This window comes from Microbacterium sp. M1A1_1b (genome assembly GCF_053345565.1).
Genome location: NZ_JBKFAJ010000002.1, coordinates 676,283 through 732,485, shown reverse-complemented (window position 1 = coordinate 732,485; position 56,203 = coordinate 676,283). Strand labels below are relative to the sequence as shown.

55 protein-coding genes (2 of these 55 cut by a window edge) are annotated in these 56,203 nt (G+C 71.4%); 19 read left to right on the top strand and 36 right to left on the bottom strand.

From position 1 onward, the window contains the following. Positions 1–740, bottom strand: the 5' portion of a protein-coding gene (locus ACLBWP_RS08155; protein WP_447654777.1) for a glycosyltransferase. It extends 442 nt beyond the left edge of the window; 740 of the gene's 1,182 nt are visible here — the first part of the coding sequence; its start codon is at positions 738–740; its stop codon lies beyond the left edge, outside the window. Between the two features lie 29 nt (positions 741–769). On the opposite strand from ACLBWP_RS08155, the gene ACLBWP_RS08150 reads away from it, so the two are divergent. The 4 genes from ACLBWP_RS08150 (at position 770) to ACLBWP_RS08135 (ending at position 4,832) form a co-directional block, all read left to right on the top strand. After that, positions 770–1,819, top strand: coding sequence for a lysylphosphatidylglycerol synthase transmembrane domain-containing protein (locus tag ACLBWP_RS08150; RefSeq protein WP_447654776.1), 1,050 nt, complete (start codon positions 770–772; stop codon positions 1,817–1,819). 61 nt (positions 1,820–1,880) lie between these two features. Beyond that, complete coding sequence (locus tag ACLBWP_RS08145) at positions 1,881–3,023, top strand: glycosyltransferase family 4 protein (RefSeq protein ID WP_447654775.1); 1,143 nt, start codon at positions 1,881–1,883, stop codon at positions 3,021–3,023. 89 nt (positions 3,024–3,112) lie between these two features. Then, a complete protein-coding gene (locus ACLBWP_RS08140; RefSeq protein WP_447654774.1) occupies positions 3,113–3,790 on the top strand; it encodes a hypothetical protein in 678 nt (225 codons plus the stop codon). Positions 3,791–3,884: 94 nt separating this feature from the next. After that, the gene (locus tag ACLBWP_RS08135; protein ID WP_447654773.1) at positions 3,885–4,832 is read left to right on the top strand and encodes a GH25 family lysozyme; all 948 of its coding nucleotides are present in this window, start codon (positions 3,885–3,887) and stop codon (positions 4,830–4,832) included. A 30-nt stretch (positions 4,833–4,862) separates the two neighbouring features. On the opposite strand, the gene purE is transcribed toward ACLBWP_RS08135, so the two are convergent. The 6 genes from purE to ACLBWP_RS08105 form a co-directional block, all read right to left on the bottom strand. After that, complete coding sequence (gene purE / locus ACLBWP_RS08130; protein WP_243561581.1) at positions 4,863–5,372, bottom strand: 5-(carboxyamino)imidazole ribonucleotide mutase; 510 nt, start codon at positions 5,370–5,372, stop codon at positions 4,863–4,865. A gap of 58 nt (positions 5,373–5,430) precedes the next feature. Beyond that, a complete protein-coding gene (locus tag ACLBWP_RS08125) occupies positions 5,431–7,128 on the bottom strand; it encodes a glycoside hydrolase family 6 protein (protein WP_447654772.1) in 1,698 nt (565 codons plus the stop codon). Between the two features lie 111 nt (positions 7,129–7,239). Further along, complete coding sequence (locus ACLBWP_RS08120) at positions 7,240–8,376, bottom strand: 5-(carboxyamino)imidazole ribonucleotide synthase (protein WP_447654771.1); 1,137 nt, start codon at positions 8,374–8,376, stop codon at positions 7,240–7,242. Between the two features lie 191 nt (positions 8,377–8,567). Next, complete coding sequence (locus ACLBWP_RS08115; protein ID WP_243561586.1) at positions 8,568–9,875, bottom strand: UDP-glucose dehydrogenase family protein; 1,308 nt, start codon at positions 9,873–9,875, stop codon at positions 8,568–8,570. Between the two features lie 38 nt (positions 9,876–9,913). Then, entirely contained in the window at positions 9,914–10,462 is a 549-nt protein-coding gene (locus ACLBWP_RS08110; RefSeq protein ID WP_447654770.1) for a PH domain-containing protein, read from the bottom strand. A 4-nt stretch (positions 10,463–10,466) separates the two neighbouring features. Then, entirely contained in the window at positions 10,467–11,297 is an 831-nt protein-coding gene (locus ACLBWP_RS08105) for a biotin--[acetyl-CoA-carboxylase] ligase (protein WP_243561588.1), read from the bottom strand. Positions 11,298–11,371: 74 nt separating this feature from the next. On the opposite strand from ACLBWP_RS08105, the gene ACLBWP_RS08100 reads away from it, so the two are divergent. Beyond that, complete coding sequence (locus ACLBWP_RS08100; protein WP_243561590.1) at positions 11,372–12,967, top strand: acyl-CoA carboxylase subunit beta; 1,596 nt, start codon at positions 11,372–11,374, stop codon at positions 12,965–12,967. Positions 12,968–12,977: 10 nt separating this feature from the next. Beyond that, a complete protein-coding gene (locus ACLBWP_RS08095) occupies positions 12,978–13,232 on the top strand; it encodes an acyl-CoA carboxylase subunit epsilon (protein ID WP_243561591.1) in 255 nt (84 codons plus the stop codon). Positions 13,233–13,828: 596 nt separating this feature from the next. Here the strand turns inward: ACLBWP_RS08095 and ACLBWP_RS08090 are convergent. The 4 genes from ACLBWP_RS08090 to ACLBWP_RS08075 all read right to left on the bottom strand — a co-directional run bounded on the left by ACLBWP_RS08090 (position 13,829) and on the right by ACLBWP_RS08075 (position 18,283). Further along, a complete protein-coding gene (locus ACLBWP_RS08090; RefSeq protein ID WP_243561592.1) occupies positions 13,829–14,881 on the bottom strand; it encodes a hypothetical protein in 1,053 nt (350 codons plus the stop codon). After that, on the bottom strand, positions 14,878–16,128 hold the full coding sequence (locus ACLBWP_RS08085) for a sensor histidine kinase (RefSeq protein ID WP_447654769.1): 1,251 nt from the start codon (positions 16,126–16,128) through the stop codon (positions 14,878–14,880). Before ACLBWP_RS08085 ends, ACLBWP_RS08090 begins: the two co-directional genes overlap by 4 nt. Positions 16,129–16,200: 72 nt before the next feature. After that, positions 16,201–16,863, bottom strand: a complete 663-nt coding sequence (locus tag ACLBWP_RS08080; RefSeq protein WP_308221871.1) for a response regulator transcription factor — start codon at positions 16,861–16,863, stop codon at positions 16,201–16,203. A 160-nt stretch (positions 16,864–17,023) separates the two neighbouring features. Next, complete coding sequence (locus ACLBWP_RS08075; RefSeq protein WP_447654768.1) at positions 17,024–18,283, bottom strand: class I SAM-dependent RNA methyltransferase; 1,260 nt, start codon at positions 18,281–18,283, stop codon at positions 17,024–17,026. 14 nt (positions 18,284–18,297) lie between these two features. On the opposite strand from ACLBWP_RS08075, the gene ACLBWP_RS08070 reads away from it, so the two are divergent. Both ACLBWP_RS08070 and ACLBWP_RS08065 read left to right on the top strand, forming a co-directional pair. After that, entirely contained in the window at positions 18,298–19,122 is an 825-nt protein-coding gene (locus ACLBWP_RS08070; RefSeq protein ID WP_447654767.1) for a Maf family protein, read from the top strand. Positions 19,123–19,201: 79 nt separating this feature from the next. Then, entirely contained in the window at positions 19,202–20,983 is a 1,782-nt protein-coding gene (locus ACLBWP_RS08065; protein ID WP_447654766.1) for an ATP-binding protein, read from the top strand. Between the two features lie 104 nt (positions 20,984–21,087). On the opposite strand, the gene ACLBWP_RS08060 is transcribed toward ACLBWP_RS08065, so the two are convergent. From ACLBWP_RS08060 to ACLBWP_RS07980, 17 genes are all read right to left on the bottom strand, one after another. Then, entirely contained in the window at positions 21,088–21,345 is a 258-nt protein-coding gene (locus tag ACLBWP_RS08060) for a hypothetical protein (RefSeq protein ID WP_447654765.1), read from the bottom strand. A gap of 273 nt (positions 21,346–21,618) precedes the next feature. After that, complete coding sequence (locus ACLBWP_RS08055) at positions 21,619–22,047, bottom strand: hypothetical protein (RefSeq protein WP_447654764.1); 429 nt, start codon at positions 22,045–22,047, stop codon at positions 21,619–21,621. A gap of 224 nt (positions 22,048–22,271) precedes the next feature. Further along, the gene (locus ACLBWP_RS08050; RefSeq protein ID WP_447654852.1) at positions 22,272–23,933 is read right to left on the bottom strand and encodes a phospho-sugar mutase; all 1,662 of its coding nucleotides are present in this window, start codon (positions 23,931–23,933) and stop codon (positions 22,272–22,274) included. A 44-nt stretch (positions 23,934–23,977) separates the two neighbouring features. Then, positions 23,978–24,805 (bottom strand): purine-nucleoside phosphorylase, encoded by an 828-nt coding sequence (locus tag ACLBWP_RS08045; protein WP_447654763.1) that lies wholly within the window; start codon positions 24,803–24,805, stop codon positions 23,978–23,980. A 9-nt stretch (positions 24,806–24,814) separates the two neighbouring features. Next, positions 24,815–25,102, bottom strand: coding sequence for a PTS sugar transporter subunit IIB (locus ACLBWP_RS08040; RefSeq protein ID WP_243561603.1), 288 nt, complete (start codon positions 25,100–25,102; stop codon positions 24,815–24,817). Beyond that, complete coding sequence (locus ACLBWP_RS08035) at positions 25,099–25,545, bottom strand: PTS sugar transporter subunit IIA (protein WP_447654761.1); 447 nt, start codon at positions 25,543–25,545, stop codon at positions 25,099–25,101. The genes ACLBWP_RS08040 and ACLBWP_RS08035 overlap by 4 nt, the downstream gene beginning before the upstream one ends. 4 nt (positions 25,546–25,549) lie before the next feature. Beyond that, on the bottom strand, positions 25,550–26,665 hold the full coding sequence (locus ACLBWP_RS08030; protein ID WP_447654760.1) for an adenosine deaminase: 1,116 nt from the start codon (positions 26,663–26,665) through the stop codon (positions 25,550–25,552). A gap of 151 nt (positions 26,666–26,816) precedes the next feature. Further along, entirely contained in the window at positions 26,817–28,106 is a 1,290-nt protein-coding gene (locus tag ACLBWP_RS08025; protein WP_447654759.1) for a thymidine phosphorylase, read from the bottom strand. A gap of 5 nt (positions 28,107–28,111) precedes the next feature. Further along, the gene (locus ACLBWP_RS08020; protein WP_279396683.1) at positions 28,112–28,615 is read right to left on the bottom strand and encodes a cytidine deaminase; all 504 of its coding nucleotides are present in this window, start codon (positions 28,613–28,615) and stop codon (positions 28,112–28,114) included. A gap of 16 nt (positions 28,616–28,631) precedes the next feature. Then, the gene (locus ACLBWP_RS08015) at positions 28,632–29,915 is read right to left on the bottom strand and encodes an ABC transporter permease (RefSeq protein ID WP_243561808.1); all 1,284 of its coding nucleotides are present in this window, start codon (positions 29,913–29,915) and stop codon (positions 28,632–28,634) included. Positions 29,916–29,920: 5 nt separating this feature from the next. Further along, positions 29,921–31,252: an ABC transporter permease gene (locus ACLBWP_RS08010; RefSeq protein ID WP_447654758.1), complete on the bottom strand. Its 1,332-nt coding sequence runs from the start codon at positions 31,250–31,252 to the stop codon at positions 29,921–29,923. Beyond that, positions 31,249–32,769 carry an ABC transporter ATP-binding protein gene (locus tag ACLBWP_RS08005; RefSeq protein WP_447654757.1) on the bottom strand — a complete coding sequence of 507 codons (1,521 nt, stop codon included), beginning with the start codon at positions 32,767–32,769 and terminating at the stop codon, positions 31,249–31,251. Before ACLBWP_RS08005 ends, ACLBWP_RS08010 begins: the two co-directional genes overlap by 4 nt. Positions 32,770–32,842: 73 nt before the next feature. Further along, the gene (locus tag ACLBWP_RS08000) at positions 32,843–33,916 is read right to left on the bottom strand and encodes a BMP family lipoprotein (protein WP_447654756.1); all 1,074 of its coding nucleotides are present in this window, start codon (positions 33,914–33,916) and stop codon (positions 32,843–32,845) included. 276 nt (positions 33,917–34,192) lie between these two features. Beyond that, entirely contained in the window at positions 34,193–34,372 is a 180-nt protein-coding gene (locus ACLBWP_RS07995) for a hypothetical protein (RefSeq protein ID WP_447654755.1), read from the bottom strand. A gap of 353 nt (positions 34,373–34,725) precedes the next feature. Beyond that, on the bottom strand, positions 34,726–35,214 hold the full coding sequence (locus ACLBWP_RS07990) for a hypothetical protein (protein WP_447654754.1): 489 nt from the start codon (positions 35,212–35,214) through the stop codon (positions 34,726–34,728). Between the two features lie 25 nt (positions 35,215–35,239). Further along, complete coding sequence (locus tag ACLBWP_RS07985; RefSeq protein WP_447654753.1) at positions 35,240–37,162, bottom strand: alpha/beta hydrolase; 1,923 nt, start codon at positions 37,160–37,162, stop codon at positions 35,240–35,242. Positions 37,163–37,224: 62 nt separating this feature from the next. Next, on the bottom strand, positions 37,225–38,337 hold the full coding sequence (locus tag ACLBWP_RS07980) for a mannose-1-phosphate guanylyltransferase (RefSeq protein ID WP_447654752.1): 1,113 nt from the start codon (positions 38,335–38,337) through the stop codon (positions 37,225–37,227). Positions 38,338–38,487: 150 nt separating this feature from the next. On the opposite strand from ACLBWP_RS07980, the gene ACLBWP_RS07975 reads away from it, so the two are divergent. The 6 genes from ACLBWP_RS07975 to ACLBWP_RS07950 all read left to right on the top strand — a co-directional run bounded on the left by ACLBWP_RS07975 (position 38,488) and on the right by ACLBWP_RS07950 (position 44,029). Beyond that, positions 38,488–39,723 (top strand): glycosyltransferase family 4 protein, encoded by a 1,236-nt coding sequence (locus ACLBWP_RS07975; RefSeq protein WP_447654751.1) that lies wholly within the window; start codon positions 38,488–38,490, stop codon positions 39,721–39,723. A gap of 75 nt (positions 39,724–39,798) precedes the next feature. After that, positions 39,799–40,278 (top strand): succinate dehydrogenase, cytochrome b556 subunit, encoded by a 480-nt coding sequence (gene sdhC / locus ACLBWP_RS07970; RefSeq protein WP_279396684.1) that lies wholly within the window; start codon positions 39,799–39,801, stop codon positions 40,276–40,278. A 14-nt stretch (positions 40,279–40,292) separates the two neighbouring features. After that, positions 40,293–40,739: a succinate dehydrogenase, hydrophobic membrane anchor protein gene (gene sdhD / locus ACLBWP_RS07965; protein ID WP_243561616.1), complete on the top strand. Its 447-nt coding sequence runs from the start codon at positions 40,293–40,295 to the stop codon at positions 40,737–40,739. Between the two features lie 55 nt (positions 40,740–40,794). Further along, entirely contained in the window at positions 40,795–42,588 is a 1,794-nt protein-coding gene (gene sdhA / locus ACLBWP_RS07960) for a succinate dehydrogenase flavoprotein subunit (protein WP_243561617.1), read from the top strand. Further along, positions 42,588–43,361 carry a succinate dehydrogenase iron-sulfur subunit gene (locus ACLBWP_RS07955; RefSeq protein WP_243561618.1) on the top strand — a complete coding sequence of 258 codons (774 nt, stop codon included), beginning with the start codon at positions 42,588–42,590 and terminating at the stop codon, positions 43,359–43,361. The genes sdhA and ACLBWP_RS07955 overlap by 1 nt, the downstream gene beginning before the upstream one ends. Positions 43,362–43,384: 23 nt before the next feature. Next, the gene (locus tag ACLBWP_RS07950) at positions 43,385–44,029 is read left to right on the top strand and encodes a TNT domain-containing protein (RefSeq protein ID WP_447654750.1); all 645 of its coding nucleotides are present in this window, start codon (positions 43,385–43,387) and stop codon (positions 44,027–44,029) included. Between the two features lie 72 nt (positions 44,030–44,101). On the opposite strand, the gene ACLBWP_RS07945 is transcribed toward ACLBWP_RS07950, so the two are convergent. From ACLBWP_RS07945 to ACLBWP_RS07935, 3 genes are all read right to left on the bottom strand, one after another. Then, complete coding sequence (locus ACLBWP_RS07945) at positions 44,102–44,737, bottom strand: DUF805 domain-containing protein (protein ID WP_447654749.1); 636 nt, start codon at positions 44,735–44,737, stop codon at positions 44,102–44,104. Positions 44,738–44,820: 83 nt separating this feature from the next. Next, positions 44,821–45,480: a DUF805 domain-containing protein gene (locus ACLBWP_RS07940; RefSeq protein ID WP_447654748.1), complete on the bottom strand. Its 660-nt coding sequence runs from the start codon at positions 45,478–45,480 to the stop codon at positions 44,821–44,823. A gap of 45 nt (positions 45,481–45,525) precedes the next feature. Next, positions 45,526–46,458 (bottom strand): NADP-dependent oxidoreductase, encoded by a 933-nt coding sequence (locus ACLBWP_RS07935; protein ID WP_447654747.1) that lies wholly within the window; start codon positions 46,456–46,458, stop codon positions 45,526–45,528. Between the two features lie 39 nt (positions 46,459–46,497). Here ACLBWP_RS07935 and ACLBWP_RS07930 point away from each other — a divergent pair, with 39 nt between their 5' ends. After that, complete coding sequence (locus ACLBWP_RS07930) at positions 46,498–47,469, top strand: diacylglycerol/lipid kinase family protein (RefSeq protein ID WP_447654746.1); 972 nt, start codon at positions 46,498–46,500, stop codon at positions 47,467–47,469. 113 nt (positions 47,470–47,582) lie between these two features. Here the strand turns inward: ACLBWP_RS07930 and ACLBWP_RS07925 are convergent, their stop codons facing one another. From ACLBWP_RS07925 to ptsP, 4 genes are all read right to left on the bottom strand, one after another. After that, on the bottom strand, positions 47,583–48,746 hold the full coding sequence (locus ACLBWP_RS07925; protein ID WP_447654745.1) for a mannitol-1-phosphate 5-dehydrogenase: 1,164 nt from the start codon (positions 48,744–48,746) through the stop codon (positions 47,583–47,585). Continuing rightward, entirely contained in the window at positions 48,743–49,180 is a 438-nt protein-coding gene (locus ACLBWP_RS07920; RefSeq protein ID WP_243561624.1) for a PTS sugar transporter subunit IIA, read from the bottom strand. The genes ACLBWP_RS07925 and ACLBWP_RS07920 overlap by 4 nt, the downstream gene beginning before the upstream one ends. Positions 49,181–49,272: 92 nt before the next feature. After that, entirely contained in the window at positions 49,273–50,829 is a 1,557-nt protein-coding gene (locus ACLBWP_RS07915; RefSeq protein ID WP_243561625.1) for a PTS mannitol transporter subunit IICB, read from the bottom strand. A gap of 67 nt (positions 50,830–50,896) precedes the next feature. Then, positions 50,897–52,552 (bottom strand): phosphoenolpyruvate--protein phosphotransferase, encoded by a 1,656-nt coding sequence (ptsP, locus tag ACLBWP_RS07910; protein WP_447654744.1) that lies wholly within the window; start codon positions 52,550–52,552, stop codon positions 50,897–50,899. Positions 52,553–52,833: 281 nt separating this feature from the next. Here ptsP and ACLBWP_RS07905 point away from each other — a divergent pair, with 281 nt between their 5' ends. Both ACLBWP_RS07905 and ACLBWP_RS07900 read left to right on the top strand, forming a co-directional pair. Then, positions 52,834–53,604 (top strand): DeoR/GlpR family DNA-binding transcription regulator, encoded by a 771-nt coding sequence (locus ACLBWP_RS07905; RefSeq protein ID WP_447654743.1) that lies wholly within the window; start codon positions 52,834–52,836, stop codon positions 53,602–53,604. 71 nt (positions 53,605–53,675) lie between these two features. Then, a complete protein-coding gene (locus ACLBWP_RS07900) occupies positions 53,676–53,948 on the top strand; it encodes an HPr family phosphocarrier protein (RefSeq protein WP_447654742.1) in 273 nt (90 codons plus the stop codon). A 113-nt stretch (positions 53,949–54,061) separates the two neighbouring features. Here ACLBWP_RS07900 and ACLBWP_RS07895 read toward each other — a convergent pair whose 3' ends face one another. Continuing rightward, positions 54,062–55,162 (bottom strand): tetratricopeptide repeat protein, encoded by a 1,101-nt coding sequence (locus tag ACLBWP_RS07895; protein WP_447654741.1) that lies wholly within the window; start codon positions 55,160–55,162, stop codon positions 54,062–54,064. Between the two features lie 110 nt (positions 55,163–55,272). On the opposite strand from ACLBWP_RS07895, the gene ACLBWP_RS07890 reads away from it, so the two are divergent. Together ACLBWP_RS07890 and trpS are read left to right on the top strand one after the other, a co-directional pair. Beyond that, entirely contained in the window at positions 55,273–56,115 is an 843-nt protein-coding gene (locus ACLBWP_RS07890; protein ID WP_447654740.1) for an exodeoxyribonuclease III, read from the top strand. A gap of 40 nt (positions 56,116–56,155) precedes the next feature. Further along, positions 56,156–56,203, top strand: partial view of a tryptophan--tRNA ligase gene (trpS, locus tag ACLBWP_RS07885; protein ID WP_243561630.1) — the 5' portion only. Its footprint extends 963 nt past the window's final position; 48 of the gene's 1,011 nt are visible here — the first part of the coding sequence; it begins with the start codon at positions 56,156–56,158; its stop codon lies beyond the right edge, outside the window.

Below are 56,203 nucleotides of genomic sequence, written 5' to 3'. Positions count from 1 at the left end.
ACCGTCGCCGGGCGCTCGGCCATCCGGTCGAGGGCATCGATCAGGACGACGGCGCCCTTCTTCTCGACGAGCCGTCCGACGAAGAGCACCCGCCCTGCGACCCGGTCCTCGCGTGCCACCGCGGCGGTGATCGGTGCCAGGTCCACCCCCATCGGGACGACGTGGACCTGGTCGGCGCGGGCACCGAGCGCGCCGAGCTCGCGGGCCATGTCCGTGCTCATGCACGTCACCGACGATGCGTTCCGCACGACAGCGCGCTTGACGGCCTGGAGGACCGGGTGCCGCAGCGCGTACAGGTCACCACCCAGCGTGGTCACGACGCGGGGCAGCCTGCCCAGAACGAGCCGGCCGACGGCACCCTGCGGGATGATCCAGTGCAGCAGTGCGACGTCGGGACGCGACCGGCGCCGTTCGCGAACGAGCGCGGCGGCCATGGCCGCGAAGAAGGACGGGACCTGCAGCCACCGCGCGGGCTCCGCCCGCAGGTTGTCCACGATCGCACCGTCGGCCAGGTCGCGCCAGCGCGCCGGGAAGTACCCGTACCGGCGGACCTCGACGTCACCGATGCGCTGGTGTGCCGCTGCACCGCGGGTCATCGGTGCCACGACGACCACGCGGTACTCGTCGGAGAGCGCCAGTGCCAGGTCGAGCACGAACCCCGGGGTCCCGTCGCCCGGCTCGGCCGGGAACGTCGACGCGGCGACGAGCAGGGTCGGACGGACGGCGGAGTCGGATTGCATGCAGCGCGCTCGCTTAGAGTTGTCGGTCGATGGACGCACGACAGCCTACGGGGTCCCAGGCGGCACAGCCCGGACCGACGACCACACCCGCCGCGGACGGCACGCCCGCCCGCCGTGGCCGCCGCGCGCGCGTCCTGACGGCGGTCAAGTGGGCCGCTGCCGTGGTCGCCGTCGGTCTGCTCGTGCTCGGCATCGCGCGGCAGTGGGACGCGATCATCGCGGACTTCGCCCGGTTGGACGTGCTCACCGTCGTCGTCGGCCTCGTCGCCACGGTCGCGGCCCTGGTGGCGAACATGCTGTCCTGGCGCGCGATGATGGCGGCCACCGGTTTCCGGGTGCGACTCGCGGCGGCGGCGTCGATCTTCTTCGTGGGGCAGCTCGGCAAGTACATCCCCGGCGGCGTGTGGTCGATCGCCGCACAGGCCGAACTCGGGCGGGCCCACGGTCTCGCGCGGACGGGCAGCGCGGTCGCCTCGCTCGCCTCGATGCTCGTGAGCATGGTGACGGCGGCACTGGTCGGCATCGTGGCGCTGCTGGCTTCGGCGAGCGACGGTCTGGCGCACTACTGGTGGCTGGTCGTCGTCGTCGCGATCGGTCTGGTCGCGCTCACGCCGCCGGTGCTCGGTCGTCTCATCGCCCTGGCACTCCGGCTGCTCCGGCGCCCTCCCGAAGCGGTCGCGCTCACCTGGACCGGCACCGCTGCGTCGATGGCGTGGTCGGTGGTGATGTGGCTGCTGTACGGCATCCAGGCGACGTTCGTGCTGCACGCGTTCGGTGCGGACTCGCCGTCGGTGTTCGCGGTGTCGACCGGCGCCTACGCGGTGGCGTGGCTGGTGGGCTTCCTGGTCGTCGTCGCCCCCGCCGGGCTCGGGGCACGCGAGGGCGTCCTCGTGCTGCTGCTGGCGAGCGTCGCATCGCCCTCCGGGGGTGCAGCCCTGGCGCTGGCGGTGGTGAGCCGGGTGTTCATGACGATCGGCGACGTGCTGCTCGCCGGGGTGGGGTCCGCGCTGGCGGTCCGGCACCGCAGGGCCGTCGCACGGTCCGCGGCGACGTCGCCCGGTGCACACGACCGCCACTGATACCCTCGCTGTCGACCTTCCCGGGGACGTCCCCGCCCGAACCCTCGAGGAGCCCCACGAGATGACCACACTCCGCGTGATCGTGGACCAGGTGATCGCCCCGGTCCCCGGCGGCATCGGCCGCTACGCGGAGGAACTCACGCGGCAGCTCATCGCGACTGCTCCGGCGGGGTGCGACGTCGAAGGGGTGGTGTCCGCGGCGCCCCCGGCCGACATCGAGCACCTGCGCACTCTCCTGCCCGGCCTCGCCGGGCTGGAACGCCTCGCACTCCCCCGTCGCGAACTGGCGCTCGCGTGGCAGGGCGGCATGGCGCGTGGCGCGTCGCGCGGGATGGTCCACGCACCGAGCGTCCTCGCGCCGCTGGTCGGGCACAACCGCTTCCAGGAGCCGGGACGGCAGACCGTGGTCACCGTGCACGACACGGTGCCGTGGACGCACCCGGAGACCCTGACCACCCGGGGGGTGCACTTCCACAAGGCGATGGTGAAGCGGGCGTTCCGGCACGCCGACGCCGTGGTGGTCCCGACGCACGCCGTGGCCGCGCAGCTCAACGAGATCCGCCGCTTCGACGACCGTCTGCGCGTCATCGGGGGTGCACCGAGCGGACGCCTCCGGGTCCCCGTGGACGCCGACCTGCGCGCCGAACGCCTCGGTCTGCCGGACCGGTACGTGCTGGCCGTCGGCACGCTCGAGCCGCGGAAGGGACTGACCGCGCTGATCCAGGCGATGGCCCACCCCGATGCGCCGCAGGACGTCCCGCTCGTCATCGCGGGCCCGGACGGCTGGGGGGACGTCGACGTGGTCGGCACCGCGGAACGGGCTGGGCTGGCAGCGGACCGGGTGAAGGTGCTCGGCCGTGTCGACGATCCGGACCTGGCCGTGGTGTACGACCGGGCGACGGTCTTCGTCTTCCCCAGCCTGGCCGAGGGGTTCGGCCTGCCGGTCATCGAGGCGATGTCCTTCGGCACGCCGGTCATCCACTCCGACGACGACGCCGTGCGCGAAGTGGCGTCCGACGCCGGGGTCAGCGTCGCCCGAGAACCGCGGGACAGCTACCCCGAGCGACTCGCGCAGGCCGCCTACCAGGTCGTCAACGACACCCACCTCGCCAGTCAGCTCGCGGTTGCCGGACCGGACCGGGCGAGGATGTTCGACTGGCACGACTCGGCACTCGAGACCTGGCAGCTGCACGCCGACCTGTAGGCGGCCCTGCATCACGGGACGGCATCGATCCCTGGACGGACCGTGTGTCGGCGAGCGGCGCGACACGTGCGGACTGCCATCATCGGCGCATGGCACGCCGACACCACGCACCGGTCCTGACCGCCTCGATCGTCATCGCCGTCGCCCTGACGACCGTGCTCAGCGCGTGCTCGGGCGGGTCGGACCCGGCCCCGAGCGCCTCGGCGACCTCGTCGCGCAGCAGCTCGCCCGCACCGTCGGCGAGCGGCGGCGCGGCGGCACCGAGCGCGACCCCGTCGGACGACCAGACCGGGTCGTCCGACGACGGGACCGGTCCGGGGACGGGCAACGGCAGCGGCGTCGACGCTCCGACCTCGGTCGACTGGGCAACGGTCACGCAGCAGGGCATCGCCGCCGCGGGCGGCGGCGCGGTCCTGTCGCTCGCCGGTTCCGGGGACTCCTGGACGGTCGTCGTGGTCAACGGCCCGGACGGTGCCGAGACCCAGTCCGTCGTGTCGGCGACGCTCGGCCGTGTGACCTCGGGTCCGTTCCCGAAGTCCGTCGACGCGGCCACCGGGACGGCGGACCTCGCGCGCGCAACGGCGGCGAAGACGACCGCCTCCGCCGCCGCGACCGCGGCCGAACGGGCCGTACCGGGCAGCACGTTGGCGTCGCTGGTCCTCGGCGGCGCTGCCGGCGCACCGGTGTGGACGGCGACCGTCACGGCCAGCGGCGCGACCCGCACCGTGACCGTGGACGGCCTGACGGGCGCTGCCACGGCCTCCTGACCGACCTCGGAACGTCGTCGGTCAGGCGTATGCTCGCCGGACGCGACCGAGGTGGGTCCGCCGCGGTCGTCCTCGACAGGGAGCACGAGACGGCATGCAGAAGAACACGTTGACGAGCATCGCGACGACGACGGTCCTGGGGATGGCCGTGGTCACCGCGCTGGCCGCGGGACCGGCGAGCGCCGCACCCCCGGTGAGCACACCAGCAGCGACCGCCGCTCCGGCGGCCGGGTCGGCCCAGGCGACGACCACTCCGGATCCGTCACTCGCCACGATGGACGCCACCGGCAACCACGCGATGGGTGCCAGCATCGCTGCCCACGTGGCGCCCGTGGGTACTGCGGCCGGTGAACGGGCGCAGGCGAGCGTGCAGGCGACCGCCGGGGGGCCTCCGCCCGGCCGGCTGCAGGGGATGGACGTCAGTGCCTGGCAGCACGACGTCGACTTCGGTGCGGCCTACGCCAAGGGTGCCCGGTTCGCCTACATGAAGGTGAGCGAGGGCGTCAGCTACACCAGCCCGTACTACGTGCGGCAGTACAACGCGTCGGCGGTCTCCGGGTTGATCCGGGGTGGGTACGTGTACGCGCAGCCGTCCCAGGCGAGCGGGGCCGCCACGGCCGCGTACTTCTTCGCACACGGGGGCGGCTGGAGCAACGACGGCAAGACCCTGCCGCCGCTGCTCGACATCGAGTACGGCACCGCCGCCCAGGGCACCTGCTACGGGATGACCCAGGGCGCGATGTCGGCGTGGATCTCCCAGTTCTCCAACGCCGTGTACCAGCGGATCCACCGCTGGCCGGCGATCTACACCACGACGGACTGGTGGAAGCGCTGCACGGGCAACTCGTCGTCGTTCGCCGGGAACCCGCTCTTCGTGGCGCTCTACCCGGTCAACGACTTCACGACCCCGGGCACCGTCGGCGCGAGCTGGGGTCGGTGGACCTTCTGGCAGTGGGCAGCCGAGGGCACGTTCCCGGGCGATCAGGACGTGACGGTGCACTCGATCCGGTCGCTCCGGATCTTCGCGGCGCGGACCGACTGACCACGCGACGCGGGGCTGTCCGCGGCGGGCTCAGAGCGCGTCGCGGAGGGCCTGCGCCTTGCGCTCGACGACCTGCTCGAGGCCCTCGGCGTAGCGTGCCAGCCGGCCGGCCACGACCGGGTCGGCGCTGCCGATGATGCGGGCGGCGAACAGGCCGGCGTTCGCGGCGCCGTTGATCGCCATGGTCGCGACGGGGACGCCGGCCGGCATCTGCACGATCGACAGCAGCGAGTCCAGACCGTCGAGCCGGGCGAGCTGCACCGGGACACCGATGACCGGCAACGTGGTCACCGCGGCGACCATCCCGGGCAGGTGCGCGGCGCCGCCGGCACCGGCGATGACGACCCGGATGCCCCGCGCAGCGGCGCCGCGTCCGAACGCCATCATCTTGTCCGGGGTGCGGTGTGCCGAGACGACGTCGGCCTCGAACGGGATGCCGAGCTCGCCCAGCAGGTCCGCCGCGGCCCGCATGGTGGGCCAGTCCGAGTCGGAGCCCATGATGATCGAGACGAGCGGTGCGGGAGCAGTGGTGTCGGTCACGGGTCGAGCCTAGCGGCGGTCGTGCGGGCCCTCCGGTCGCTCGTGCGCCACCGGCCGGTCAGCGGACGGTGACCGTCCGGCACCCGAGCACGGTGTCGCCGCCGGCCCCGAGCCCGGACGCGGTCACGCAGAGCCGGTGCTGCCCCGACGGGCTGACGACCCGCGCGGCGAACCCGTGGGCGGTGCCGGACGCGTACGACCGGTCGACGTCGGGTCGGGCGGCGTCGGCGGCGAACCGGGCCGTCCGCGATCCGTCCACGGTGACCGTGACCGTGACCGCCGAGGCGATCTGGTCGCGGTCGAAGACCCACCCGGCCACGTCGACGCGACGCTTCGACGGCGATGATGCGGAGCCGAACGTGCCGAAGGGGGCGCTCGCCGTCACGCTCACGGTCCGACAGGTCTCCGGGCTGTCGCTGCCCGGCCCCAGGTTGCGTGCGACGGCACAGACACGGTGCGTCCCCGCCCCACCGGGGACCGTCGCCGACCACCCGTGTGCCGTGCCAGCCCCGGTCGGCAGCCCGACCAGGTCCGGGCGCTGGGCGTCGGCGGTCAGCGTCGCGACGGACCGCCCGTCGACGGTGACCGCGACGGTGACGGCCGAGGCCGGCTCGTCCTCGTCGATGCTCCAGCCGGACACGGTCATGCCGGAGCGTGCGACGCCAGCCCGGTCGAACGCCAGGACCGGGGTGTGTGGGACGTCGTCGGTCGCGTCGTCCCCGGGTGCCGACACCGAAGAGGCCGGGGACCCCTGCGGGCCACCGAGCTGGGCCGCGCCGACCAGACCCTGTGCGGCGGCCGACCACCACGTGCCTGCTGGCGGACCGCCGTTGCAGGTCCCGTCGCTCGCGCCCGGGGTCTTGACCCACAGCAGCGCGTCGAGTCCGGTGCCGTCGGCAGCGACCCGTGGCGACGTCCCGAGCCCGGCGCCGGGCGCGTTGCACCAGGTCCCCCGCCAGCCCGTGCCGTTCCGCGAGGTGTCGATGACGTAGTGCGAGCCTCCGGTGAGGGCCGAGACCTGCTCGGCGTACGCCTGCTCCCGTGCCGTCGGGTAGTAGTTCGCCACGTTCGTGAAGAACCCGCGCCCGCCGCGCACCCCGGCCGCCTGCAGGCGTTCGGCCATCAGTGCCGGGCGGATCCAGTTCGAGTTGCCGGCGTCCAGGTACGCCGGCACGCCCGCCGCGGTGAACGCGGCGACCTCGCGGGACAGGATGCGGAAGCGCTGTTGCCCGAGTGCTGCCGTGCACCGGGAGTCGCTCAGCATCGCGAGCGAGTCGGGCTCGACGACGACGGCCGCCCGCTTGCCGGCGACGGCGCGCACGACCTGGTCGATCCACGCGTCGTACGACGCCTCGTCGAACCCGCCGGCCGAGTACCCGCCGCAGTCGCGGTCCGGGATCGCGTAGGTGACGAAGACCGCGGTGGTCCCCGTCGCGTCGGCGCCGGCAGTCGCGGCGGCGATCGTCTTCGTCAACGTCGCCCCCGTGGTCCACTCCCCGAGCCAGGTCGCCACCGGGTAGCGGGCGATGGTCGCGGCCGCGTCCGCGCCCGCCGGGTCGGTGGCGCGGAGGGCTGCCGCGGCCTTCGCGGCCTCGCTCGTCGGCGACCGGTACTGCCCGGCGCCGAAGAGCTGCGATGCCGTCCGGGCGCGCATGTCCGTGGCCGTCGTGGCTGCGTCGGCGCTGATCGGTGTCAGCACGCCGCACAGCACGGCGACGAGCGCGATCGCAGAAGCGGCGACCGTGGTGGTGCGCATGTGGTGGTTCCCCTGGTCGGTCGGTGTTCCCTGGCCCCCCATGGGACCATCCGCGGGTCCCGACCGCCAGCCGCCAGTCCGGGTGCCACCCGTCGAGGTGGCATCCGCAGGTCAGTCGTCGAAGTGCGCCGCGGCGGACCGTGCCCGGTACACGACGTCGTCGACGTCGTCACCGGTCACCGTCACGTGTCCGATCTTCCGGCCGGGCCGCGGGGCCTTGCCGTAGAAGTGGTACTTCGCCTCGGGGAACGCGGCGAGCGCGGCGGGGTACCGGGCGGCGAGGTCGCCGTCGGCGGGGCCACCGAGCACGTTCACCATCACGGCGTGCGGGGCGTGCATGCCCGTGGCGCCCAACGGCAGGTCGAGCACGGCGCGCAGGTGCTGTTCGAACTGGCTCGTGGTCGCACCGTCGATCGACCAGTGCCCGGTGTTGTGCGGACGCATCGCGAGCTCGTTGACGAGGATGCGTTCGTCGCCGGTCTGGAACAGCTCGACGGCGAGGACCCCGGTGACACCGAGTGCCTCGGCGACGCGGACGGCGATGGACTCGGCCACGTCGGCGATCCGTCCGGCGCTGTCCGGAGCGGGGGCGACCACCTCGGCGCAGACCCCGTCGCGCTGCACCGTCTCGACGAGTGGCCACGCCACGATGTCGCCCGAGGGCCGGCGTGCCACGGACTGGGCGAGCTCGCGGGTGAACGGGACGAGTTCCTCGACCAGCAGCGCCTGGTCCCCGCCGGACTCGGCCGCGGCCGCGAACCAGTCCTCGACCTGGTCCGGGTCGGACACGACGCGGACGCCCTTGCCGTCGTAGCCACCGCGCGGGGTCTTCACGACCGCTCGGCCCCCGTGCTCGGCGATGAACGCACCGAGGGTGTCGGGGTCGCGCACCGCCGCCCAGTCCGGGACGGGGAGCCCGAGCTCGGACAGCCGGGCGCGCATCGTGATCTTGTCCTGGGCGACCGCGAGCGGCTCGGGCCCGGGGCGCACCGCCACGCCGGCGTCGACCAGCGCCCGCAGGACGTCCTGGGGGACGTGCTCGTGGTCGAACGTCACCACGTCGACCTCGCGTGCGAAGGCGAGCACGGTGTCCACGTCGTGGTAGTCCCCTTCGGCCGTCGCGGCGATCGCGGCGGACATGCCGGGTCCCTCGGCGAGCACCCGGATGTCGATCCCGAGTTCCACCGCCGCCGGCACCATCATCCGAGCGAGTTGCCCGCCACCGATCACACCCACGCGCAGGGTCATGCTGAACGTTCCTTCCGCGCTCTCCCACGTTGACGGGAGCAGCGCACCTCGACGATTCCGGAGGCTGCCACGGCAGCACCACCGCCCGACCGGACGGTCGGCTCAACTCTACGGATTCCCGGAGGCTCCGTGCTGCGACGCATCCCGCGGCCGGCCCGATCGCGTTCGGGTGTTCCTCGTCCCCCGGGCGCTCAGCGACCCATCCCGCGCACGGTGAACCCGGCAGCGGTCCACGCGTCCCGGTCCAGGCAGTTGCGTCCGTCGACCACGACCGGCCGTGCCACCAGGTCCGCGACCGTGGCCGGGTCGAGCGTGCGGAACTCCGACCACTCGGTGAGCACGAGCACCAGGTCGGCGTCCTGCACCGCCTGGGTGGCGGAGTCGACGTAGGTCAGCTCCGGGCGGATGCGGGCCGCGGTGCCGTTCGCCTCGGGGTCGTACGCGCTGACGACGGCGCCGAGTTCGTGCAGACGTGCCGCGATGTCGAGCGCCGGCGAGTCGCGGACGTCGTCGGAGTTCGGCTTGAAGGCGAGCCCGAGCACCCCGACGCGCTTGCCGGTGACGTCGCCGTCGAGCAGCTCCTGGGCGAGGGTGACGACGTGCGCGCGGCGGCGCAGGTTGATCGCGTCGACGTCGGCCAGGAAGTCGAGCGACTCCCCCACGCCGAGCTCGGTCGCCCGGGCCTGGAACGCGCGGATGTCCTTCGGCAGGCACCCGCCGCCGAAGCCGAGCCCGGCGTTCAGGAACTTCCGTCCGATGCGCTCGTCGTGGCCGATGGCGTCGGCGAGCGCCGTGACGTCGGCTCCGACGACCTCGGCGATCTCGGCCATCGCGTTGATGAACGAGATCTTCGTCGCCAGGAACGCGTTCGCGCTGACCTTGACGAGCTCGGCGGTGGCCAGGTCGACGACCAGGCGCGGGGTGCCGGCAGCGATGGTGGTCGCGTAGACCTCGTCGAGTGCGTCGACGGCAGCCTGGCCGTCGGGCCCGGACGGCACGCCGTACACCAGGCGGTCGGGCGAGACGGTGTCCTTGACCGCGAAGCCCTCGCGCAGGAACTCCGGGTTCCACACCAGCGTCGCGCCGGGCACCGCCTGGGAGACCGACGCTGCCAGCCGTGCGGCCGTGCCCACGGGGACGGTGGACTTGCCGGCGACGACGTCACCGGCGGACAGGTGCGGGACGAGGGCAGCGACGGCGGCGTCGACGTAGGTGACGTCGGCCGCACCGGTCGGGCCCTGGGGCGTGCCGACGGCGACGAAGTGCACACGGGACCCGGCGACCTCGGCCACGTCGGTCGTGAACCGGATGCGCCCGGACGCGATGGCCTCGGACAGGATCTCGGGCAGTCCGGGTTCGAAGAACGGGGCGTCGCCCGCGGCGAGCCGTTCGATCTTCACCGGGTCGACGTCGACGGCGACGACCTCGTGTCCGAGCTTGGCCATGGAGGCGGCGTGCACAGCACCGAGGTACCCGCAGCCGATGACGGAGATCTTCACGCCACGACGCTACCGGACGTCGACCGGCTGCCGGACGTTCAGCGCCGCACGTCACCCCACGGCGGCCGGTCGGATCCGCCGACGATCTCGTCCCAGTCCGGTTCGCGGTGGCGGCGACGGGCCTCGTACGTCTCGACCAGGTCGTGCAGCACGGCGACGACCAGGTCGGCGTGCGGGACGTCCGCCAGCACCACGGCGGGGTCGTCACCGGGGAACACCAGCACGTCACCGGAGCGGAACAGCCCCTGCAGGCCGCGTCGGCGCACCGTGACGTCGTAGCCGCGCGAGTGCAGCAGTTCCTGGCGCGTCCGGGTGCCGAGTCCCCGCACGACGACGAGCCGCCGCGTGGTCACGACGTACCGCTGGGTGAGCCACCGGACCAGGGGCACGAGGCCGCCGAACAGCACCAGCACGACCACGAGCACCGCGATCACCACGTTGATCCACGCGAGCTGCGCCTGGAAGACCCCGAAGCCGAAGCCCCCGGCGACGGCCACGAGCACGACGAACACCGCCGGTCGCACCAGGCTCCGGGCGTGCGGCCGGAGGCGTGCAACCACGCGTTCCGGCGGCGGCTCGGCGGTCATGGCGTCATGCATACCGCAGGTGGGTGAGGTCTCCCACGGCGACGCCCCTGGTCGAGCCGTCTCGGTCCCGGATCGTGATGCGACCCTCGTCGTCGATGCCGACCGCGTCCGCCTCGACCACCGTGCCGTCGGGCAGCTCGAGCCGCACCCGCGCGCCGATGGTGCCGCAGACCGCGCGGACGTGGGAGCGCACCGACTCGGCGGCCGCACCGCCGGCCGTCAGGCCGACCACCGCCTGTCGGACGGCGACGACGAAGGCGGAGAGCACGGCGTCGGCCAGCGCAGCCGCGTCGTCCGTCGCGCCGGCGACGGCCAGCGAGGTCGCGGTCGGCGTCGGCAGCCGGTCCGCCGGGATGGTCAGGTTGACACCGGCGCCGACCACGACGGAGCCGTCGGGCGCGACCTGGCAGAGGATCCCGCACACCTTGCGGCCGTCGACGAGCACGTCGTTCGGCCACTTCACCGCGACCCGGGAGGCGCGCCCCACGGCCGTCACGCCGGTCGCGTCCGCCGGTGCGGGCCCCAGGGCCGCCGCCACCGCGTCGCGCATGGCCGCGCCCGCCACGAGCGGCAGCCAGCCGCGGCTGCGGTCGTCGAGGTCGGCACGGACCAGCAGGCTGGCGGCGAGGGTCTCGCCGGCCGGGGCGGACCACGTCCGGTCGAGCCGTCCGCGCCCGGCGGTCTGGTCGAGGGTCACGACGACGCTGCCGTCGGCCAGGTCCGGCGCCGCGCTGAGCAGGTCGGCGTTGGTCGAACCGGTCGTCTCCCGCAGGTCCAGGACGGCTCCGGCGGACGCGACGACGGCACGGGAGCGCGGGAGCGCGGGTGTGGACATGCACGCAAATGTACGGGCAGGAACCGTGGGGGTCCTCCAACCGTCGGCCGTGGGTCCCCCGGTAGGGTGAGCGGGTGACTCAAGGCGACACCCCCGATCTCTCCACGACGGCCGGCCGGCTCGCCGACCTGCGCGTGCGGTACCACGAAGCCGTGACCGCCGCAGGCGAAGCCGCCATCGCGAAGCAGCACGCCAAGGGCAAGACCACGGCGCGCGAGCGGATCGAACAGCTCCTCGACGAGAACTCCTTCGTCGAGCTCGACGAGTTCGTCCGGCACCGCACGACCGCCTTCGGCATGGACGCCAAGCGCCCGTACGGCGACGCGGTCGTCACCGGCTTCGGCACGATCCACGGCCGTCAGGTCGCGGTCTACGCGCAGGACTTCACGGTCTTCGGCGGCTCGCTGGGCGAGGTCGCGGGCGAGAAGATCATCAAGGTGATGCAGCACGCGCTGAAGACGGGGGTGCCGATCATCGGCATCCTCGACTCGGGCGGTGCCCGCATCCAGGAGGGCGTCGTCGCCCTCGGCAAGTACGGCGAGATCTTCCGGCTCAACACGCAGGCGTCCGGGGTCATCCCGCAGATCTCGATCGTGATGGGGCCGGCGGCCGGCGGTGCCGTGTACTCCCCCGCCCTCACCGACTTCGTCATCATGGTCGACAAGACCAGCCACATGTTCGTCACCGGGCCCGACGTCATCAAGACCGTCACGGGCGAGGACGTCGGCTTCGAGGAACTCGGCGGCGCGCAGACCCACAACGCGATCTCCGGCGTGGCGCACTACCTGGCCGAGGACGAGTCCGACGCACTGGACTACGCCCGGTCGCTCATCGGCTTCCTGCCGGACAACAACCTGTCGGACCCGCCGGCCTACGACGTCGCCCCCGAGCTCGAGACGACCGACGCCGACCGCGAGCTCGACGTCGTGATCCCGGACTCCGCCAACCAGCCCTACGACGTCCGCCAGGTCATCGAGCACGTGGTGGACGACGGCGACTTCCTCGAGGTGCAGCCGCTCTTCGCGCCGAACATCCTGATCGGGTTCGGCCGGGTCGAAGGCCGGACCGTCGGCATCATCGCCAACCAGCCGCAGGCGATGGCGGGCACCCTCAACATCGACGCGGGCGAGAAGGCCGCGCGCTTCGTCCGGTTCTGCGACGCGTTCGGCATCCCGATCCTGACCCTCGTCGACGTGCCCGGGTACCTGCCCGGCACCGACCAGGAGTGGACCGGTGTGATCCGCCGCGGCGCCAAGCTGCTGTACGCCTACGCCGAGGCCACGGTCCCGCTCGTCACCGTCATCACGCGCAAGGCCTACGGCGGCGCGTACATCGTGATGGGGTCGAAGCAGCTCGGCGCGGACATCAACCTGGCGTGGCCGACGGCCGAGATCGCGGTGATGGGCGGCCAGGGCGCCGTCAACATCCTGTACCGGTCCGAGATCAAGCGCGCCGAAGAAGCCGGCGAGGACGTCGCCGCCGTGCGCTCCCGACTGGCGAACGAGTACACCTACAACGTCGCGTCGCCGTACCTGGCGGCCGAGCGCGGGGAGCTCGACGGCATCATCCAACCGCACGCCACCCGCGTGTCCGTGATCAAGGCCCTCCGTGCACTCCGGGGCAAGCGTGCGTCGCTGCCGCCGAAGAAGCACGGCAACATCCCGCTGTGACGGTGCGCTGATGGCCAAGCACGCAGCAGCGGTCCCCGCGGACGAACCGGCATCGGTGGCGGACGTGCGGGTCGTGTCCGGCGACCCCACACCCGAGGAACTGGCCGCGGTCGTCGCCGTCCTGCAGCGACAGGCCGACGAGGCCGCCGCATCCGGTCGAGCACGGATCACGGTCTCGCCGCGCGCATCGTGGGACGCATCGGCGCGTGGGCTCCGCGGTTCCCTGCCCGCGGGTCACGGGGCCTGGTCGCGCTCGTTGCGGTAGCCCGCAACCCGCCCGCACGACGCTCGAGCCCCCTTCCGTGGCGCGGGAGCTCCGTGCAACGATGTACCCCTGCCCTCGACCACCCCGTCGGCGTCGTCCCCTGCACTTCCCGGTCCGTCTCCCCTCGATCGGGGGGCAGGATTCCTGAGGAACTCGGCGAAATGGGCAGAATTGTCCCCCGAAATGACGACTGACATGCGGGATCGCAGTCGGCATAGTAGTCAGTGTTCGGTGTCCTTCTACGAAGTACATCGCCGGACGGTGGCCGACTAGGGTACGACGCCATCGTCCATTGCGAGTCAGGGCGATATTCGGGTTGTCGCTCTGCCTCGGGTCGTGAACGGGCCGGTCGGGTTCTCCGGCCGGCCCGTTCCCCGTTCCCTCGTCGTCCACGGCCGACTGGTCGCGACACCCCGCTCAGTACCGCCGACTGGTCGAAGAGCGTCGGCTCGAGTCCTGCGGACCGACGATCTGCGACCACTCAACGTTCGGCTCCGGATCCGGATCCGGATCCGGCGACGTGACCGGCCAGCCCGGGCGAGGTCCGTGGCGGACCCACACCGAGCCTCCAGACCGGGTCGGCGGCCCCGGCCGCCTCAGACGGACTCGTGCCGCGGGATCTCGAGCCACAGGGCGACGGAGTCGTCCTCGTCGCCGTCCTCGTCGTCGTCGTTGCCTGCGCCCAGCGCCGCCGACTCGCTCGCCGCCAGGTCCAGCCGCAGGCCCACGACCGTGACGGCCGCGCCGGAGCCCTCGGGGACGGTGCGCACGATGACGTTGTCGGCGTCGTGGGCCTGCCGGAGGGCATCGGCCAGGCGCAGGTGGATGCGACGCAGGTCGTCGACCGGCAACTCGTCGAGACCACCGTCGTCGTGCAGCTGCACCACGGCCCCGCGCCGGCGCAGGCGCATCACCTCGTCGCGGACGTCGTCGGACAACAGCGAGCGACCGCGGATCTCGTCGCGGATGGCCTGTTCGAGGTGCAGGCACTCGGTGCGCTCGTCCTCGGTCAGGTCGCCGCGGACGTCGATGATGCGCTGGAGCATCGGCAGCGCCATCCGCGTGGTCTGGCTCAGGCGGAACTGCCGCTCGAACACGTGCGCGTCCTGGGCGGCCTGCCAGTCGGCGGTCTCCTGTTCGGCCCGCATGAAGTCCCGGGTGACGCGGGTCGCACGGTTCATCGCCGCGGTGAACACCGACGCCACGCCCAACCAGGCGGTGCTGCCGAGCACGCCGAGCGACACGAGCGCGCCCGGGCCCGCCCAGAACAGCGTGTAGACGGCCAGGAACAGGACCCCCGCCCACGCGAACGGTGCCCGCCCACGGACCGCCAGCACGACCATCAGCGTGCAGACGGCGGCGACCCACCACGTGGTGTGGCCGAGCGGCTCGCCCACGTCGACCGTGGGTGACGCGACGACAGGGATCGCGACCACCGTCGCCAGCGAGAAGCACGCGACCCACACGGGCAGCGCACGCCCGCGGACGAACAGCGCCGCACCCGTGGCAGCCGCGTACAGCACCATGCACGCCACGACCGGCCCGACCGAGGTCATCTGCGGCAGTGTCGTCAGTGCGAGGACCAGGTGGTAGACGGAGAACAGCGTCGCCAGGCCGGTCGCGATGCTCGCCGGGATCGAGACCCTCATCCGCGGAGCTCCTCGTCGTCATCGTGCCGCTGGGTCCCGGTCCAGGTCAGCACGATCCGCGTCCCGGCTCCCGGTGCCGAGTCGATGTGTGCGACCCCGCCCGCCGTCGCGACCCGTTCGATGATCGACCGTCGGACGCCGAGTCGCTCGGGCGGGATCGAGCCCACGTCGAAACCGGCACCGTCGTCCCCGACCTCGACCCGCACCGTGTCACCGTCGACGTGTCGGACGGCCACCCACCGGTCGACGCAGTCGCCGGCGTGCTGCACGCTGTTGACGGCTGCCTGCAGCGCAGCGGATGCGATCGCGTCCGCCACCGACGCCGGCAGACTCGTGGCGGCGGCACCGGCGGGGGCCGCCGTGACGCGGACCGGGGCCGCCAGGGCAGCGACGCCCGCGGCGATCCGCTGTCGGAGCTCCACCAGGGTCACGGGCGGCACGTCGCCCGGGGCGTCGGCAGCCGCCGCGCCCAGGTGGTCGATCGCGTTCCTGGCCATCCGCGCGGACAGCTGCATGCCGTCGGGCGTGTCGGCGCGCGCGGACGACAGCAGGGTCGTCAGGACGCTGTCGTGCACGATCGAGTCGACCTGCACACGCTCCACCTCGGTCGCGTGCGCGCGGATCGCATCGGCGTACCGCCGGACCGCGGTCGCCTGGGCCGTGTCGACCGCCGCGGCTGCACGACGCAGCACGACGATGATGACGAGCCCCGCGCCACCGAGGATCGCGACGTACACGCCGTCCAGCAGCGCACGGGTGAACCCGAGACCACCACCGGCCGGCAGCATCCGGATGACGACGTACCCCGCCGGCACGACGACGTTGTACACGGTCGCGCGCCACGGCGCCATGCCGATCGCGGCCGCGATGGTCCCCACGTTGCAGAACCACCACGGCCACGGCGCCTTGCCGGGGTCGAGCGGATCGACGACCGTCGCTGGCCAGGTGAAGAGCGCGACCACGAAGAGCAGTGCGCAGACGATCTGCGCCGGCTGCGCCAGCTGCGGGGCGAACGCCGAAGCACCCACGAACAGCAGCGCCGCGCCGAAGACGCCGACCGCGACCGGACCCCAGAACGGATCGAGGTGCGGGAGCTGGTCGAGCACCTGGGCCGCGTTGACCAGCCCGAGGCACACGCCGCCGACGGCGAGCATGATCGAGAGCACCCGTTCGACCGACCGCTCGGAGATCGTCGCCCGCACGCCACGTGCGGGGTCCGACCCGAAGGGTGCGACCTCGGTCGTCATCGAGTCACCGCCGCGGATCGACGGTCCATGGTCGAGTCAGCGCCCGCCGCGGATCGACGGTCCATGGTCGGGTCAGCGCCCGTCGCCGTCGGTGTCCAGCCCGGAGTCGAGGCCGGGGAGGATGCCGTCCTCGACCGCACGACGGAGCAGGTCGACCTTGGTCGGCGCGGGACGCCCCACCTCGACGTACTTGACGCGGATGCGGTCGAGGTACTCACGGGCGGTCGAGTACCCGATGCCGAGCTGCTGTGCCGCGAGCTTGAGCGGCAGACCCGATGCGTACAGGTGCAGGATCTCGCGCTCACGGCGACCCAGCTGCGCCTTGGCGAAGTCACGGTCGGCGTCGATCGCGCTCGCCCACTCGAGGTTGTTGAGCACGTCACCGCGCGCCACGGTGGCGACGGCCGCCATCACGGTCTTCGTCGCCGAGGACTTCGGGATCACGCCGGCAGCCCCTGCTGCCAGCGCCTCACGCACGTTCGCGACGCGGTCGGCGATGCTGTGCACCAGGACGGCGGACCCGGTGCCCTGGACGCCTTTGACGTTCTCGGTGACGGTCGAGCCGTCACCGAGCGACAGGTCGAGGACGACGACGTCGACCTCGCGGCCGTCGAGGTTCGCGATGTACTCGGGGACGCTCGCCGCGGTCAGCACGACCTCGAAGCCCTCGTTCTGACACGCGGCCTGGATGCCGAGCCGGACGGACTCGTGGTCGTCGACGATCGCGACGCGCACCGGCCTGGTGGTCAGTCCGGTCGTCCCTGTGGTTGTGGTCGTTTCTGCTGGCACGGTGACCTCTCGTTCCGACGGGCCCGGCCCCTGAAACCGGGTTGTCGTCAGCAACGAGGATACCCAGGTCGCCAGGGGGTCTGAGCCCCGCCCCGGCCACCCGGCGCTATGCGATCGGCACGAGGCGTGCGACGGCCTCCATGTGGTGCGTGTGCGGGAACAGGTCGAACGCCCGCAGCGCCTGGAGCCGGTAGCCCAGGTCGGCGAACGTGGCGACGTCACGCGCCAGGGCGACGGGGTCACAGGCGACGTAGACGACCTGCGCCGGCTGGAGTGCCGCGATCTGCACCACGACCTCTCGCCCGGCTCCGGAGCGCGGCGGGTCGAGCACGATCGTTCCCGCGCGGTACCGCTGCCGCTCGGCGGGCGTGGCGGTCGACGCGGTGCGGGCCAGCCAGCGGTCGACCCGGGCGGTCTCGGCGCGGGCGCCGATCCACTCCGCCAGGTTCTCCTGCGCGTGCTCGGTCGCCCGGCCGGAGCTCTCGACGCTCGTGATGCGTGCCTTCGGGCCGACCAGGTCGCCGAGCGCCGCCGCCAGCAGTCCGACGCCGCCGTACAGGTCCAGGTGGGTGCCCTCGGCATCCAGGCGCTCGCGGTCGACCAGGTCCTGCACGGCCTCGGTCAGCACGGCCGCCGCGGCGTGGTGCACCTGCCAGAACCCGGTGTCGTCGACCTGGAACGTCCGCTCGCCGACCGTCTCGGTGATGACGGTCGGCTTCTGGTCGTCGATGACCAGGCGCGCTCCGTCGACGCCGCTCGGCGCCAGCACGTCGATGACCGACGCGCCGGGCATCGCGGCACGGCCGAGTGGGGCGCTCTGCTGCACGGCGGCGGTCGCCAGGGGCAGCGAACGGACCGGGACCACGTCGTGCGACCGGGCGGCGAAGGGGCCGGCCGTGCCGTCCTCGGCGACGTGCAGCCGGACGCGGGTGCGCCAGCCCAGGCCGTTCGCCGCGTCGTCGCCGGGTGCCGCCTCGACCACGACGTCGTGACCGAGCGTCTCGGCAAGGTCGAGGTGGGCGAACCGCGCGAACGCGTCGACCAGCACGTCGTGCTTGAGCGTGCGCTGGTGGGCCAGCGCGATGTGGCCGAACTCGGCGCCGCCGGGACGCTCAGCGGGGTCGCGGTCGAGCGCGGCCTCGGGCCAGACGTGGTCGACGCGGTGCTCGCTGGGCGTGACGACGCTGACCGTGTCCGCGCGCCAGAACGACTTCTTGCGGTCCTCGGTCACCCGGGCCACCACGCGCTCACCCGGGATCGCATCCGAGACGAACACCACGCGCCCCTCGTGTCGTGCCACCGAGATCCCGCCGTGGGCGATCCCGGTGACGTCGAGCTCGAGCAGCGTTCCGACCGATTCACCCATGGTTCGATGTTCCCATGCGTCTGTACCTCGCGAGTACGTCCCCCGCCCGCCGAGCCCTGCTCGCCCAGTCCGGCATCGAGCCGGTACTGGTGTCGCCGGGGGTCGACGAGGACGCCGCCGCGGCCGCCGAGTCGGCGCGACTCGGGCGCGCCCTGACCGGACCCGAACTCGTGTCGCTGCTCGCGATGGCCAAGGCGTCGGCGGTCGCGGACGCCGCCGTCGCAGGGTCGCCGGTGGACGGGTTCGTGTTCGGGGGCGACTCGGCGTTCGAGGTCGACGGGCGTCTGTACGGCAAGCCCCACGACCCACAGGTCGCTCGGGAGCGCTGGCGGGGGATGCTGGCCGCCGGCGGCGGGACGCTGTGGAGCGGGCACTGTGTGGTGGACCGGCGCCGGGACGTGGACCCGGCCGCGGTCCGGACGGGAGGCCCGGGTGCGGCCCGCACCGCGCCTCCTGTCCGTCGCGGTGCCGACCCGGTGGCCGGTGCCGACGCGATGGCCGGCGCCGACCCGGTGGCAGATCCGGACCCGCTCGCCGCGCTCCGTGACGTCGCGCCCGGCGGGTCCGCGCTCGTCGTCGACAGCGACCGTGTCGTCGCGGTCGACAGTGCGGTGCTCACCTTCGCCGACGACGTGTCCCCGGACGAGATCGACGCGTACGTCGCGACGGGCGAACCGCTCGAGGTGGCGGGGGCGTTCACGATCGACGGCCGGGCCGCGGCGTACATCACCCGGATCGACGGCGCCCCGTCGGCCGTGGTCGGACTGTCGCTGCCGGTCCTGCGCTCGATGCTGCTGCGTGGGTTCGGCGTGGCGTGGCACGACCTGTGGGCACTGTAGACATCCACACTGCTTCGGGGTCGTTCTTTGTGGATGCCGCTCAATTCACGGGTGCGCTGCACGAATACGCTGGCTTACCATGCCCCGTATCAGCAAGGTCCTCATCGCGAACCGCGGCGAGATCGCCGTCCGCATCATCCGTGCGGCCCGCGATGCTGGCAAGGCCTCGGTCGCCGTCTACGCCGACCAGGACCGTGACGCCCTGCACGCACGCCTCGCTGACGAGGCCTACGCGCTGAACGGCACCACCAGCGCCGACACGTACCTGGTGATCGACAAGATCATCTCGGTCGCCCGTCGCTCCGGCGCGGACGCCGTCCACCCCGGGTACGGCTTCCTGGCCGAGAACGCCGACTTCGCCCGCGCGGTCATCGACGCGGGTCTGGTGTGGATCGGCCCGTCGCCCGACTCGATCGAGCGCCTCGGCGACAAGGTCTCCGCGCGCCACGTCGCCGAGAAGGTCGGCGCGCCGCTCGCCCCCGGCACCATCGAGCCGGTGCAGGACGTGTCCGAGGTCGTCGACTTCGTCGACCAGGTCGGCCTGCCCGTCGCGATCAAGGCGGCCTTCGGCGGCGGCGGCCGTGGCCTCAAGGTCGTGCGCTTGCGCGACGAGGTGGAAGCGCAGTTCGAGTCCGCGACGCGCGAGGCCATCGCCGCCTTCGGACGCGGCGAGTGCTTCGTCGAGAAGTACCTCGACAAGCCCCGGCACGTCGAGACCCAGTGCCTGGCCGACGAGCACGGCAACGTGGTCGTCGTGTCGACGCGCGACTGCTCGCTGCAGCGCCGCCACCAGAAGCTCGTCGAAGAAGCACCCGCGCCGTACCTGACCGACGCCCAGACGGCCGCACTCTACGACTCGTCGAAGGCGATCCTGCGCGAGGTCGGCTACGTCGGTGCCGGCACGTGCGAGTTCCTCATCGGGGCCGACGGCACCGTGTCGTTCCTCGAGGTGAACACGCGCCTGCAGGTCGAGCACTGCGTGTCCGAAGAGGTCACCGGCATCGACCTGGTGCGCGAGCAGTTCCGCATCGCCGAGGGCGGCGTGCTCGACTACGACGACCCGGCGCCGCGTGGGCACTCGTTCGAGTTCCGGATCAACGGCGAGGACGCCGGCCGCAACTTCTTCCCGGCGCCCGGTCCCGTGCACGTGTTCCACGCACCGTCCGGCCCCGGCGTGCGCGTCGACTCCGGCGTGGTGTCGGGTGACGTCGTCTCCGGGTCGTTCGACTCGATGCTCGCGAAGCTGATCGTCACCGGGGCCACACGCGCCGAGGCGCTCGAGCGGTCGCGTCGTGCCCTTGCCGAGTTCGAGGTCGCCGGGCTGCCCACGGTCATCCCGTTCCACCGCGCCGTCGTGTCCGACCCGGCGTTCGCCACCCCCGACGACGTCCCGTTCAGCGTGTACACGCAGTGGATCGAGACCGACTTCGTCAACGAGATCCCGGCGTGGAGCGGCTCCCCCGAGGAACTGCCGTCGCCCGTCGAGCGCGACACCGTCGTGGTCGAGGTGCAGGGCAAGCGCATCGAGGTCACCATGCCCGCGATCGTCGGCGGTGGCGCTGCCGGTGCCGCGGGTCGTCGCCCGGCCGGTCCGTCCGCTCCCCCGCGTCGTCGGTCGTCTGCCGTGCGCGGTGGCCTGGCGTCCTCGGGTGCCGCGGTGACCTCGCCGATGCAGGCCACCGTCGTGAAGCTGGCGGTCGCCGAGGGTGACACCGTGGTGAAGGGCGACCTGCTCGTCGTTCTCGAGGCCATGAAGATGGAACAGCCCGTGCAGGCCCACAAGGACGGCGTCGTCACGTCGCTCAACGCCCCCGTCGGCCAGACGATCTCGTCCGGCCACGTCCTGCTCGAGCTCGCGTAGCCGCGGGGCGGCCGCGGCCGCGGCGCGGCCGCCGGCCGCCGCGCCGCGCCGCTTAGCACCCCTGCACGAACATCGCGCCCCGTTGCCACGGGGCGCGATGTTCTTCAGAGGGCGCGAAGCGCTGCGGCACGCCAAGCACCCGCCCAGTTCGGCCCGAGAGCGACCCCGGCGTCGTGGAGTCGCCGCGGCAGCTGCCCGCCCGGCATGGCATCAGCCCAGACGACTCGGCCGAAGTGCATGACCCCGGGCTTCCGGCGGAGGGAGTCCTCGCGTCGCTTCTCTTCGACGACGACCTCGTCAGGCGACCGCCCCTTCCGGAGTCGAGGATCCAGGTACTTCACGTCACCGTCGAACTCGATCACCGTGCCCGATGCAGGGAACCAGAAGTCGACCCGCTCCTGCCCGCCCCACTCGGTGTCGAAGGCGTGCTGCAGGACCGGCTCTGGTGCCCCGAGGACGTGCGCACCCCATCGCGTGATGCTCTCGCCGGGTGACTCTGCCCCGGCATCAGCGACCTCGATGAGCTCCGCAGCACGCCGCCGCGCTCGTGCCGCGCCTCGACTGGCGAGTTCCGCGCACAGGGCGGCTCGTGTGATGCCACGACGGAGGACGGCGTCGAGGACGACGATCGCTCGTCACGGATGCTCCGAGAGCGCAACATCGACCGCCGTCACGACGAGGGACGTGGTCGCGACCCCCGACAGCAGCACCATGTCCGGGATCCGGCCCGCCGTACCGACTCGCCGGATGACACCCTTGCTCTGCCCACGGTCGCGCGACGGGTCGGTGACGATCACGTGGTCGCCGAACGCGCCGATCCACGGCAGGCCGTGCAGCGCGACGGCCGATCGGTGGGACACGACGAGCCCCGATCCGGGCAGCCAGTCCACGGCCCGGACGAGCGCTGCGTGACGATCACGTGCACTCGCTCCGTTCCACTGCGTCGCGTCTGCGAAGTGCCCTCGGCGGACCCTGACCAGGACGCCGCGGTCCGCACTGCGTCGGACCTGAGCGGCTGACGCGGCGTCCATGCCGGCGCCCGTGGAGACCAGTTCGATGCACATCGGTCGACGATCGCACTCGTCACGGGTGCCGGGGACTGACCGAGCGAGCCGGTGGACGGGGCTGAGCGGAGCCTCCGCTGTGGAGGAGCGGGCTGATCGACAATGCACCCCCGCACGAACATCGCGCCCCGAGGAGACGGGGCGCGATGTTCGTGCGGGGGTGCGAAGCAGGCGGCCGGCCTACGCCGGGCGGCCAGGCGGCCGGGCCTCGGAGCCCGCGGCCCTTACGACACGCGGGGGCGGATCGCCTCGGCGAGGGCATCGACCAGCGACTGGGCCTGGGCGGGCGTCCCTGCGACGGTGTCGATGTAGACCTTCACCTTGGGCTCGGTGCCACTCGGGCGGACGATGACCCGCGCCTCGCCCTGCAGGTCGTAGCGCAGGATGTCGGACGGCGGGAAGCCGTCCACCCCACCGGCGTAGTCGGTGCTCCGGAGCACGGTCAGCTGCCCCAGCATCGACGGCGGCGACGACCGGAGTTCCTGCATGATCGTGCCGATGCGGGCGAGGTCGTCCACCCGGGTCGCGACCTGCCCGGAGGCGAACGCACCGAACTCCGTCGCGAAGGCCTCGAGCTCCCCGGCGATGCTCGAACCGGCCGCCGCCACGGACGTCGCCAGGTCGAGCAGCACGAGCGCCGCCGAGATGCCGTCCTTGTCGCGGACGACGTCGGGGTCGACCAGGTAGCCGAGGGCTTCTTCGTACCCGAACAGCAGGTCGGGCACGCGCGAGACCCACTTGAAGCCCGTGAGCGTGTCGCGGTACCCGAGACCGTGTCGGGCTGCGACCCGGGACAGCGCCGGCGACGACACGATCGACGCGGCGAGCACACCGGAGCGCCCTGCCGCTGTCGCACGCTTGGCCGCGCTCCACCCGAGCAGCCACCCGACCTCGTTGCCGGAGAGCCGCCGGTACGATCCGGCACCGTCCGGGATCGCCAGTGCGAGCCGGTCGGCGTCCGGGTCGTTCGCGATGACCAGGTCGGCGCCGACGGCCACGCCGCGGGCGATCGCCAGGTCCATCGCTCCCGGTTCTTCGGGGTTCGGGAACGCCACGGTCGGGAAGGAGCCGTCGGGCTCGATCTGCTCGGTCACGACGGCCGGCTCAGCGAACCCGGCAGCGGTGAACACCGCGCGGGCGGTCTGCCACCCGACCCCGTGCATGGCCGTGTAGACGACGCGCGGCTGCGCATCGACCGGGAGGGCCGGGGCCGGCACGATCGCGGCCGTCGCGGCCACGTACGCCTGGACCAGGTCCGTACCCGCCACGACGAAGTCCGTCGCCCTGGGCAGATCCCCCAGCGGCGCTGCCGCGACGGCATCGATGGCCGCGGCGATCGCACCGTCGACGGGCGGCACGATCTGCGAACCGTCGTCGTCGCCACCGAGGTAGACCTTGTAGCCGTTGTCACGCGGTGGGTTGTGGCTCGCGGTGACCATCACACCGGCACCGACGCCGAGGTGCCGGACGGCGAACGCCAGCACGGGTGTGGGCAGCGCCGATGGCAGCAGCGTGACGTCGAGGCCCAGGCCCCGCATGACCTCGGCGGAGTCGCGCGCGAAGACGTCGGAGTTCACCCGGCCGTCGTACCCGATCACGACGCTGCGGTCACGACCGGTGTCGATGAGGAAGCGCGCGAGCCCGGCGGCGGCCTGCGTGACGACCACGCGGTTCATCCGCAGCGGTCCCCACCCGAGCTCGGCGCGGAGCCCGGCCGTGCCGAACTGCAGCCGACCGGCGAACCGTTCCTGCAGCTCGGCGAGGGCCGACGTGTCCCCGCTGCCGGCCGCCGCGACCACGACGTCGAGCGCGTCGCGGGTCTCGGGGTCGGGGTCCTGCACGAGCCACGCCCGCGCGGTGTCGAGCGGCGTGGTGTCGGCGGTCAGGTCACCGTCGGCGATCGCGCCGTCCGAGGGGCCGGCGTACCCGGTCACAGTGCAGCCACGACCCGGGCGAGCAGGTCCGCGATCACCGGCTCGGCCTGACGACCGGCCTCGAGCACCTCGGTGTGGGACAGCGGCGTCGTCTGGATGCCGGCTGCCAGGTTCGTGATGAGCGAGAAGCCCAGGATCTCCATGCCGGCCTCGCGCGCGGCGATCGCTTCGAGCGCGGTGGACATGCCGACGATGTGCCCGCCGATCGTCTTGGCCATCTGGACCTCGGCCGGGGTCTCGTAGTGGGGCCCGCGGAACTGGGTGTAGACGCCCTCGTCCAGCGAGGGGTCGACCGTGCGCGCGATGTCCCGCAGCCGGGCGGAGTACAGGTCGGTCAGGTCGATGAACGTCGCGCCTTCGAGCGGGCTGTCCGCCGTCAGGTTGATGTGGTCACTGATGAGCACGGGCGTGCCGGGCGTCCAGTGTTCCTTGATGCCACCGGCTCCGTTCGTCAGCACCATCGTGCCGGCACCGGTCGCTGCCGCGGTACGGACACTGTGCACGACCCGACGGACGCCGTGGCCTTCGTAGTAGTGCGTGCGCGCGCCGATGACGAGCGCGTGCCGCCCGTCGGCCAGGCGGATGGACCGGACCGTGCCGGAGTGTCCGGGCACCGCCGACGCGCTGAAGCCGGGGACCTGGTCGGCCGGGATCTCGGAGACGGTCTCACCGATCAGGTCGGCGGCCTTGCCCCACCCGGAACCGAGCGTGAGGGCGATGTCGTGCCGCTCGATGCCGGACGTCGTGGCGATGACGGCGGCGGCATCGCGAGCGACGTCGAAGGGGTCGACGGAGGGGTCGTTGAGCGGGTTCGTGCTTGCCATGCCGCAATGCTACGGGGCGGTCGGATCCCCCAGGGACTTCTCCACAGCCGCGGTGATCTCGCTCTGGTCGAAGTGGTTCCGGATGACGATGACCTCGGCGTAGGTGTCGCCGATCGCCGCGACGAACTCCTGCGACGTCAGGATCACGTTCGCGTCGTCGGAGACCTGTCGCACGGATGCCACGTCGGCCGCCACGACCTCGGCGGAGAGGCCGAGCGTCGCCAGGGCCTTCTCGGCGTTGACCTTCAGGATGCCGCTCGAGCCGATGCCCGCGCCGCAGATCGTCACGATCTTCATGCCGAGACCCCCATGATTGCGCGCACGTCGGACGCCGAGGTGGCGGCGGCGAGGCGCGAGGTCACCGAGGCGTCGTTGAACAGGTTGGCGATCTCGCCGATGGACTCGAGGTGCGTGCCGATCCCCGCGACGGCCAGGCCGAGCACGACGCTGACGGGGTCGTTGTGGGGGTGCCCGAACGCGACCGGCGTGGCGAGCGTGACCACGGACAGCCCGTCGCGCAGCACCGACGACCCGGGGCGGGCGTGCGCGAAGGCCAGTCCGGGCGAGATGACGATGTACGGGCCGTGTTCCTCGACCATGGCGATCATGGCGTCCGTGTACTCGTCGGTGGCCGCCCCCGAGGCCACCAGGGCGCCGCCGGCGAGCCGGAGGGCGTCACGCCACGACGGCGTGGTCGCGCCGAGCACGACGGCGGCGTCGGAGAGCGGCGGGAGCGGCATCGGCTCAGGCCTCCGCGTACCCGGAGGTGATCAGCGCGATGATCTCCTCGCGGTCCTCGAGCGGCAGGAACGACGACAGTGCCGCGTTGATCTGGAACGCGGCCAGGTCGTCGAGGTCGTAGCCGAACGTGCCGGCGAGCAGCGCCAGCTCGCGGGTGAGCGTCGTGTTGCTCATCAGTCGGTTGTCGGTGTTCACCGTCACCCGGAAGCCCAGCTGGTAGAGCACGTCGAACGGGTGGTCGGCGAGGTCGTCGCCCCACGCGGCGATCGCCCCGGTCTGCAGGTTCGACGACGGCGAGACCTCGAGCGGGATCTCGCGGTCGCGCACCCACGACGCGACCTCGCCGAGCGACGCCAACGTCGAGCCGTCGCCGGCGTCCGACAGGGTGACGTCCTCGAACAGGCGGACGCCGTGCCCCAGGCGCAGTGCCCGACCGTCGACGAGTGCGCTGCGGATCGACGCCAGGCCGTCGGCTTCGCCCGCGTGTACCGTGACCGGGAAGAGCTCGGACGCCAGGTAGTCGAAGGCGGCACGGTGGTTCGCGGCGGGGAAGCCGGCTTCGGCCCCGGCGATGTCGAACCCGACGACGCCGCGGTCGCGGTGCCGCACGGCGAGCTCGGCGATCTCGAGGGCGCGGTCGGCGTGCCGCATCGCGGTGACGAGCTGTCCGATCCGGATGGCTCCGCCGGCGGCGTCGACCGCGGACTCGATGCCGGCCTGGACGGCCTCGACCGCCTGGTCGAGCGTCAGGCCGCGCTGCAGGTGCTGCTCCGGTGCCCAGCGGATCTCGCCGTAGACGACGCCGTCGGCGACCAGGTCCTCGACGAACTCGCGAGCGACGCGCTCGAGCCCGTCGGCGGTCTGCATGACGCTGGTGGTGACGTCGAACGTCTTCAGGTACTCGAGGAGCGAACCGGAGTCGGACTGGTCGGCGAACCACTGACGGAGCTCGTCGGCGTCGGTCGTGGGCAGCGTGACGCCGTCGGTGGCCGCGAGCTCGATGATCGTCGCCGGGCGAAGCCCGCCGTCGAGGTGGTCGTGCAGCGACACCTTGGGCAGGTCGTTGATGACGGCGCCCGCGTCGGGCAGTCGGTACGTGGGGACGGCGTCGGCGCTCATGGGGACCAGGCTAGCGGTGGTCACCGACTCCGCGCTGGCGCCGGTGCACAACGCTGGGCGCACCGGACTGGAGGCTCCCCACCGGTCCGGTGCGGAGCCTCCAGTCCGGTGCGGCGCACGTCCGGTACGGCGCAGCCGGCCAGCCGACGGGTCAGTGCGCGATGCGCTCGCGCACGATCGGCCCGCGTGCCGCGGCCGACTCGCCGATCGACCACGCCCCCTCGAGCGACTCGAGCGCCCGCGGGATGCGCGACGCGTCGTCGGTGTGCAGCGTCCAGAGCGGCTGCCCCTGGGTCACCGTGTCGCCGGGCTTGGCGTGCAGCTCGATGCCCGCACCGGCCTGCACCGGGTCCTGGGCTCGCGCGCGTCCGGCACCGAGCCGCCAGGCGGCCACGCCGAACGGCAGCGCCTGCTGCTCGGCGAGAACGCCGGACGTCGGCGCCGTCACGACGTGCTGTTCGCGGGCGACGGGCAGCGCCGCGTCGGGGTCCCCGCCCTGCGCCTGGATCATCCGGCGCCAGCTGTCCATCGCCCGCCCGTCGGCCAGGGCCGCCGCGGGGTCGGCGTCGGGCAGCCCGGCGAGCCGCAGCATCTCGGACGCCAGCGCCAGGGTCAGCTCGACCACGTCGGCAGGTCCCCCGCCGGCGAGCACCTCGACGGACTCGCGGACCTCGAGGGCGTTGCCGATGGTCAGCCCGAGCGGGACCTCCATGTCGGTCAGCAGGGCGCTCGTGGCGACACCGGCGTCGTTGCCGAGGTCGACCATCGTCTGCGCGAGCTCCTTCGACGCCGCGTACGTCGGCATGAACGCGCCGGAGCCGAACTTCACGTCGAGCACGAGCGCACCGGTGCCCTCGGCGATCTTCTTCGACATGATGCTCGACGCGATGAGCGGGATGCACTCGACCGTGCCGGTGATGTCGCGCAGGGCGTAGAGCTTCTTGTCGGCCGGAGCCAACCCCGAGCCGGCGGCGCAGATGACCGCGCCCACGTCGGCCAGCACGTCCATCATCCGCTCGTTCGACAGCGCGGCCTGCCAGCCCGACACGGACTCGAGCTTGTCGAGCGTGCCACCGGTGTGCCCGAGCCCGCGCCCGGACAGCTGCGGCACGGCGACGCCGAACGACGCCACCAGCGGAGCCAGCGGCAGCGTGATCTTGTCGCCGACACCGCCGGTCGAGTGCTTGTCGACCGTGGTCTTGCCGAGCGAGGCGAACGACATCCGCTCCCCCGACGCGATCATCGCGAGCGTCAGGTCCTTGATCTCGCGGCGTTCCATCCCGTTCAGGAAGATCGCCATCGCCAGGGCCGCCATCTGCGGGTCCTCGACGTAGCCGCGCGTGTAGGCGTCGACCAGCCAGTCGATCTCGGGCGTGCTGAGCGCGTCACCGGAACGCTTGGTGCGGATCAGGTCGACGGTGTCGAACGGCTCGACGGCCATGGGGATCAGTGCTCCTGCTGGTAGGTGACCAGGGTGCGCGGCCCGAACGCGTCGGGCAGGACCTGGTCGATGGTGCGGACGCCGGAGACGGTCTCCAGCAGCATGCCCTCGGCGGAGTGCTCGAACAGCAGCTGACGACACCGCCCGCAGGGCATCAGGGTCGCGCCGTCGCCGTCCACGCACGTGAACGCGACGAGCTTGCCGCCGCCGGTCATGTGCAGCTGCGACACGAGCGAGCACTCGGCGCACAGGGTCACCCCGTACGACGCGTTCTCGACGTTGCAGCCGGACACGATCCGGCCGTCGTCGGTCAGGGCCGCAGCCCCCACCGGGAACGACGAGTACGGCGCGTAGGCACGGCCCATGGCCGTGGTCGCGGCCTGCCGCAGGGCGGTCCAGTCGACGTCGACGCTCGCGTCGACCGCCGGGTCGGACTGGAGGGCCGTGGCCGGGTCCGTCCAGGCGGGCTCGCCGGCCGTCTGGTCACCCGGAGCGTTCGTGTGGGTCATGTGCCGGGCCTCCTGGCTAGCTCTTGACGTACGGTCTGCCGCTGGCGGCAGGACCACGCGACTGCCCGACCAGGCCGGCCACCGCGAAGATCGTCACCACGTAGGGCAGCATCAGCAGGAACTCGCTCGGGACGGGCGAGTTGATCGACCCGAGCACGTTCTGCAGGTTCGACGCGAAGCCGAACAGCAGCGCGGCCAGGGTGGCGCGGATCGGGTCCCACCGACCGAAGATGACGGCGGCGAGCGCGATGTAGCCGGCGCCCGCGGTCATGTCCTTGGCGAACGGGCCGACGGAGCCGAGCGTGAAGTACGCCCCGCCCAGGCCCGCGATCGCGCCGGCGAGCGACACGTTCCAGAACCGGGTGCTCAGCACGTTGATGCCGACGGTGTCCGCCGCCTGCGGGTGCTCGCCGACGGCACGCAGCCGCAGACCCCAGCGGGTCTTGAAGAGCGCGAACGTGACGACCGCGACCGCGATGTACGCCAGGTAGACGATGACGTTCTGCTCGAAGAACACCGGGCCGATGACCGGGATCTGGTGCAGGACCGGGATCGGCAGCACCGGGAAGCGGATGCCCGTGTTGAGCGTCTGCTCGGCCGGCGAGAGCACCTGCGAGTACAGGAATCCCGTCAGACCCGAGATGAAGGCGTTGATGACGACACCGACGATGACCTGGTCGACCAGGTACTTGATGCTGAAGGCAGCCAGCACGAACGACACGAGCACGCCGGCAACCAGGGCACCGACCAGGCCGACCCAGGCGGACCCGGTCAGCGAGCCGATCATCGCGGAGACGAACGCGCCGGCCAGGAACTGCCCCTCGATCGCGATGTTGACGACGCCGACCTTCTCGGAGATCACACCGCCCAGCGCGCCGAACACCAGCGGGACGCTCAGGCCGAGCGCGCCGACCAGCAGGCCGGGCAGCGGGATCGTGGCGCCGGCCGCGGCCCACGCCAGGAACCCGACCACGAACAGCAGCGCGAAGACCGACGTGACCCACAGCGGGACCTTGCGGAAGCCGCGGACCTGCACGATCGCGACGACGGTGGTCAGGGCGAGCAGGACCGTGACGACGATCCCGGTGCCGGTGGCGGGCAGCGGCACGTCGGGCAGCTGCACGAAGTCGCCCGCGTTGGCGAGCCGGAAGGTGGCGTCGCCGGAACGGTGCAGCAGCACGAAGAAGACGAGCGCGACGACCGTGAAGACGGCGTAGGCGATCGGCAGCTTCCAGCTGCGGGTGGTCTCGACCGCGCGCTCCGCCACGGGGGCGTGCGGCGCGGGGGCGGTGGGGCTCATGGTGCTCACGCGGCGACTGCCTTCCGCTCGGACTTCGTGGAGCGCTTGCGACGGGCGCCGGGCTGCGGGATCCGGAAGATCGCACGGACCAGGGGCGGTGCAGCGATGAACAGGACGATCAGGGCCTGGATGACCCCGACGATGTCGATCGGGATGCCGTTGGCGGCCTGCATGGCGTAGCCGCCGTTCTTCAGCACGCCGAACAGGATGGCCGCCCAGAACACGCCCCACGGCTTCGAACGCCCGAGCAATGCCACCGTGATCGCGTCGAAACCGATGCCGGCGTCGATGTTCGAGGTGAACCCGCTCGTGACCGCGCCCTGCACCTGGTAGGCGCCCGCGATGCCGACGAGCGCACCGGAGATCACCAGGACCCAGAAGGTCAGCGACGGCACGCTCATGCCGGCGACCCGTGCCGCACGCGGGTTCTCGCCGATCGTGCGGAACCGGAACCCGAGCGAGGACTTGTTGAGCAGCCACCACACGACGACGACCGCGATGATCGCCACGATGAAGCCGAGGTCGACCCCGTACCGCGGGCCGAACAGCGCCGGCAGCACCGAGGTGTCCTTCATCGCGGGCGAGATCGGGTTCGGGCTGCCGCCGGCCTGCAGCAGCCCCGGGGTGCGCAGCATGTAGCTGACCAGGTACAGCGCGACGTAGTTCAACATGATCGTCAGGACGACCTCGTTGGCGCCGGTGCGGGCCTTCAACAGTCCGACGATGCCACCCCAGACCGCACCACCCACGATGCCGGCGACGATCGTCAGCGGGATGTGGATCGCGGCGGGCAGGTCGAACGAGAAGCCGAACCAGCCGGCGGCTGCGGCCCCCATCAGGATCTGCCCCTGGCCGCCGATGTTGAACAGACCGGCGCGGAACGACACCGCGATGCCGAGTCCGGCGACGATGAGCGGCACGGCGTAGTCGATCGACCGGGTGATCGGCACGACCGCCTGGGCGAACGAGTCCGCGCCGAAGTTCACGACGGAGCCCTGGAACAGCGAGGCGTACGAGCCGCCCACCGCGGTGCCGATCGCGCGGAACGTGTCGGCGGGGCGAGCGAAGAAGTACCCGGCCGCCTGTTGCACGGCCTGGTCGGTGATCGCGATGAGGATGCCGCACGCGACCAGTGCCAGCACGACGGCCAGGACGGTGACGAGCACGGAGCCGTTCATGATGCCCTGCAGGGCGGCCTGCCAGCGATCGGCACCGGAACGGTCCGTCGCACGGCGCTCGGTGTCGGCCGCGGAGTCCGTCATCAGGTGCGGGGTGCTCTCGACGTCCTGCAGACGGTCGTCGGTCACCGGGGTGTTGTCTGGCGTGGGGGTGCTCACGCTGCCAGCTCCGTTCCTTCTGGTAGCTCGCCGGCCATCATGAGACCGAGGACGTCGCGGGGGGTGTCCGCGGGGACGATGCCGATGACCGCGCCGCGGTACATCACCGCGATCCGGTCGGCGAGCGCGACGACCTCGTCGAGCTCGGTGGAGACGACGATCACGGGGACACCGGCGTCGCGGGTGGCGACGATGCGCTTGTGCACGAACTCGATGGACCCGACGTCGATGCCACGTGTGGGCTGCGCGGCGACGAACAGGCGGAGATCACGGCTCAGCTCGCGGGCCAGCACGATCTTCTGCTGGTTGCCGCCGGACAGCCGACCGGCCGCCGTCGCACGTCCGGGGGTGCGGATGTCGAACTCGGCGATCTTGTCGTCGGCGAAGGCGTCGCGCTCGGCGGCGCGGATGGTGCCGGCGCGGACGAACTCGGCGTGGTCGGCCCGGTCGAGCATCAGGTTCTCGGCGATGGTGAACTCGCCGACCAGCCCGTCTTCCTTCCGGTCCTCGGGCACGAACCCGACGCCGGCGTCGAGCACCTGCTTGACGCTGCGGCCGGTGAGCTCCTTGCCGTCGAGCGTGACGCGGCCGGCGCGGACGGGCTCGAGCCCGATGATCGCCTCGGTCAGCTCGGTCTGGCCGTTGCCCTGCACGCCGGCGATCGCCAGCACCTCGCCGCGGCGCACGGTGAACGAGACGTCGTCGACGAGCACGATGCCCTGCTGGTCCGTCACCGTCAGCCCCTCGACGACCAGGGCGTCCTCGCCACCGGTCGACGGCGCCTTCTCGACGACGAGCGACACCGCCCGGCCGACCATCAGGGCCGCGAGCTCGTTGTTGGTCGCGGTGGGCGATGCCTCGCCGACGACCTTGCCGAGCCGGATCACCGTGATACGGTCGGCGACCTCGCGGACCTCACGGAGCTTGTGGGTGATGAAGACGATCGCGGTGCCGGCCTCGCGCAGCTGGCGCATGATGCCCATCAGCTCGTCGGTCTCCTGCGGGGTGAGCACGGCCGTGGGCTCGTCGAACACCAGGACGGAGGCGTCGCGGGACAGGGCCTTGATGATCTCGACGCGCTGCTGCACGCCGACGGGCAGGTCCTCGACACGGGCGTCGGGATCGACGTCGAAGCCGAACCGGTCGGAGATCTCGCGGACACGCCGACGGGCGCCGGCCAGGTTCAGGCGGCCACCGAACGACGTCTCCTCTTGTCCCAGCATGACGTTCTCGGCGACGGTGAACACCGGCACGAGCATGAAGTGCTGGTGCACCATGCCGATGCCGGCACGCATCGCGTCGCCGGGGCCGTCGAAGTCCTGGACGACGTCGTCCAGCAGGATCTCGCCCTCTTCGGCCTGGTACATGCCGTACAGCACGTTCATCAGCGTCGACTTGCCGGCGCCGTTCTCGCCGAGCAGGCAGTGCACCTCGCCGGGTTCGACGGTGAGCGAGATGTGGTCGTTCGCGACCAGCGGGCCGAACCGCTTGGTGATGCCGCGGAGTTCGAGCTTCATGGGGCGGGTTCTTCTTCTCTCGAGCGCACGGTGATGCGGGCGGAGGATCGCTCCCCCGCCCGCATCGATGGTGTTACTTGACGGTTGCCTTGGTCTTGACCGTGATCGAGCCGTCGATGATGCCGGACTTGATCGTGTCGAGCTCCTTCGACAGACCCGAGTCGACCTTGGACTCGTAGTCGTGGAACGGGGCGATGCCGACGCCCTCGTTCTTCAGCGTGCCGACGTAGGGGGTCTTCGAGAAGTCGCCCTTGGCGGCCTGCTCGACGACGTCCTTGGTCGCCGGGCGCATGCCCTTCTCGACCGAGGTCAGCGCGATGTCCTTGTAGCGGGGGTCGGCCTCGTACAGGTCGCTGTCCGCGCCGATCAGCACGGAACCGTTGTTCGCGTCCTTGATCGCTTCTGCTGCGGACTGGTAGATCGGACCACCCACGGGCAGGATCACGTCGGCACCCTGGTCGATGAGCGTCTGCGCGACCGACTTGGCCTGCGTGCCCGCCTCGAAGCCGCCCGTGAACGAGCCCTTCTGGCTGTCGACGTCCCAGCCGACGACCTTGACGTCCTTCTTCTTCTGGTCGTTGTAGTACTTCACGCCGTCCGCGAAGCCGTCCATGAAGATCGTGACGGTCGGGATCTGCATGCCGCCGAACGTGCCGACGACGCCGCTCTTGGAGTACGACGCGGCCGCGTAGCCGGCCAGGAACGCCGCCTGCGAGGTGTCGAACGTGATCGGCTTGACGTTCTTGGCGTCGATCGAGTTGTCGTCGATGATCGCGAAGTCGGTGTCGGGGTTCGCCGCAGCCTGCTTCTTCGTGGCGTCAGCGAGGTTGAAGCCGACCGTGACGATGAGCTTGCAGTTCTGGTTGACGAGCTGCTCGATGTTCGAGTCGTAGACCGTGGAGTCCTTGGACTCGGCCGACTTGTACGTCGCGCCGAGCTCCTTGGCGGCGTCCTGCAGGCCCTCGTAGCCGAGCTGGTTGAACGACTTGTCGTCGAACCCGCCGGAGTCCGACACCATGCACGGACGGAAGCTGGTGGTCTTCGCCGACGAGGTGTCGGAGGGAGCGGCGGAGCAGCCGGCGAGGACGGCGACGGTGCCGACGAGTGCGAGGCCGCTGAGTGCGATCTGACGGGTGCGGGATGACACGGGTGGGTTCCTCCGGGGAGTTCGGCCCGGTCACTGCACCGGGCGATCGTGGCGACAGTACACGACCGCCCGGCCGGTACAGAACGCCCCGGAGGGCCCCTGTGGATCGGTTACGGGATCGGGACCGCGTCGAAACGCGCCCGTAACGCGGGGCTCGCTGGGGCCGCCCTGTTTCCGCCTTTCGTGATGGAGCGCTACAGGATCATCGGGGGTCTGTCCGAGGTTGGTGCTCCACGCACACGTCACCCCAGATCCGCCTCGTCCTCGGTGGCCGCCTCACAACCGGTCAGCGTCGCCCGGGAAGCACAGCGACACCGCCTGCACGGTGTAGTTCCCCGAGTACGCGTACACACTGATCGCCGCGATCTTCCCCCCACCACGGCCGAACACCGCAGGACCGTCGCTGGAGTCCCGCTGCACGATGCTCATCCCCTGCGCACGCCAGTGCTCCGACATCCGCGCAGCATCCTCCGCCGGACTTCCCGTGATCGTGCTCCCCGTCAGGTAGCGCCAGTGAGCGCCCCGCTCACCATCCGGAAGCAAACAGTTCTCGGGTGCGTCCGGCCCGGTGCGAGTCTTCCACGCACCGCCGAGACGCGCTGTCGCGTCATCCACTGCGTCGATCATCTGCTGCTTCGCAGTGTCGGCATCCGCGGTCGCCGAGACGCGTGGTTGCGGCTGCGCAGGTCCGCGAGCGCAACTCGTCGCCGCGAGACCGACGAGGACCACGGAGAGAAGGCTGAACGCCGCCCGGTCAGTTCCGCGCTGCCAGGTCGCCGACTTCAGCGTGGACGCCCTCAGCGGACGCGTCACAGGCGGTCGGCGTCGCCGCGGAAACACAGCGAGACGGCCTGCACGGTGTAGCTGCCGGGGAACGCATAGAGACTGATCGAGTCCACGGAATCTCCCCCTCGGCCGACGATCGCCGGCCCGTCCGGATCAGCCCACCGTTCGACGGTCATCCCCTGCGACTTCCAGAGCTCAGTCGTCGCTGCGGCGTCTGGGTCCGGGTCGCCGCCTTCCGCATTCGCGACGAGATTCACCCAGTGCGCACCGGACTCGCCATCCGGCAACTGACATTTCTGCGCGTAGTCCGGCCCTGAACGAGTTGTCCAGACACCGCCGAGACGCTCGGTCACTGCGCTGACTGTGGCGATCATCTTCTGTTTCGCTGTCTCGGGGTCCATCGACGGTGTCCTCTCCTGGGAGTGCCCGGCGCACCCGGTGAGCACGGTCGCTATCGCAACGAGCACAAGCGCACTCGCTGCCGCGCGTTCTACAAGCCGGGTGATGTTCATCGATCTCCTCTGTCGGTGCACGTGCTCACCGTGTCCGTTGAGGTGTGAGTTCCGCGTCCTGACCGGTGGTCGCCAGCCCGACATTCCGCAGTACCTCGGTGTTCAAGTCGAGATAGCCCCGCCCGTCAGCGTTCAGCGGGTCGTGGTGCAGGACTGGGTTCAGCCTCTCACCACCCACAATCGTCGTGCCGTCGGCACCGAACACGGTCGCGCCGAAACTCCTTGCCGTGGGATCAACAGTGTGCGCAACACTGTGGTCGCGGCCGAAGGCAGCCCACTCGTCACCCTCACCCACGTGTCCCGTCGGGGCATCCTTCGCCTGTGCCGCGTACACGTGTCCAGCGTGGAGGTCGTCAACAGCATCGACATCGTCCGGCAATCCAGCTGAGGCGAGCGCAACGAACCGGTCGACGCTCACCCCCTGCTTCGAGAGCGCGACGGCACTCGTGGTCGTGCCGTAGGAGTGCGCGACGATGTTCGTCTCCGGCATCCGCCCGGCGCGCGCCGTGCGCAGACCGCGGATCGATGCAGCCAGTTGCTCCCCACCTTTCTTGGCTTTACCCATGAACAAAACCTCCGCCGGCGTCGGGGCGTCGTATCCGATCCAAGCGACAACGGCGCGGCTCGGAGCGGTGCGACGACGGGTCTGCTCGTCGTAGATGTTCTGCGCCGCCGTCGTCCACGAGCTCATGTCAGCGGTCGTCGTGTTCATCCCCGGCACCGCCCAGGTGACCGAGTCGGCGGTGTCCAGGTCACCGATCGACACGGCCGCCAGCGGAGGCTCGTCATCGGTGAGGGAGATGAGCGAGCGGGAACCCGGCGCGCCCTTCTTACCCAGGGTCGCGTTGATGTTCCGCAGCGACCGCAGGTCCGACCGGAGCGTCGTCAGCTGCTGAGCGAGCGCCCGGGAGCCGTCGCCCGCCGACGCCACCAGCGACTGCACCCGCTCGATCTCGAGCTCGACGTCGGCCATCCGCTGGTTCAGCACCACGACGTTGGCAGCGCTCCTGGCCCAGTACGGGATGCCTTCGAGGTTGCCGAGCTCGGAGAGCACCGACGTCGGGAGCGCGCGCAAGGCAGACACGTCGGCCTTGGTCAGGCCGAGCGCAGCCCACTTCGCTCGGACCTCTGCGGGTGTGAGTCCCGCAGCCAGCAGCCCCTGGACAGCCGGAGCAGCCCGCCCGACCGCGGCGATGTCGAGCACGGCGTCGGACAACGCACCGTTGCCGCCGGCGTCCTCGAACGCCTGGGCGACCTTCGTGATCCACGAGCGGTCCTCGTCGTTCTCGTGGACGTACCGTTCGAACCCGGCCGGCATGCTCCCCCGGTCGACCTGCACCCAGGCGCACGAGGACCGGAACCTCGACCAGGCCGCTCGGACCCGCGTGGCCTCGCCCGACGCTGCCGTGTCGAGCCCCGAGGTCGCGGACACGAAGCCGCGCAACGCCGCCGGTTCCGCCGAGCTCCTGCCACCGCGCGCCCCGGTGCCGTACCGGGACCGTTCGCGACCCCGGAACTCGGCATCGACGGCCGGGCGTGGCAGCGGTTCGCTGGAGGGCTCCGGGTCGGTCAGCGCGTCCCACACCGACACCGCTGCCCCGGAGAAGGGGCCGGCCAGCGCGTGGACGCCCGCCGCGCGGCGCGCGGATTCTCGGTCCTGCCACGCCGCGTGCGAACGTATCCGTGCACGCTCCTGTTCGGCGAGGACGATGGCGCGGTCGACCGCGGACGCCAGGTCGGTCAGCACGCCGACCAGCCGACCGCGGTCCTCGGCTTCGACGACCGCGGCGTCGCGGAAGCGGTCTGCGTACGAACCGTCGAAGTCCGTCAGCGCCGACGTGACGGCCGACGACCGGGCTCCGCCCTGCCCACGGAGCGTCCGGGCCGCCGCTCGCGCAGCCGTCGCCAGTGCCCTCGCGCTGTCAGCGTCGAACTCGATGTCCGCCATGGTGGTCCCCCCGCCTCGATCCCCCGATCGAACCTACATATGGTACTTCAGCGTTCGCAACCTCAGAGCACGTCGTCCCGGCCGCTGATCTTCAGGGCATCCACCACACCCTTGACCCGCTGCGCGTTCGCGCTGGTGGTCACGAGGAGTGCGTCCGGGGTGTCCACGACCACGATGTCGTCGACACCGATCAGCGAGATGAGCCGCTGGCTGTGCGACACCACGATGCCGCTGGACGAGTCCGCCAGGATCCGGGCCCCGTCGCCGAGCACGGCCAGGTGGTTCGCGAGCCCGCCGGACTGCAGCTTCGCCAGCGACGCGAAGTCGCCCACGTCGTCCCAGTCGAAGTCGCCCGGCACGACGGCCAGGCGTCCGGCGGCGGCTGCGGGCTCGGCGACCGAGTAGTCGATGGCGATCTTCTTGAGCTCGGGCCAGACGGCGTCGACGACCGCGCCCCGGGCCGAGGTGTCCCACGCGGCGGCCAGTTCCTCGATGCCGGCGAGCAGCTTCGGCTCGTTGCGGCCGATCTCGGCGAGCAGCACGTCGGCGCGCGAGATGAACATGCCCGCGTTCCACAGGTAGTTGCCGTCGTCCAGGTACCCGGTGGCGGTCTCGAGGTCGGGCTTCTCGACGAACGACCTGACCGTGTGGGCCTGCGGCGCGGACTCGATGCCCAGCGAGTCGCCGACGTGGATGTAGCCGAAGCCGATCGCCGGCTCGGACGGCGTGATGCCGATCGTGGTCACGTACCCGGCGCGGGCAGCCGCCACGGCTTCGGCGACCGACCGGCGGAACCCGCGTGCGTCCCCGATCACGTGGTCGGCGGCGAAGGACCCGATGACGACGTCCGGCTCGCGCCGGTGCAGGATGGCCGCGGCCAGGCCGATCGCCGCCGTGGAGTCCTTGGGCTCGCTCTCGAGCACGATGTTGTGGTCGGGCACGCCCGGCAGCTGCGACTCCACGGCCACCCGGTGCGCACGACCCGTGACGACCATGATGCGGTCGGCGCCGGCCAGCGGCTCGAGCCGGTCCCAGGTCTGGCGCAGCAGCGAGGTCCCCGACCCGGTCAGGTCGTGCAGGAACTTGGGGGCGTCGGCGCGCGACAGGGGCCAGAGGCGCGATCCGATGCCGCCGGCAGGGATGATCGCGTAGAAGTCGTCCAGGGGTGCAGCCACGCGCTCAACCTACCGTCGCGTCCGTCCGATCGCTGGGTGCTGCCCGGACGTTCGGCGGGAAACCGCACGACCTGTTCACCCCCTCCGTGCGTCCCGTTCACCGCGGCGACCCGCTGCGGGACACGTCCGGCGAACAGCATGGGCGTCGCCATGAACGCACGCAGCGTGGAGCGCGGCACGTCCTCACGGACCGTCGCCGTCGTGACCGAGAGCTTCCTGCCCACCCTCAACGGCGTGACCACGAGCGTCCTCGCGGTCCTGGACCACCTGGAACGCCGTGGCCACCGCGCGGTCGTGATCGCGCCGGACACCCCCGGTCTGGCCGGGCTGCGGTCGCGCACCCAGCTCGAGCGGTACCGCGGCTTCGACGTGCACCGCGTGCCCGCGGTGGCCTACCGGCAGTTCCCCGTCGCCCTGCCGCACCCCGTGCTCGACACGATCCTCGCCGCCTCCGGCGCCGACGTCCTGCACGCCGCCAGCCCGTTCCTGCTGGGTGGGCGCGCCATCACGGCAGCGGGGAGGCTCGGCATCCCGTCCGTCGCCGTGTTCCAGACCGACGTGGCCGGGTTCGCCCGCCGGAACGGCCTGGCGGCGACCGCTCCCCTGGTGCGCAAGGTGCTCGGTCGCATCCACGCCGGCGCGTCGCTGACGCTCGCGCCCTCGTCCGCCACTGCGGCGATGCTGCTGGAGGACGGGGTGCCACGGGTCGCACGCTGGGGCCGCGGGGTCGATACCGCGCTGTTCCACCCGTCGCGCCGCACCTCGTCGGCGGTGCGCGCCCTGCGACGGCGACTCGCCCCGTACGGCGAGACCATCGTGGGATACGTGGGCCGGCTGGCACCGGAGAAGGAGGTCGAACGGCTCGCCGAGCTCGGTGGCATCCCGGGCATCCGCGTCGTGGTCGCGGGAGGGGGACCCTCCCGTCCGGCCCTGGAGCGGCGACTCCGCCACCTGGACGCGACGTTCACCGGTCCGCTCCGCGGTGACGACCTGGCCGACACGTACGCGGCGCTCGACGTCTTCGTGCACACCGGACCCGCCGAGACCTTCGGGCAGACCCTGCAAGAGGCGCACGCCTCGGGGCTGCCGGTCGTCGCACCGGCGTCCGGCGGACCGCTCGACCTGGTGGCACCGGGGCTCGACGGCGAGCTGTACGACCCGGACCAGCCGCAGGCACTCCGGGCGGCCGTGCTCGGCCTGCACCTGGACCGCGCCCGGGCCGCACGCATGGGGTCGGCGGGACGGTTGCGGGTCGAGGGCACCACGTGGGAAGCCGTCGGCGACGAGCTGCTGGCGCACCACGACACCGCGCGGAACATCGGCGCCCCGCCCGCGGCGCGCGGCGTTCTCACGGGGTGGAACGAGAAGGTCAGCGGCCGGTCGTAGGATGGACGTGTTCCACCAGAACATGACGGCAACGGCTCGCCGATCGACGAGCCAGTCCTACGGAAGGGCGAGCTCATGGCCGAGCAGACCGCAGGCGGTGCGGCGACGACCGCAGCACCATCGGTGTCGATAGACGGACGGACCTCTCGCGGGTCCACGATCGAGGCGCCGCGCACACGCAGCCCGCAGGGCACGCTGTACCGCGGCAGCATCGGGATGTGGTCCTGGGTGCTCCACCGCATCACCGGCGTCGCGATCTACTTCTTCCTGCTGGTGCACATCCTCGACACGGCGCTCGTGCGGCTGTCACCCGAGGCCTACAACGCCGTCATCAGCACCTACAAGACCCCCATCATGAACCTCGGCGAGATCGCCCTGGTGATGGCGATCGTCTTCCACGCGTTCAACGGGCTGCGCATCATCCTGGTCGACTTCTGGTCCAAGGGGCCGAAGTACCAGCGCGCGATGTTCTGGATCGTCCTGGTGCTCTGGGCCGTGGCGATCGCGGGCTTCCTGCCGCGCCAGCTCATGAACCTCGTCGCCGACTTCCACTGAACCAGGGGCACTCCATGACCACGCAGACCATCGCGCCCCCTCGCAGTGCCGAGGCCGCTCGCCGCACCACCAACTGGGAGAAGTGGGGCTGGATCTACATGCGCGGCTCGGGCATCCTGCTCGTCGTGCTGATCTTCGGCCACCTCTTCGTCAACATGGTGGCCGGCCAGGGCGTCAAGCAGATCGACTTCGCCTTCGTCGCCGGCAAGTGGGCCAGCCCGTTCTGGCAGGTGTGGGACACCCTCATGCTCTGGCTCGCGCTGATCCACGGCTCGAACGGCATGCGCACCATCGTCAACGACTACGTCGCCAAGCCGGGCATCCGCAAGACCCTGCTCATCGCGATCCTGGTCGCGTGCGTGCTGCTCATCGTCCTCGGCACCCTGGTGTGCTGGACGTTCGACCCGTGCCCCGCCGGAGCAGCCGCGGCAGACCTGCCGTCGTTCTGCCCCGCGCAGTAGCAGCCCGGCACCAGCCGACCCCCGCGACCGTCACCCGACCGACCGAGAGACATCCTTGAGCGACATCACCGTCCACCACCACCAGTTCGACATCGTCATCATCGGCGCCGGAGGGGCCGGCATGCGTGCCGCCATCGAAGCCGGTCCGAAGGCGAACACCGCGGTCATCTCCAAGCTCTACCCGACGCGCTCGCACACCGGCGCGGCACAGGGTGGCATGGCCGCAGCGCTGGCGAACGTCGAAGAGGACTCGTGGGAGTGGCACACCTTCGACACGATCAAGGGCGGCGACTACCTGGTCGACCAGGACGCCGCCGAGATCCTGGCGAAAGAGGCGATCGACGCGGTCATCGACCTCGAGAACATGGGTCTGCCGTTCAACCGCACGCCCGAGGGCAAGATCGACCAGCGGCGGTTCGGTGGCCACACCCGCGACCACGGCAAGGCCCCGGTCCGCCGCGCCTGCTACGCCGCCGACCGCACCGGCCACATGATCCTGCAGACGCTGTTCCAGAACTGCGTCAAGCTCGGCGTGAACTTCTTCAACGAGTTCTACGCGCTCGACCTCATCATGGTCGACGTCGTCGGCGACGACGGCGTCACGCGCAAGCAGCCCGCCGGCGTGGTGGCCTTCGAGCTGTCGACCGGCGAACTGCACGTCTTCCACGCCAAGGCGATGATCTTCGCCACCGGCGGCTTCGGCAAGATGTTCAAGACGACCTCGAACGCGCACACCCTGACCGGCGACGGCGTCGGCATCGTCTGGCGCACGGGCCTGCCGCTCGAGGACATGGAGTTCTTCCAGTTCCACCCGACCGGGCTCGCGGGACTCGGCATCCTGCTGACCGAGGGGGCTCGCGGCGAGGGCGCGATCCTGCGCAACGCCTCGGGTGAGCGCTTCATGGAGCGCTACGCACCGACCATCAAGGACCTCGCCCCACGCGACATCGTCGCGCGCTGCATGGTGCAGGAGGTCGCCGAGGGACGCGGCGCCGGTCCGAACAAGGACTACGTGCTGCTCGACTGCACGCACCTGGGCGCCGAGGTCCTCGAGACCAAGCTCCCGGACATCACGGAGTTCGCGCGCACCTACCTCGGTGTCGACCCCGTGGTCGAACCCGTTCCCGTGATGCCGACCGCGCACTACGCCATGGGTGGCATCCCGACCAACGTCAAGGCCGAGGTCCTGTCGGACAACGACACCGTGGTCCCCGGCATGTACGCCGCCGGCGAGTGCGCCTGTGTCTCGGTGCACGGCTCGAACCGCCTGGGCACGAACTCGCTGCTCGACATCAACGTGTTCGGCAAGCGCTCGGGCAACAACGCCGCCGAGTGGGTGCAGACCGCCGAGTTCCTCCCCCTGCCCGAGGACCCCGCAGCCAACGTGCGCGGGATGCTCGAGCAGCTCCGTGCCGCCACCGGCACCGAGAAGGTCGCGCTGCTCCGCAAGGAACTGCAAGAGGAGATGGACAAGAACGCGCAGGTCTTCCGGACCGACGAGTCCCTGGCCCGCGTCACCGAGACGATCCACACCCTGCGCAACCGGTTCATGAACGTCTCGATCCAGGACAAGGGCAAGCGGTTCAACACCGACCTGCTCGAGGCCGTCGAGCTCGGGTTCCTGCTCGACCTGGCCGAGGTGGTCGTGTACTCCGCGCGCAACCGCAAGGAATCGCGCGGTGGTCACATGCGCGACGACTACCCCAAGCGCGACGACGAGAACTACATGCAGCACACCATGGCGTACCTGACGGGCGATCCGCACTCGTCACTCGCCGACGACCACATCACGCTCGGCTGGAAGCCCGTCGTCGTGACGCGGTACGAGCCGATGGAGAGGAAGTACTGATGACCGACACCCTGGTCTCCGACGCCCCCCGCACCGACACGGTGCAGGCGGCCCCTCCCGGATCGTTCCCGGTGACGATCATCGTCCGCCGGTTCGACCCGGACGTCGACGACGAGCCGCGCTGGCAGGACTTCGACGTCATGATGCTGCCGACCGACCGCATCCTCGACGCGCTGCACCAGATCAAGTGGGAGCAGGACGGCTCCCTGACATTCCGTCGCTCGTGCGCGCACGGCGTGTGCGGGTCGGACGCGATGCGGATCAACGGCCGCAACCGCCTGGCCTGCAAGACGCTGATCAAGGACCTCGACGTGTCGAAGCCGATCTACGTCGAGGCGATCAAGGGCCTGCCGCTCGAGAAGGACCTCATCGTCGACATGGAGCCCTTCTTCAAGTCGTTCCGCGAGGTCCAGCCGTTCCTGCAGGCCAAGTCGGTCCCCGAGAAGGGCAAGGAGCGCGTGCAGTCCGTCGCCGACCGCGCCCGTTTCGACGACACCACCAAGTGCATCCTCTGCGCCGCGTGCACGTCGTCCTGCCCGGTGTTCTGGACGGACGGGCAGTACTTCGGCCCCGCTGCGATCGTGAACGCCCACCGGTTCATCTTCGACTCGCGCGACGACGCCGCCGACGTGCGCCTCGACATCCTCAACGACAAGGAAGGCGTCTGGCGGTGCCGCACGACCTTCAACTGCACCGACGCGTGCCCGCGTGGGATCCAGGTGACGAAGGCGATCTCCGAGGTCAAGCAGGCCGTCATGCGAGGGCGCGCATAGGTCCGACCGATAGGCTCCCCGTCATGACGTTCGCGGACACGCGCCCCATCCTCGACCAGCTCGGATACACGATCCGGTACGTGCAGCTCCCCGGTGAGACCCTGCACGAACCGCCGGTCGAGGGGGCGTTGCGCATCGTCCCTGCCGACGGCACCGACACCTTCGCGCTCGAGGTCGTCGACTACGGCACCGCCCGTCGTCTGGCGAGCGCGCGGGGCGAGGACGACGCTGTCGAGATGCTCCGTCGGTTCCTGAACCGGCCGTTCCCCGCACCGCGCGACCTGCCGCGCCACGAACTCGACGGGCTGCGTGACCGTGCGGCCTCGACGTACCCGCAACTCGCGCAGCAGGTCTCGCAGGCCGGACCGGACGGTCTGACGATCCAGATCCCGGCGGGCGTGCCCGTCGACCGCATCGGCGGCCCGGACGGGTACCTGCTGCACCCGCTCGACACCCCGATGCCATCGCGTTCGCTGCCGCACCACGTGCTGGCCGCGCCCGAGGTGCACCGCTACGTGGTCGACCGTCCGTTCCTGGTGTCGGTCCGCTTCGTGCAGCCGTGGTTCGAGCAGCCGGGTGGCGCGCTGCGCTTCGTGGTCGCGAACCCGACCACGACCATCCGCGACCTGGTCGTCGACGGCTCACTCGTGCGGGTCCGCGCCGTCTGATCCGCACCGTCACGAACGACGAAGCCGCCGTCCCCTGTCCAGGGAATGGCGGCTTCGTCGTTGCGGGTGCGGTCAGCCGCGGTCGGGCTGGTCGAATCGCTGGCCCTCGGGGTTGGACGGCAGGAGGGCGAAGACGATGCCCACGATGCCGACGACGAGCGCGATGAGCCAGAGGGCACCGGGCAGGTTCGCGTCGTGCAGGCGTCGCCAGCCGAGCGCCAGGCTCGGCACCAGCGTCCCGAGCCACCACAGCCCGAACAGGATGATCGGGATCGCGATGAGCGGCGAGGTCGAGCCCGCCGAGGCCTGCACGCCGGTTGCGGTGGTCGTCGTCGAGGTCGAGCCCGTGCTGAAGATGACAGCCAGCAGGATGACGTAGAGCACGATCAGGACGATCGCGTTGGCCAAGACCCACCACCAGTACTCGCTGCGGCTGGCGCGTCCGTCGAACCGGGCGTACTTCGTGAAGAAGCGCTTGACGGCTTTCGGCAGCGAGATGCCGTACCAGGGTGCCCACAGCGGCGGCTCGCCACCGGGCCCAGCCGGCACCGGAGCACCGTACTGCGGCTGACCCGACCCGGGCTGGCCGTACGGGTTCGGCTGCGCGTACTGGTTCGGCTGGTCGTACTGCCCGGGTTGGCCGTACGGGTTCGGCTGCCCGCCGGGCTGCTGCCCGTTCGGGTCCTGCGGCGGGTACTGGTCGGACACGGGTTCCCCCTGGGAGTCGAGTGGTCGTCGCCCTGAGTCAACCAGAACGCGGGCACGACCGCCCTCGCGGCCGACCACCCCGTTCAGGGGCCGGGAACGCGATCGAACCGCTGCCCGGTGGGGTTCGACGACAGCATCGCCATGATCCACAGCACGATCCACCCCAGGGTGTTCACGAAGAAGAACGCGAAGTAGCCGCTGAGGTTCACGTCGTGCAGTCGCCGGACCATCAGCGCGATGTTGCCGACGGCCGTCCCCAGGAACCAGAGCGCCCAGATCCAGATCGGGATCACCCACCAGATCGAGTCGGTGTGCAACTGGCTGGTCGTCTGCCCGTACACGTCGGTGGTCCACTCGCGGGTGCCCGTCAGCGTGACGATGAGCGCGGCGACGGCGCCGAGGACCGCCGCGATGATCGCGTTCACCATGAACCACCACCAGAACTCGCTCCGGCTGGCGCGGCCGTCGAAGCGCGCGTACTTGCGGAAGAACCGCCCGATCGCGTCACCGATGCCGGCGCCGTACCACGGAGCCCAGAGCGGCGGGACACCGTCGGCGTCGAGCGGGATCGGCCGCGGCGGCTGCCACCCCGGTTGCTGCTGCCAGACCTGCTGTGGCGGCGGCCAAGCCTGCTGGCCGGCCGCTGCCGGTGGTTGCGGCCCCGTCGGTGCCTGCTGCTGCCAGGCCGGTGGCTGCGACCAGTCCCCCTGCTGCCGCTCCTGGTCGATCCCGTCGTTGCTCATCGGCGTCTCCCCCGCTCGTCGCGCTCCAGTCTGGCAGGAAGGGCGTCAGGGGACGAGCGCGAGCTTGCCGCCCGGGTGACCGGACTCCAGCAGCTCGGCGGCCTGTCGGGCATCCGCCAGCGGGAAGGTCCGCGCCACCGGGACCTCGAGCTGGCCCGCCGCCGCCAGGTCGATGAGCCGCTGCCGAACGGAGTCGCGGAACGCCTTGCTCTCCGGCTGCGCTCCCCCGACCATCGGGATGCCCTCGGCAGACGCGCGCTGCTGCGCCGCGATCGTGACGATCCGACTGCGGTCGGCCACGAGCGCCAGCGAGACGTCGATCGCCTCGTCCGTGCCGACGCAGTCGATGGCCACGTCGATCCCGTCCGGTGCGAGATCACGCAGACGAGCCTCCAGTCCGTTGCCGTAGGCGACCCACTCGCCGCCGTACCCCCGGACGGTGTCCGCACCACGCTCCGACGCCGTGCCGATCACGCGCGCGCCCAGCGGGCGGAGCTGCTGCAGGACGCTCACGCCGACCGCGCCGGACGCCCCGTGCAGCAGGACCGTGTCCCGCCCGGAGGCCCGGGTCACCCGGATCACGTCGGCTGCGGTCGTGCCCGCCAGCAGCAGGTTCGCGGCCTGCGGGAAGTCCAGGGACGCCGGCTTGGCGAACACGTCGGCGGCCGGCACGGTGAGCGCCTCGGTCCAGCCGCCCGCGACGCGGAAGGCCAGGACCTCGTCGCCGACGGCTCCGCCGCCGGAGGCGATCTGCGTGTCCGGACCGATCGCGCTGATGACGCCCGCCACCTCGTACCCGATCGGCATCGGGTAGGCGTCGGCGCTCCCACCGCGGGTGTGCTTCGTGTCGGCTGGGTTCATGCCCGCCGCACGGACCGCGATCGTGACCTCCCCCGGCCCCGGCGGGCGCACGTCGGTGTCGATGGACTCCAGGACCTCGCTCGCGCCGGGGCGCGATGCCACCCACTGTCTCGTCATGCACCAGACGCTACGCCGCGCCACGGTACCCTCGGCTGCGTGTCGTCGTCCCCCGCTGCCGCGCCGTTCGCCGCCGTCGTCGTCAACCCGTCCGGCATCGACGTCCGCGTGCTCCGTGCCGCCGTGACGACCGAGCAGGAGGCGCTCGGCTGGGCCGACACCCGCTGGTTCGAGACCGACCGGCAGGACGACGGTCGCGCCGCCGCCCGCGCCGCCCGCGACAGCGGTGCCGCCGTGGTGCTGGTGGCGGGTGGGGACGGCACGCTCCGGGTCGCCGCCGAGGAACTGCACACCTCGGGCATCCCCCTGGCGCTCGTGCCGACCGGAACCGGCAACCTGTACGCCCGGAACCTCGGCCTGCGCCTCAACGACGTGGTGGGCTCGGTCCGTCGCGCCTTCCACGGCACGGACCGGCAGGTCGACATCGCCTTCGCCGAGCTGACGACCCAGGCCGGCGTGACCACCCGGCACGCGTTCCTGGTGATGGCGGGCATCGGCCTCGATGCGAGCATGGCCGCCAACACGAACGCCCGACTCAAGAAGCGGTTCGGCTGGGTGGCGTACTCCGACCCGATCGCCCGGTCGGTGATCGGCAACCGCCGGATCGACCTGCGCTACCGCCTCGACGACCAGGCCGAACGGCACATGCGCGCCCACACCGTCATCGTCGGGAACTGCGGCACGCTGACGGCCGGCATGCTCCTGCTGCCCGCGGCGCAGCCGGACGACGGGGTGCTCGACGCGGTCGCGTTCCGGCCCGACGGCGCGTTCGGGTGGACGAAGGTCGGCTACGGCCTGTCGATGAACCGGTTCCACCACCGCACGCGCTTCGGACGCCTGTTCGCCTGGCTGCTGCCGCGGTCCCGCACGATGGGCTACACGCGAGCACGACGCTTGGCGATGACGCTCGACGAGCCGCAGCAGATCCAGCTGGACGGGGACCCGTTCGGCACCGTGGTGCAGGCGGTCCTGACGGTCCGCCACGGCGGGCTGACGCTCCGCGGCGCCTGAGCGGCGTCCCGTCGGTCCGCGAACCGCGAACCGCGAACCGCTGAGGCGACCCCCTGACGGACGGGAGGCCCGGTGCCAGCTGGCACCGGGCCTCCCGTCCGTCAGGGGTGACGCTACGAGCGCGCCGACCGGACCCGGTCTGCGAACGCCGCGTGCAGCGGGTGCGCCGCGTCGAGCCCGGTGATCTCGGTCGCGACGTCGGCGTCCGACTTGTCGGACGCCAGCAGGGCCTGCAGCTCGACGCTCTGCTCGTCGTCGGGCACGTCGAACCGCAGCGCCGCACCCATCGCGTCGAGCAGCGCGGTCGGCTCGGTGCCGTCCTCGGCCAGCGCCGCGGCGGGCGACACGAAGCGCTCGTCGCGGGACAGCTTGCGGAGCGGCTGACGCCCCACACGGGTGACCGTGTCGGGCAGGTGCACGTTCTCGAACCGCGCGATGATCGCCTGCACGTACGCGCGGTGCACCTCGGGGTCGAGTTCGTGCCGGCGGACCAGCAGGTCGCTCGTCTCGGCGAGCACGGCTTCGAGCTCGGAGCGGACCGCGGGGATCGCGATCGCGTCGGAGATCTTGTCCGCGCCGGCCAGGAAGCCGTGGTACGCGACCGTGGCGTGCCCGGTGTTCACCGTGAAGAGCTTGCGCTCGATCGACGCGGCCAGGCCGTCGACGTAGTGCGCGCCGGGGATCTCCGGCTCGTTCCCACCGAACGGTGTGCGGTCGATGGCCCACTCGTAGTACGTCTCGACGGTCACGTCGAGACCACCGTCGGCGGCCTGGGCCGGGACGATGCGGTCGACGGCGGTGTTCGCGAAGACGGCCTTGGCGAGCGTCTGGTCGCGGGTGTCCGACGGCAGGTCGTCGACGATGAACCCACGCAGCCGGTCGGTGGCGTTCAGGGCGTTCTCGCACGCCATCACCGCGACCGGTGCCGCACCGGCGTCGCGCGCGGCGAGGCCCTTCGCGATGACCGGGGCGATGAACTTCAGGACGTTCGGCCCGACGGCGCACGTGACGATCTCGGCAGTCGCGATCGCGTCGATGACGGCCTGCTCGTCCTGGGCACTGTTGAGGGCCCGGAAGCCGGTGACCCGGTGGTCCTGGGCGTCGGCGCCGACCTCGTGCACGGTGTACGCGTCGGCCGCGGCCAGGGCGTCGATGAGCGGTGCAGCGACGTCCGCGAAGACGACCTCGTAGCCCGCCTGGTGCAGCAGCAGCCCGACGAACCCGCGGCCGATGTTGCCGGCGCCGAAGTGGACCGCGGTGCGGTGGCCGTTGCTCACTCGTTGACCTCGCCGAGGATCGACAGGATCGCGGCGGTGTCGGGAGCGTCGGTCAGCTTGGCGACCTCGTCCTCGTCGGAGAACACGATCGCGATCTTGGACAGGATGTCGAGGTGCTCGTTGTTGACGCCGGCGATGCCGACCACGAAGCGGACCTCGTTGCCGTCCCAGTCGATCGGCGCTGCGTAGCGGATGAACGACAGGGCCGAGGACTTGATCGCGTCCTTGGCGTCGTTCGTGCCGTGCGGGATGGCGAGGAAGTTGCCCATGTACGTCGAGACGCTCTTCTCACGCTCGAGCATCGCCGGGTAGTACTCCGCCGTGACCGCGCCTGCAGCCTCGAGGATCTCGGCCGCCTCCTTCATCGCCTCCGACTTGGTCGGGGCGGTGTCCTCGGTGTGGATCCGGATCTGGCTCTCCTGCAGGACGGGCATCGGGGGTTCTCCTTCGTTGGTGGACGTGGTGGAGGGGACGAGCCGTGGCCCGTCCCCTCCGATACTGCACTGTCTGACTGGACCGTGCTGTGTTACTGGTTCTTGAGCTGCTCGACGACCTGGTCGTACTGCGGCGCGTTCATGAAGTTGCCGACCGACACGTGCTGCGCGTTCGGGTTCTTCTGCTTGGCGCGGTCGGTCAGCTCTTCCTGCGTGATGATCAGGTCCTCGTCACCGGACAGGTTCGCGATCGCCTTGTTGACGACGGTCACGCCCTCGATGCCGGCCTTCTTGACCTTGTTGCGCAGGACGCTGGCGCCCATCGCGCTGGACCCCATGCCGGCGTCACAGGCGAACACGACGTTGTGGATCTTCGTCGCGGTCGTGGTGGCAGCCGAGCCGGCACCGCCGAGCACCGCCTCGGACTCCTGCTCGTTGGCGGGGCTGGTGTTGCCGAGCAGCCCGGCCGTCGCGGCGTTGACGTCGCGGCCCTTGTTCGCCTGCAGCTTGGCCATCGCGGCGCTCATGTCGCCACCGCCGTTTGCCAGGTCGCGCTTGCGGGTCGTGATGAGGAAGAACGAGGCGACCGCGAACGTGACCGCTGCCGACAGGATGACCGACAGGATGACGCCGACGAAGCTGTCCTTGGCCGTCGCACCGAGCACCGCGAAGATCGACCCGGGCGACGCCGGAGCAACGAGGCCGGAGTGGAACGCGACGTTCGTCGCGACACCGGTCGCACCACCCAGGATGACGGCGATGAACAGGACCGGCTTCTGCAGCACGTACGGGAAGTAGATCTCGTGGATGCCGCCGAGGAACTGGATGATGATCGCGCCGGGAGCGGTCGAGCGGGCGATGCCGACACCGAAGAAGGTGAAGGCGAGCAGGATGCCGAGGCCGGGGCCGGGGTTCGCCTCGAGCAGGAACAGGATGCTCTTGCCGGACGACTGCACCTGCTGCGCGCCGAGCTGGTCGAGCACGCCGTGGTTGATCGCGTTGTTGAGGAAGAAGACCTTCGCCGGCTCGATGATGACGCTGGCGAGGGGCAGCAGCGAGTGCTGCACCAGGAAGTTCACCGCGGACCCCAGGCCCTCGGCGATGAGCTTGAACAGCGGCGCGAGCCAGAAGAAGCCGATCATCGCGAGCACGAAGCCGAGGATGCCGGCCGCGTAGTTGTTGACGAGCATCTCGAAGCCGGGCTTGATCTTGCCGTCCCAGATCTTGTCGATCTGCTTGATGAGGTACGCGCCGAGCGGCCCGCAGATCATCGCGCCGAGGATCATCGTGGTGCCCGAGGCCCCGACGATGACACCCATGGTCATGATCGAGCCGACGACCGCACCGCGGGTGTCGTAGACCATCCGGCCACCCTGGATCGCGATCGCGAGCGGGATCAGGTAGGTCAGGATCGGACCGACCAGGCCCGGGTTCGCGACACCACCGGTCTCGCCGAAGCCGCCGAGCACGCCGACGGGCGTCCACCCGGTCTGGATGAAGAAGGCGGTGATGATGCCCCACGCGATGAAGATCGCGATGTTGGGCATCACCATGCCGGACAGGAACGTGCCGAACTTCTGGACGGCGACGCGGGCGCCTCCTCGCGAGTTCGCGGGAGCGTCAGGCGCTGCAACGGACGACGTTGTCATGTGCGGTGACTTTCTGTGTGGTGGTGCTGCTGCTGTGTGGAGGGTGACGGGTTGTGGTGCAGGGGGGCTAGACGGCGTGTGCCGCCGCGGCAGCGGACTTGGCGGCCGCTGCCGTGGACGCGGCGAGTGCCGCCCGAGCCATCTCGCGGGCCTGGTCGAGGGTGTGCTTGCCGAGTTCGGCACGCACGTCGGCCAGGGCTGCGGGGGTCATGGAGAGGGTCGTGGCGCCGAGACCTACCAGGACGACGGCGAGCAGCGGGTCGGCCGCGGCCTCGCCGCAGATCCCGACCCCCTTGCCGGCGTCGGCACCGGCGCTGCCGAGCTGCGCGACCAGGCGCAGGACGGCGGGGTGCCACGGGTCCTGGTACGACGCGACGGTGCCGAGCATGCGGTCGGCGGCCATCGTGTACTGGGTCAGGTCGTTCGTGCCGATCGACACGAAGTCGGCGAACTGGAACACCTGCTCGGCCATGAGCGCGAGCGAGGGGACCTCGGCCATCACGCCCGCGGTGCGGATGCCGAGTTCGCGGGCCAGGTCGACGAAGTACGCGGTCTCCTCGGCATCGGCGACCATCGGTGCCATGACCCACAGGTCCGCTTCGGTCTCGGCGTCGGCCAGGGCCAGCGCGGTGAGCTGGTCACGGAGCACCTCGGGGTGGTTCCGCAGCGCACGCAGTCCGCGGCGGCCGAGCGCCGGGTTCTCCTCGTCCTTGTCGGTGAGGAACGGCAGGGGCTTGTCGGCACCGGCGTCGAGCGCCCGGACGACGACCTTCTTGCCGGGGAACGCCGCGAGCAGCTGCCGGTAGGACTCCTGCTGCTCGTCGACGGTCGGTGCCTTCGGCGAGTCCAGGAAGAGGAACTCGGTGCGGAAGAGCCCCACGCCCTCCGCACCGAGAGCTACGGCGCCGGCGGCGTCGGCAGGGCTGCCGAGGTTCGCCAGCAGCGGGACGGTGTGGCCGTCGGCCAGGGCACCCGCGGTCAGGGGTGCGGCAGCGGCGGCCAGGCGGTCGGCGATGCGCTGGTCGACGTCGGCGACGAGCTCGGCCGACGGCTCGGTGACGACGGTGCCGGCGGCGGCGTCGACCACCACGTGCGTGCCGTCCGACAGGTCGTCGGCGCCGGTCACCCCGACGATCGCGGTGATGCCCTTGGCGCGGGCCAGGATCGCGGTGTGCGACGTCGGTCCGCCGTCGCGGGTGACGAGCGCCAGGACCTTGTCGAGGTCGAGCAGCGCGGTGTCGGCCGGGGCCAGGTCACGGGCGACCAGGACGAACGGTGTGTCCGACTCAGGGACGCCCGGGGCGTGCACCCCGCGGAGCTTGGCGATGATGCGCTGGGCGACGTCGTCGAGGTCGGCGGCGCGCTCGCCCATGTAGCCGCCCATCGAGACGAGCAGGTCGCGGAACTGGGCGAAGGCCTCGTACACCGCGCGCTCGGGGTTGGTGCCACCGTCGATGCGCGCGGTCACGTCGTCGAGCAGCGTCGGGTCCTGCGCCATGAGCGCCTGGGCCTCGAGCACGGCCTGGGCGTCGCCGCCGGCAAGCTGACCGCGCGCGTTCAGGTCCTCCGCCACCGCGGCGAGCGCGTCGTGCACGTGCTGCTTGGCGTCGTCGGCCGGTCCCTCGAGTGCCGCGGTCGACGGTTCGCCGAGCGGGTCCGCCATCCGGAGCACGGGGCCGTGGGCGACGCCACGGCCGACGCCGGTTCCGAGCAGTTCGGGCATTCGAGACTCCTTCATCTCACGCGCGGGGCGACAGGGCCGACGGCGGTGGGGCGGTGGGACTGGGTGGTTCGAGTCGGTGCAGTGCACCACCGAACGGACCACGCCCGTGCGGCTTGGCAGCACCATACCCCGATCCGCGTTGACAAACAAACACATCCGGGGATAAAAATACACAAACAGATGCCCGTTTCGGTCTGCGGACAACCCGGACCCGGGATGTCTCCGGCGGAACCTGCCCGTCCTTGTCCGTTCTGCCCCGATCCGAGTCCCAACGAGGTCCCATGTACGCACCAGAGCGGCACCAACGCATCGTCGACCAGGCGCGCGCGGCGGGCCGGGTCGACGTCAAGGAGCTCGCCGAGCTGCTCGAGGTCACGCCCGAGACCATCCGTCGCGACCTGACGTCGCTCGAGCGCCGCGGCCTCGTCCGTCGTGCGCACGGCGGGGCCATCCCGGTCGAGCGCATCACGCTGCACCCGGGCGTCGGCGACCGCGGTGGGATCAACCAGACCGAGAAGATGGTCATCGCCGAGGCCGCGCTCGAGGAACTCCCCGAGAACGGCTCGATCATGATCGACGCCGGCACCTCGACGATCTGCCTGGCCGAGCTGCTGCCGACGGACCGCGGCCTGACCGTCGTCACGCACTCGCTGCCGGTGGCGATGGCCGTCGCGAACCGTGCCGGGATCGACCTGCACCTGCTCGGCGGCAACATCCGCAGTGACTCGCTGGCCGGCGTCGGCACGTGGACGCACCAGCTGATCGGGATGGTGAGCGTCGACGTGGCGTTCATCAGCATCAACGGGATCACGCCGGAACGCGGCCTGACCACGCACAACATGGCCGAGGCCGCCGTGAAGTCCGCGATGATCAAGTCCGCACGCCGGAGCATCCTGCTGGCGGACCACACCAAGTTCGGGCGCGAGGAGTTCGGCCGCGTCGCTCCCCTCGCCGCGATCGACACGATCATCACCGACCCGGGCGTCAACCTCGACCTGGTCCGCGAGGTCGAGGCCGCCGGCACCGAGGTCTTCTGGCCCGGCCGCTCCTGAGTGCCGTACCGGCGCCACCCACCCCGTGCTCGCTACCATGAGCGCACCACCCATCGACGAGGAGTCAATCGATGTCCGAAGCCACCCGCACCGTCACCGTCGCCAGCGGATCCGGTCTGCACGCCCGTCCGGCGTCGCTGTTCGTCCAGACCGTCACCGCGTCGGGCCACCAGGTCACGATCGCCAAGGGCGACAAGTCGGCCAACGCCGGCAGCATCCTCGGTCTGCTCGGCCTGGGGGTCGAGAACGGCGACGAGGTCACCCTGACCGTGACCGGTGACGACGCCGAGACCACCGCGGACAGCCTGGTCGAGTTCCTGAAGACGGACCACGACGCGGCCTGACCGCGTCCGTCGCGTCGACGACGCGACCACCAGACGGACGGGAGGCCCGTGGCTGCGCAGCCACGGGCCTCCCGTCCGTCTGTCGGCCGTGTCCACAGGCCGTCGGCCGCCGCCTACGCGTACCAGCGGTCCAGGAAGCCCGCCGTCCCGAGCGCACCCAGGAACGTCGCTCCCCCGGATGCGGCGAGGACGCCGTCGGCGAGCGCGGGTGCACCGGCAACCGTCAGCACGAGGAGCGTCCCCGCGATCAGGAGCGACGCAGCCTGCAGCCCGGGGACGACCACCACGGCGGGAACGCGGTGCCGGACCAGGTGGAGGAACGGTGACCAGCCGGTCCGGAGCGCCCGGCCAAGCCGACGGAGCACGGCGACCTCGGCGACCAGGACACCGGCGATCACCGCACCGCACCAGAGCACGGCGGGGACGCCGTCGTCGGACACCACCGTGACGAGCATCCCTCCGGTCACGGCGAGGACGAGCCCGACGATGATCATCGCCGAGCCGAACGACGCCAGACGGACGACCGCTCGCCGGAACGCGCCGAGTGGTCCGACTGCGTCTGGGTGCTCGGCGAGGACCAGTGCCGCGTCGGCGAGCACGGCGATCGTGCTGCCCCGTCGTTCGCGCGCGCGGAGCAGCTGCCAGCGCGACCAGGGGTCGGCAGGTGCTGCCGCGACCGCGGCGACGAGTGCGCGTTCGGCGGTCCCGGGGTACCCCTCGCGTGCGGCGAGCCACGCGAGGGCGAGGTTGACCTCGCCGTGGTGGGGGTGCGCCGCCGCGGCGCGACGTGCTGCGGCGTACGTCGCGTCGTCGACGGTGCGGGTCCGCAGGTCCAGGACGAGCTGCGCGGCGGCCAGGTCGCCGTCGTCAGGACGGCGGTCGACCGCGGCGGCCCAGGCAGAACGGGCTTCGGTGAGGTCGCCGTCCGTCTCGGCGAGGTGCGCGGCGAGCAGGTATGCATCGACGTCGTCGGGATCGGTGGCGACGGCGCGGTGGATCGTCGTTCGTGCGGCGTCCAGGTCGCCGGCCAACCAGAACGCGATCGCCAACAGCCGGAGCACCTCGGAGTCGTCCCCGTGCAGGGCGAGCGCACCGGTGAGGGGTTCCACGGCGTCCTCCGGCCAGCCGTACCGCAGGAGCTCCACCGCCGCGACGAGCGCGCGCTCCACCTGCTCGTCGCGCTCGGGCGCGGGGCCGGCGGGGACATCGGTCACGGGCCCATCGTGGCGGTCGGGCCACCCGCCGACAAGCCCACGCACGAGGGACGCCGGACCGTGGAGACCGTGCGCCCGGTCTGTCGTCGTGCGCCGATAAGGTGGTCGGCATGACCCGCCTGCGCCTTGCATCCGTCAACGTGAACGGCGTCCGCGCCGCCTTCCGCAAGGGCATGGGCGACTGGCTGGCCACGCGGGACGTCGACGTGCTCGCCCTGCAAGAGGTGCGCGCCTCGACCGACGACCTGACCGGGCTGCTCGGCGACGAGTGGGACGTCCTGCACGACCCGGCGTCGGCGAAGGGCCGCGCGGGTGTCGCGATCGCCTCGCGGCACCGGGCGCACGTCCACCGGGTCGAGCTCGGCCCGTCGGAGTTCGACTCCGCCGGCCGCTGGCTCGAGGCCGACTACGAGATCGGCGGCACCCTGGTGACGGTCGTGTCGACCTACGTGCACTCGGGCGAGGTCGGCACCGACAAGCAGGAGCAGAAGTGGCAGTTCCTCGACGCGATGACCGAGCGGCTGCCGGCACTGCGGGCGCACAACCCGCTCGCGGTCATCGTCGGTGACCTGAACGTCGGACACGACGAGCGGGACATCAAGAACTGGAAGGGCAACGTCAAGCGGGCCGGGTTCCTGCCGCAGGAGCGCGCGTACTTCAGCCGCTTCTTCGGGGCCGAGGGCACGGACGTCACCGGGGCCGACGGCTCGACCGGGCCGGGGCTCGGCTGGGTGGACGTCGGTCGCGAACAGGCCGGCGACGTCGACGGTCCGTACACGTGGTGGTCGTGGCGCGGCCAGGCCTTCGACAACGACTCCGGCTGGCGCATCGACTACCAGATGGCCACGCCCGAGCTCGCGGCGAAGGTCCGCTCGTACACGGTCGACCGCGCCGACGCGTACGACCAGCGGTGGTCCGACCACGCCCCCGTGGTCGTCGACTACGAACTCTGACTCCCCCACTTCCCAGCACGTCACGTACAGGACCAGCACCATGACCAAGACCCGCATCTTCTCGGGCATCCAGCCGTCCGCCGGCTCA

What these genes read in the sequence shown, in the direction of transcription:
- ACLBWP_RS08150 (WP_447654776.1), top strand. Translation starts at nt 770, where the DNA reads ATGGACGCACGACAGCCTACGGGGTCCCAGGCGGCACAGCCCGGACCG.
- ACLBWP_RS08145 (WP_447654775.1), top strand. Translation starts at nt 1,881, where the DNA reads ATGACCACACTCCGCGTGATCGTGGACCAGGTGATCGCCCCGGTCCCC.
- ACLBWP_RS08140 (WP_447654774.1), top strand. Translation starts at nt 3,113, where the DNA reads ATGGCACGCCGACACCACGCACCGGTCCTGACCGCCTCGATCGTCATC.
- ACLBWP_RS08135 (WP_447654773.1), top strand. Translation starts at nt 3,885, where the DNA reads ATGCAGAAGAACACGTTGACGAGCATCGCGACGACGACGGTCCTGGGG.
- ACLBWP_RS08125 (WP_447654772.1), bottom strand. Translation starts at nt 7,128, where the DNA reads ATGCGCACCACCACGGTCGCCGCTTCTGCGATCGCGCTCGTCGCCGTG.
- ACLBWP_RS08120 (WP_447654771.1), bottom strand. Translation starts at nt 8,376, where the DNA reads ATGACCCTGCGCGTGGGTGTGATCGGTGGCGGGCAACTCGCTCGGATG.
- ACLBWP_RS08110 (WP_447654770.1), bottom strand. Translation starts at nt 10,462, where the DNA reads ATGACCGCCGAGCCGCCGCCGGAACGCGTGGTTGCACGCCTCCGGCCG.
- ACLBWP_RS08105 (WP_243561588.1), bottom strand. Translation starts at nt 11,297, where the DNA reads ATGTCCACACCCGCGCTCCCGCGCTCCCGTGCCGTCGTCGCGTCCGCC.
- ACLBWP_RS08095 (WP_243561591.1), top strand. Translation starts at nt 12,978, where the DNA reads ATGGCCAAGCACGCAGCAGCGGTCCCCGCGGACGAACCGGCATCGGTG.
- ACLBWP_RS08090 (WP_243561592.1), bottom strand. Translation starts at nt 14,881, where the DNA reads ATGAGGGTCTCGATCCCGGCGAGCATCGCGACCGGCCTGGCGACGCTG.
- ACLBWP_RS08085 (WP_447654769.1), bottom strand. Translation starts at nt 16,128, where the DNA reads ATGACGACCGAGGTCGCACCCTTCGGGTCGGACCCCGCACGTGGCGTG.
- ACLBWP_RS08075 (WP_447654768.1), bottom strand. Translation starts at nt 18,283, where the DNA reads ATGGGTGAATCGGTCGGAACGCTGCTCGAGCTCGACGTCACCGGGATC.
- ACLBWP_RS08070 (WP_447654767.1), top strand. Translation starts at nt 18,298, where the DNA reads ATGCGTCTGTACCTCGCGAGTACGTCCCCCGCCCGCCGAGCCCTGCTC.
- ACLBWP_RS08065 (WP_447654766.1), top strand. Translation starts at nt 19,202, where the DNA reads ATGCCCCGTATCAGCAAGGTCCTCATCGCGAACCGCGGCGAGATCGCC.
- ACLBWP_RS08055 (WP_447654764.1), bottom strand. Translation starts at nt 22,047, where the DNA reads ATGTGCATCGAACTGGTCTCCACGGGCGCCGGCATGGACGCCGCGTCA.
- ACLBWP_RS08045 (WP_447654763.1), bottom strand. Translation starts at nt 24,805, where the DNA reads ATGGCAAGCACGAACCCGCTCAACGACCCCTCCGTCGACCCCTTCGAC.
- ACLBWP_RS08040 (WP_243561603.1), bottom strand. Translation starts at nt 25,102, where the DNA reads ATGAAGATCGTGACGATCTGCGGCGCGGGCATCGGCTCGAGCGGCATC.
- ACLBWP_RS08035 (WP_447654761.1), bottom strand. Translation starts at nt 25,545, where the DNA reads ATGCCGCTCCCGCCGCTCTCCGACGCCGCCGTCGTGCTCGGCGCGACC.
- ACLBWP_RS08030 (WP_447654760.1), bottom strand. Translation starts at nt 26,665, where the DNA reads ATGAGCGCCGACGCCGTCCCCACGTACCGACTGCCCGACGCGGGCGCC.
- ACLBWP_RS08025 (WP_447654759.1), bottom strand. Translation starts at nt 28,106, where the DNA reads ATGGCCGTCGAGCCGTTCGACACCGTCGACCTGATCCGCACCAAGCGT.
- ACLBWP_RS08020 (WP_279396683.1), bottom strand. Translation starts at nt 28,615, where the DNA reads ATGACCCACACGAACGCTCCGGGTGACCAGACGGCCGGCGAGCCCGCC.
- ACLBWP_RS08015 (WP_243561808.1), bottom strand. Translation starts at nt 29,915, where the DNA reads ATGAGCCCCACCGCCCCCGCGCCGCACGCCCCCGTGGCGGAGCGCGCG.
- ACLBWP_RS08005 (WP_447654757.1), bottom strand. Translation starts at nt 32,769, where the DNA reads ATGAAGCTCGAACTCCGCGGCATCACCAAGCGGTTCGGCCCGCTGGTC.
- ACLBWP_RS07995 (WP_447654755.1), bottom strand. Translation starts at nt 34,372, where the DNA reads ATGTCGGAGCACTGGCGTGCGCAGGGGATGAGCATCGTGCAGCGGGAC.
- ACLBWP_RS07990 (WP_447654754.1), bottom strand. Translation starts at nt 35,214, where the DNA reads ATGAACATCACCCGGCTTGTAGAACGCGCGGCAGCGAGTGCGCTTGTG.
- ACLBWP_RS07985 (WP_447654753.1), bottom strand. Translation starts at nt 37,162, where the DNA reads ATGGCGGACATCGAGTTCGACGCTGACAGCGCGAGGGCACTGGCGACG.
- ACLBWP_RS07975 (WP_447654751.1), top strand. Translation starts at nt 38,488, where the DNA reads ATGAACGCACGCAGCGTGGAGCGCGGCACGTCCTCACGGACCGTCGCC.
- sdhC (WP_279396684.1), top strand. Translation starts at nt 39,799, where the DNA reads ATGGCCGAGCAGACCGCAGGCGGTGCGGCGACGACCGCAGCACCATCG.
- sdhD (WP_243561616.1), top strand. Translation starts at nt 40,293, where the DNA reads ATGACCACGCAGACCATCGCGCCCCCTCGCAGTGCCGAGGCCGCTCGC.
- ACLBWP_RS07955 (WP_243561618.1), top strand. Translation starts at nt 42,588, where the DNA reads ATGACCGACACCCTGGTCTCCGACGCCCCCCGCACCGACACGGTGCAG.
- ACLBWP_RS07950 (WP_447654750.1), top strand. Translation starts at nt 43,385, where the DNA reads ATGACGTTCGCGGACACGCGCCCCATCCTCGACCAGCTCGGATACACG.
- ACLBWP_RS07940 (WP_447654748.1), bottom strand. Translation starts at nt 45,480, where the DNA reads ATGAGCAACGACGGGATCGACCAGGAGCGGCAGCAGGGGGACTGGTCG.
- ACLBWP_RS07935 (WP_447654747.1), bottom strand. Translation starts at nt 46,458, where the DNA reads ATGACGAGACAGTGGGTGGCATCGCGCCCCGGCGCGAGCGAGGTCCTG.
- ACLBWP_RS07920 (WP_243561624.1), bottom strand. Translation starts at nt 49,180, where the DNA reads ATGCCCGTCCTGCAGGAGAGCCAGATCCGGATCCACACCGAGGACACC.
- ACLBWP_RS07915 (WP_243561625.1), bottom strand. Translation starts at nt 50,829, where the DNA reads ATGACAACGTCGTCCGTTGCAGCGCCTGACGCTCCCGCGAACTCGCGA.
- ptsP (WP_447654744.1), bottom strand. Translation starts at nt 52,552, where the DNA reads ATGCCCGAACTGCTCGGAACCGGCGTCGGCCGTGGCGTCGCCCACGGC.
- ACLBWP_RS07905 (WP_447654743.1), top strand. Translation starts at nt 52,834, where the DNA reads ATGTACGCACCAGAGCGGCACCAACGCATCGTCGACCAGGCGCGCGCG.
- ACLBWP_RS07900 (WP_447654742.1), top strand. Translation starts at nt 53,676, where the DNA reads ATGTCCGAAGCCACCCGCACCGTCACCGTCGCCAGCGGATCCGGTCTG.
- ACLBWP_RS07890 (WP_447654740.1), top strand. Translation starts at nt 55,273, where the DNA reads ATGACCCGCCTGCGCCTTGCATCCGTCAACGTGAACGGCGTCCGCGCC.